Here is a 56,661-nt window from a genome sequence, read left to right on the forward strand (position 1 = left end):
AGCGGGTGTAGTTTAGTGGTAAAACTACAGCCTTCCAAGCTGTTGTCGCGAGTTCGATTCTCGTCACCCGCTTTGAACGAAAGTTCATACCAAGTTTTTTCGAACTTGGGCGCGTAGCTCAGGTGGTTAGAGCGCACGCCTGATAAGCGTGAGGTCGGTGGTTCGAGTCCACTCGTGCCCATTTCAATAGTATTATGGTCCGTTGGTCAAGGGGTTAAGACACCGCCTTTTCACGGCGGTAACACGGGTTCGAATCCCGTACGGACTATATATTTGGAGGATTACCCAAGTCCGGCTGAAGGGAACGGTCTTGAAAACCGTCAGGCGTGTAAAAGCGTGCGTGGGTTCGAATCCCACATCCTCCTTAGGGACGAATAGTATTGACGCGGGATGGAGCAGCTAGGTAGCTCGTCGGGCTCATAACCCGAAGGTCGTAGGTTCAAATCCTGCTCCCGCAATAGTTGGCTCGGTAGCTCAGTTGGTAGAGCAATGGATTGAAGCTCCATGTGTCGGCGGTTCGATTCCGTCTCGCGCCATAATTTTATAATCGGAAGGGTAGCGAAGAGGCTAAACGCGGCGGACTGTAAATCCGCTCCTTCGGGTTCGGGGGTTCGAATCCCTCCCCTTCCATAACCTTTACGGGCATAGTTTAAAGGTAGAACTAAGGTCTCCAAAACCTTCAGTGTGGGTTCAATTCCTACTGCCCGTGTTTAAATATGGCGGGTGTGGTGAAGTGGTTAACACACCAGATTGTGGCTCTGGCATGCGTGGGTTCGATCCCCATCACTCGCCTATTTGTTATTATTGGGGTATCGCCAAGCGGTAAGGCAAGGGACTTTGACTCCCTCATGCGTTGGTTCGAATCCAGCTACCCCAGTTAAAAACTTGAGCCGGCGTGGCGGAATTGGCAGACGCGCTGGACTCAAAATCCAGTGTCCGCAAGGACGTGCCGGTTCGACCCCGGCCGCCGGTATTGCTTAAGTTTAGCGAAGCGTTTTAGCTTCTTTTTTTGTTTTTGATTCTTTTCCTACTGTAGTGGTTACGAAAGTCCTGTCTAAAAAAGAAAGAGCTTCTTAGTGATGCCGTAGTAGTGTCTAAAGTTGTGACTCTCAAGCTTTCATAGGTAATGGTGTTTCTTTAAGCGAATCAGTGTTTTGTATCCCGAACACTCTTGGTAAGGTATTTTCGATTCTTTCTGGAAGTCATATTTAGCTAGTTGTTCTTGACAGTGAGAGCATATAGGAGCAAGCTAATCTAGCTTAGCGATGATTTCTTATGTACATCAGATGCCACATAATTCAAGATTATGATGTTTTTGTCTGTAGTTTCGATTAAGTTTTTGATAATTTTTAATTGTTCCATAAGAGTCTTTCTAATGATGGTTTAGTCGCTTTTCATTATAGCTCTTATGGGACTTTTTTTCTAGAACAAAAGAGCTTTTTAATTTCTACAGTGGTTTTACCCACTGCAGAAATCATAGGCATTATTTTTTAACTTTAATTATCCTAAGAATTATCTGAAAATATATTATTTTATGCTATAATGAAACCAATCAAAATTATGGGGGTTCGGAAATGGTAGAAGCAGGTCATAAATTTTTAGCAAAATTAGGAAAGAAACGTCTTCGCCCTGGAGGTAAGCTTGCAACCGACTGGTTGATAGAGCAAGGGCAATTTTCTAGCGATAAAAAGGTTTTAGAAGTCGCCTGTAATATGGGAACTACAACGATTGAATTAGCGAAAAAATATGGTTGCCAGATTACTGCAGTTGATTTAGATAAGGCTGCGCTGGCTCAGGCGCGACTTAATGGAGACAAGGCTGGTGTTGGTGAGCTCGTCACATTTGAGCAGGCAAATGCTATGAAGCTGCCTTATGATGACAATTCTTTTGATATTGTTATCAATGAAGCCATGCTGACCATGCAGACGGATAAGGGGAAGGCCAAATGTATGGATGAGTACTACCGGGTGCTGAAGCCAGGCGGAGTGCTCCTCACACACGATGTCATTCTCAAACAAAAAGATGAGAATGTCCGGGAAGAGCTATCTCGTGCGATTAATGTCAATGTTGGTCCTCTGACAGAAGGTTCTTGGATTCAGCTGGCCCGCTCTCACGCTTTTGATCGTGTAGACACCTTTGTCGGTGAAATGACCTTGATGAGTCTTCGAGGGATGATATATGACGAAGGACTGGGCGGCACTCTGAAAATCTGCTTCAATGCCCTTAAAAAAGAGAACTACGGCCAGTTTATGAAGATGTTTAAGATGTTCCAAAAGAATCAAGAAAAACTGGGATTTATTGCTATGGTTTCTCGTAAATAATGCTAGCCGCTTTGGAAAATCTAAAGCGGTTTAAAAAAATTTCTAAAAAAGCTTGACCCTGACCTTTGGTCAGGGCTTATACTATAGTGGTAAGGAGGTCTATCATGTACCATATCAAAGAAGCTGCACAACTTTCGGGTGTCTCTGTCAAAACCCTGCATCATTATGATAAAATCGGACTGTTAGTCCCCGCCAAATCAGAAAATGGCTATCGGACATACAGCCAAGCTGATTTAGAGAGGTTGCAGGTCATCCTTTACTATAAGTATCTGGGTTTTTCTTTGGAGAAAATAGCAGAGCTGCTGAGTCAGGATGAACAGGCTTTATTGCCGCATCTGGTTAGGCAGTTAGAGTATTTGCAGCAGGAAAGAGACCGCTTGGACACCTTGATTTCCACCTTACAAAAAACCATCCAAGATGAAAAGGGAGAAAGAAAAATGACAATGAAAGAAAAATTCGCAGGTTTTACCTATGAAGACAATCACAAATATCATCAAGAAGCTGTCGAAGAATACGGTCAAGAAGTCATGTCGGAAGCATTGGTTCGTCAAAATGGACGGGAAGAAGAATCTGCCGCAGCTTTCAATCAAGTTTTTCAAAGTCTGGCAGAGAATATGCAACAAGGCTTGCCGATTGAAGCAGCAGAAAATCAGGAGCAGGCAGCGTGTCTCTTACAAGCCATTCGCACTTATGGTTTTGACTGCTCTATTGAAGTATTCGGTCATATCGGTAAAGGCTATGTCTATAACCCAGAGTTTAAAGAAAACATAGATAAATTTGGAGTTGGCACAGCTCAGTACACAGCAGATGTGATTGCAGCTTATGTGCGAACAAATGCGAAATAAATAGGCTAGGAATTTCCTAGCCTATTTATTTCTACTTCAAGTCATAAAGCCAGTCGTCACCGTCTTTATAGTAAAAGAATTCACTTAAATCGTCTTCTAAAAAAACACGCAGCATATCAGACATGTCACTTGTTGCTAGCTTTAAATGGGACAGATTTTTAAAATCTTCCCACCAGACCTTTCCTTCGTCTGAGGATTGCAGCACACCGGAATAGTGCTTTGTCTTATAGAGCAGGACGACATAACGAAAATCTTTATCATCATACCAATCCTTTATGCCGCAAAGTTGGGGTTTGGATATGCTTAATCCAGTTTCTTCTTTGACTTCTCTGATAACTGCATCGGTAAAAGATTCTCCGCGCTCTACATGCCCGCCAGGAAAAGTGATGCCGGGCCAGTCAGACTTGACTCGTTCTTGTACGAGAACTTTTTCTCCGTCATAAATCATGCACATGTTGACGAATTCTACATTTTCTAGTCGATTCATTTGCTTATTCCTTTTGTTTGACCTGAATGGATAAATATGAGCCATCACTCATAATGCAAGCTCCCTGCCACCCAGCCGGTGCAGAGGGCAGATGTGATGTTGAAGCCGCCCGTGTGGGCATTGATGTCTAGGACCTCTCCAGCAAAGTGGAGTCCGGGAACGAGTTTGCTTTCCAGAGTTTTGGGATTGATTTCTTTGAGGCTGACTCCGCCCTTGGTTACAAAGGACTTGGCCAGGGACATTTTGCCAGTGACAGGGATGGGCAGTTCTTTAATTTGTTTGATGAGAGCCTCTTTTTCACTGAGATTGAGTTGTTTGACTTTCTCGGGAAAGGGTTGGGCAAAAAAGTCTGCCATTCGCTCGGGCAGGAGAATTTTCAGGCAGTTCTTCAGGGATTTTTCCCGATGTTCTTCTAAAAAATCCGTCAGAGCCTGCTGACTCATCTGTGGCAAAAGGTCCAGATAGATGGTTTCACCGCCCTTGACAAAGCTAGACAAGCGCAGAGCTGCCGGACCTGATAGGCCAAAGTGGGTAAAGAGCAAGTCGTGGGTGATGACATGCTTGCCATAGCTGAGGGTCACATCGTCCAGCGAAATCCCCTGAAGCGCTTTGTGAGGAAAGTCAGTCAGAAGAGGACTTTCAGCAGCTTCCAGGTCAGTCACCGTGTGCTTGAAGTGTCGGGCAATATCGTGACCAAAGCCTGTCGAGCCTGTTGAAGGGTAGGACTTTCCGCCAGTCGTCACAATCAATTTCTGGCAGGTCCAAGTCTGGTCGCTGGATCTGACAGTGAAAAGCTCATCAGTTTTTTTGACGGAGACGATTTCGGTATTGGTGATGACAGTGCCACCCAGTTCTGCAATTTTCTTTTCCAAAGCTTCGATGATGGTGCGGGACTTGTCTGTCACAGGGAAAACACGTCCGTGGTCTTCGACCTTGAGTTTGACGCCGTTCTCTGTAAAGAAGTTGATGATATCATGGTTGTCAAACTGGGAAAAAACGCTGTAAAGAAAGCGTCCGTTACCAGGAATACCAGCCAGGAGGTCATCCAAATCTCCATTATTGGTCACATTGCAGCGACCGCCACCTGTACCAGCTAATTTCTTACCCAGTCGTTTATTTTTCTCGATAAGCAAGGTTTTCTGTCCGTAGAAAGAACTGGAAATGGCAGCCATCATGCCAGCCGGTCCTCCGCCGATGATGATTGTGTCGAAATGGTTCATGTATCTTTTCCTTTCATGGAGAGTAGTTTTTATCTGTTAGTTGGAAATCTTGCGCTTCCTTGGTGAGCAGGCTTTTGCTGTCTTATAGACGTTCTTGGAAGACTACAGCTAAGAATATCTAGATTTCTAAATTCATTCGATTTTTTCGTTTCTTTTACTAGACTAATCTGTCTCATTGTATCATAAAAAAGGGCTAAAAAGATAGGAGTCAGGCTCAAAAAATATTGTGAAATTTGACAGTTAAGGCTTGATATGATAAGATTTAGGTATCTACAAACTAGAAAAAGTTTTTGAGGAAATTATGGCAATTGAAAAGACAGTCAGCGAGTTAGCCGAGATTCTTGGAGTTAGCCGCCAGGCGATTAACAATCGTGTCAAGGCACTGCCGCCAGAAGATACGGAAAAGAACGAAAAAGGAGTCACGGTGGTGACCCGCAGCGGCTTGATTAAGCTGGAAGAGATTTATAAGAAAACTATTTTTGAAGATGAACCTGTTAGCGAAGATGTGAAGCAACGTGAGCTGATGGAAATCTTGGTGGATGAAAAAAATGCTGAGATTGTGCGTCTCTATGAGCAGCTTAAGGCCAAGGACAGCCAGCTAGCTAAGAAAGATGAGCAGCTGCGCATCAAGGACGTCCAGATTGCTGAAAAGGACAAGCAGCTGGACCAGCAGCAGCAGCTAACAGCTAAGGCTATGAATGAGCGTGAAACCTTGCTGTTGGAGTTAGATGAAGCCAAGGAAAAGGTGCAGGAGCAAGAAAGCAAGGGCTTCTGGGCACGTTTATTTGGAAAATAAAAATAAGGTTGGGACATCTGTCTCAACCTTGTTTTAAATAAGAATCGCTTTTTAGCAAGTTTTGTATTGTTCACAACATAAAGGAGGAAAATGAAATCACAAAGACTGGGGCTTTTACGTCTCTATCGCAATCTTGATAAAATCCTGTTGCTCTTTTTCACAGTCTTTATGCTCATGGAGTTGGCTTGGGTGCCTTTTAACTCCTTTGCAGCAGAGACTCTGCTCAAGCAGACAGGCTACCTCTTCTTATCTTATACGAATGCCTTTAAAGTTCTGACTTCAAATGTCTGGGTTGGCTTAGCCTTTCTAGCGCTTTTTGCGGCCAATCTCTTTATCGCTTATTTTCAGATTGGACTGATATTTATGGGACTCCGCAATCTTCTGGACGAGGAAGAACGCAGCGCCTTTCAGTTCATTAAGAAAAGTTTCAAAGACAGCGGCTCGCTGATTCGCTACGCTAGGCCCAGCAAGGTCCTCTTTATTGCACTGTATATGGGCTTTATCTTTCCCTTTCTGCGGCAAATTCTCAAAATCTACTACTTGAATAAAATTCTGATTCCAGAATTTATCGTGACCTATCTCAAGACGGCCTTATGGATGAAATTATCAATCTATGCTTTAGGTTTTCTGCTTTTTTTGATAGCTGTCCGACTAATGTTTGCCCTGCCCAAGCTCTTTTTTGAGCATTTCCGCCTACGAGACGCGATTAGGTATAGTTTGGAGAAGACCAAGGGGCACTTGATTCGCTATACTTGGCAGCTCTTTTGGATACTGGCCAAGAGCTTTCTCTTCTTTCTTTTAAGCAGCATTCCGATTTTAGTGTTGCAGCAGTATGCGGATGGCCAGTCCAATCAGATAGCCTTGATAGCAGCGGTTGTCAATTACTGCCTCATAAAGCTGGCTTATTACTTCATGGTAGCCTACTTTCTGATTAAGTTTGTGGCTTTTCTGACAGACAGTAAGCTGTCTGAATATCGCTACAGGAAAGGCCTGCCTATCATGCGCTGGTTTATCCTTTTGGTCACTAGCTCTGTCTTTGCCCTTGAAGGCTTTGTCTATCTCAATCTGCCCTTGGAAAATGTCCCTCTGACCATCTCGCATCGTGGGGTTTCGCAGGGAAATGGTGTCCAGAATACAGTTGAGTCGCTAGAGAAAACCGCCCTGCTCAAGCCAGATTATATCGAAATGGATGTTCAGGAGACCAAGGATGGCCAGTTTGTCATGATGCACGATGCCAATCTAAAAGCCTTGGCCGGCGTTGATGCCAGACCGCAAGAGCTGACTCTGCAAGAGCTGACGGCTTTAGATATTTCAGAAAATGGACACACTGCCAAAATTTCCAGCTTTGATGCTTATCTCAAACGAGCCAATCAGATGGGCCAGAGACTCTTGATAGAAATCAAGACCAGCAGCTTGGACTCAGACGATATGATGGACCGTTTCCTTAGCCAATACGGAGCCAATATCAAGGTTTATGGCCATCAGATTCAGTCTTTGGATTATCAGGTTATTGACAAGACAGTCCAGTATGATGAGAGCATACCGACCTTCTTTATCCTGCCCTACAATACTATTTTCCCACGGACACAGGCTTCTGGCTATACGATGGAGTACTCGACCCTCGATGAAAACTTTGTCGATAAGCTATGGACGACGGATAAGAAGCTTTATGACTGGACCATCAATGATGCAGACAGCATTGGCAAATCCTTCCGCTTGGGTGTTGACGGTATGATTACCGACGATTTGGAGCTGGTGCAGAGCTCTATCAAGGAGCTGCAAAACAAACCCGACTATGCCCTGCTTTTGATGAGTAAGGCAGCTGATTTGCTTAATTTTGTGTAGTGGACTGGTGAGGGAACGACTATAAATCAAAAAAGATTGAGATTCTTCAGTCTTTTTTGCTGGTTCGAGTATTGCTTGACTTATGTTTAGTCAAGTTGGAAGGTTATTTATCTTGCTTAAAATGGCAATTTGCCTGCGAAAGCGCCCATTTTCTTCTGAGTAGCATCATCAATCTGAGCCAGCGCGTGATTCAGGGCCTGCGCAGTCATCTCTGACAGAGTTTCCAAATCTTCAGGATCCACAACGGCTGGATTGAAGTCAATGCTGACTACTTTTTTATCACCAGTCAGTTTAGCAACGACTAAATCTTGGGCTGATTTGCCGGTAAATTCTGTTGCAGCTAGTTCTGCCTGTCCTTTTTCCATTTGTTTTTGAAGCTTTTGTGCTTGCTTCATCATGCTTTGCATGTTCATCATAAGATTTTCTTTCCTTTCTCTCGCAAGGGCCAAGCCCTCGGTAATCTTCACTCTTCAAATTATATCATTTTTTGGAAAAGTGGCAAGAATGTATAATGATATTTTGATATTGATTTACAGTGAGTTTGACAAGAAAGGCGATACTATGGTAAAATGTTTGAGAATTTATATATTATTTAGGAGTATTTTCGGATGAAAAAACATAAATTGAAACTTTTGTTTCTTGGACTTTTATTACCTCTCTTTCTCTTAGCTGGCTGTAATGGTACACCTAGTATCAAAGGGAAGTGGAACGTTCAGGGAGCTTATGGTGATATAAATACTACGGAATTTACAGATAAAAAGGTAGTTGTTGAGGATAAAGAGAAAGAGTATAAGCAAGTTGCTACAGGCTTTAAGAATAATTCTCATTATGTAGTTATTGAGATCGAGAAGCAAAAATATTCAATTGTTTTCCCAGATGCTGATAAGAATATTGCTATTTTGCTCCAGCCGTCTTCAGATGATGACTATCTAAACGGAGAGATGATTTTAGCTATGAATCGTAAGGAAGTTCCAAACTACGAGAAATATGCAGAAAAATACATGAATCGATAAGAAAAAGGCACAAAAGATGTGCCTTTTTTCATTACATTTTTGATCTAATAAAATGTAAAGGGAAGTTCAATACTAGATCGCTCCAAATCTACCGTCAGCTGATAGTCGTTCTTATCACGAACGGTATGCTCGAAGTCCGTAGTGTAGAGGACAAGGCGCAGTTGGTCGCCTTTTTTCATCTTATAGATAGTTGGTTGCAGTTCAAAGGAAAATTCCAGCCATTGGTCAGGTGTTACTTCTTCGACAGTCAGTAAATTGGTTCGGTTTTGCAGGTTGATGAAACCTTTGGTGATGATGCGATGAGGCGTTTCGGCAAAGGGCAGTTCAACCAGATTGTCCAGCATATAGTAGCGGCCGTTGTCCATGACTCTAGGCTCAATAGGCGTAGGAATTGGTGTGAGGCGCTTAGCTGGTCCGAAGTCTAGCAATTGGGCAGAAATCAATCCCTTATCGGTGCTGGATTTGAGTCGAAGATTGAGCTGGCTTGCTCCGTTGAGAAAGAGGTCCTTTTCCAAGGTCCAGTCCAGAGTAATCTGGTTGACCTTACCTTCAAAAAGCTCAGTTTTAAAGCTTTGGTAGTTTTTGGCAAAACGATTATAGTCTTCTTCTGGATATTGATTTTGGATAGATTGGCAGTCTTGGCCTAGTTGGAGCTGAAGTTTTTGTTCTTGTCCACCGAAGTCTTCCAAGGTCAGCCAACTTTGAGCTTGACTGTTGTCCTGCCAAATGACTGCTGGCAGTTCGAAGTCTGATTCACATCCCAGAAGTTTATTGCTCAGCAGAGCATTGATAGACTCACGGAAGTCGATGGACTGCCAGTTGTTCATGTAAACATGGGCACCGTTATGGAAGAAAAGATGCTTTTTGATGTGGGGCGGTAAAGCCCGAAACATATTATAGACATGGAGAGGCTTGACATTCCAGTCTTGAGAGCCGTGGGTGAAGACGACTTCGGCCTTGACCTTATCTGCGTGGAGCAGGTAGTTGCGGTCATGCCAAAATTGATTGTAATCTCCGGTTTGTCGGTCTAGGTCTTTGCGCTGTTGCTCTAGGCTTTGCTGATAAGCATCATTATGACGCAGGTAGTCACCAGCCCTCAGATTGCGAGAGTAGGTCAGTTCGGTCAAGGATTCAAAATCCTCTCCTGGATAGCCGCCAGGACTTGTGACAAGGCCGTTTTCGCGATAGTAGTTGTACCAAGAAGAAATCCCAGCTTCGGCGATGATGACCTCCAGTCCATCTACGCCAGTCGTTGCCAGTCCGTTGGACATGGTGCCCAGATAGGAGATACCGGTCGTAGCCACTTTTCCGTTGGACCAAGTGGCCTTGATTTCCCGTTGGCGAGTGTGGTCGGTGAAGGCTCGGCAGCGGCCATTGAGCCAATCAATAACGTTCTTATATGCCTCGATCTGCTGATAGTCGCCGCTGGTCATCAGTCCTTCAGAGTCTTTAGTTCCTACGCCAGACACATAGAGATTGGCAAAGCCGCGGGGCAGCAAATAATCATTGAGCGTGTAGGTGCCGATATGACCTAATTTTTCCTCGGCTTCAGAGACTTCTTGGGTAGGAGCCGGCGAATCTAGTTGGAGCAATTTGAGCTTAGGATCTTGTACTGTGATTTGATGGGGCTCTTTTTTTGCTAAGTCCACATTCATATCATGAAGCGCCTTGTCGCTGGCAGGATCATTGGTTCCTTGATGATAAGGAGAAGCGGTCATGACAGCAGGGATTTTCCCTTGGTAACGAGGACGGATAATGCTGACCTTGATGAGATCCGGACGACCGTCTTGATCAGTATCCACACGTGATTCCACGTAAACTACCTCTCGGATAGCATCATGACTGGAAAAGGTTGCCAGGCTCTTACCGTTGAAGTAGTGGTGGGTATTGTCCTCAGGAATCAAATCCTCGCTGACTAGCTTATCAACTAAGAGGTTGCCATTTTTTGTCCGAGTGTTGAGCAGCTGGTAGAGATTTTCCAATAAGTCTCCAAATGTAATGGGAAAGCCCGTTTCTTTGCGAAAGGCCTCAACATCTGTAAAATCAATAAAGGGCGAGAACTCAAGCAGCTGAAAGGCCACAGTGTAAAAAACAGACGCCGTCAGTTCTCTGTCAGACTGGAAAAAGCTCAGCAGATCTGTTTGGCTGTCAGCAACCCAGGATTTCAAGGGATAATCTTTATTTTTATAAGTGAAAAAGCTGGTGCGGAGAAAATCTTCAAGATTTTCCTTATCAGAGCGATTGCTGTCATAAAAAAAGCCTAATTCAGCTAATTCTGTCAACATGTTTTCCCGTTTCGTTTTTGCATAACTATACTGATTAAAACGCATATTCTTCCCTCTTTTTCTTATTTTTATAAAAAATGACCTTTACATTATCCATTATACTTGATAAAATAGACTTTGTCTAAAAAATATTTAAGGAGTATCACTAAATGGATTTCGGTTGGGCAATTAAATATGCCACAGAATTTTTGGGTACAGCTATTCTCATTATTTTGGGAAATGGAGCTGTTGCGAACGTTGAATTAAAAGGAACCAAGGGGCATCAGAGTGGTTGGTTAGTCATCGCTGTTGGTTACGGTATGGGGGTTATGATTCCAGCTTTGATGTTTGGTAATGTGTCTGGTAACCATATCAACCCTGCTTTTACTCTGGGACTGGCTGTCAGTGGTTATTTCCCTTGGTCACAGGTTGCGCCGTACATTGCAGCCCAGCTTTTAGGAGCTATTTTCGGACAGGCCTTGGTAGTTGCGACTCATCGTCCTTACTATTTGGGAACAGAGAATCCTAATAATATTTTAGGGACTTTCTCAACTATCTCTAGCTTAGATCATGGCACGCCTGAATCACGTAAAGCAGCCTTGTTCAATGGTTTTATCAATGAATTTGTTGGTTCTTTTGTTCTTTTCTTTGCGGCTATGGGCTTGACCAAGAACTTCTTTGGAGCAGAATTGTTGAGCAAAGCTGAAGCAACTATCAATTCACAAGCTGCTCAGATGGCAGCACAAGGGACTTCAGTTCCTAAAGAACAGATTGCTGCTGCAATATCTCAGGCTAAAGATCAAGTTGCACCATTCCAAGTTGGTAGCCTTTCAGTCGCTCACCTAGCACTTGGGTTCTTGGTAATGGCTTTGGTAACCTCACTGGGAGGCCCTACTGGACCTGGACTGAACCCTGCTCGTGACCTTGGACCTCGTATCCTCCACTTCATCCTGCCAGAATCTGTTTTGGGCAAACACAAGGGTGATTCAAAATGGTGGTATTCTTGGGTTCCAGTTGTGGCACCGATTCTTGCAGGTATCACAGCAGTCCTCTTGTTTAAAACAATCTACGGATAAGCACATAAGATCAGAGTTGGGGGATTTCCTCAACTCTTTTTTCGAACGATAGAGAAGGTAAAGATGGAGATGCAAGTATCAAAATTTCATAAGGTCAGTGGCCGCAGAACCTTACTCTTTGGTTTTTTAGCCCTTGTTTTTGGCCTGATTATCATTGTCAATGGCTTCAGATTTACCAAGCTGGCCTTCGATTTTATTTCGCTTTATCTGACAGTTGTTGGCTTGGTAAATATTGTTCTTCATATTTTTACGCGCAAGAAAGAAGGGGCTGTCTGGCATAGTCTGCTTCAGATTGCAGTCGCTATGGGTATCAGCTGGCTCAACCGAATCAGTGATGTGCCTGTCAATATTGTGATTATCAGTTTGGGTAGCTACCAGCTCTTGACTGCCGGTATTTACGGAGTGACCTATCTCCTTTATCGGCAAAATCATGTCAAGGGCGGCTTGCGCTATCTATTTGATACCGTTCTCTATGGTGGAATTGGGCTGACCAGTATTCTTTCGCCTGCGACTGAGGGAAACTTGCAGTTTTTGATTTTAGGAATCTATTTGATGATGCTGGGAATGTCCAATATCCGGGATGGCCTCTTTTTTGATAATGACCGTGAAAAACATCGGCTGCGTAGGCAAATTCGTATTAACCTCCCTATTATTTTTGCAGCCTTTATTCCGGTAGAAAATCTGGAACACTTTAATCGACTGATTCAGGGAGATACTGCTTCTGATCGTAAAAATGTTTATAGTCTTGTTAAGAATAGAGAGAAAAAGGCGGACTTAGAGGTCTTGGTCCATACTTCAAAGACAAGTTTATTAGGGGGCATTGGTCATGTAGATATTTGCTATCAGGGACAAGTGATTTCTTATGGCAGCTATGATGTTTTTTCTGAGCGATGCAAGGGCATGATTGGAGACGGTGTTCTTTTCAAGGTTCCTAAAGACGCTTATATTGAGCTTTGCAAAAAAGAAAGCAAGAAAACACTCTTTGGTTATTCTCTGGTTTTGACAGATAAGGAGAAAGAGGCGGTTGAGAAGCGCCTGGCTGAAATTGATCAGCTGTTAGTAGAATGGGAGCCGCCAGCAGAACTGAAAAATGGCCAGCCAACATACTCCTACAAGTTGAAGCATGAACTAGGAGCGCAGCTGTATAAGTTTAAAACCAGTCGTTTCAAGACGTATTTTGTCCTGTCGACCAACTGTTGCCTGCTAGCAGATTCGATTATTGGGCAGGCTGGGACAGATACTCTGGATATTCGTGGTATTATCGCGCCCGGTACCTACCAGTCCTATCTGCAGTACGAGTTTGAGTCCGCTAGAGGTTTGGTCATTGCTCAGACCGTTTACCAATAAAGCCAAGGCCTTCTAGTTTTAAAAATTGTTTATTTGCGCATAATTTCTTGTCAAAAAGATGAAAATCCATTACAATAAAATGGTTTGGAGGAATTATGAGCGCGAATCATATTATTAGAATTATCCCTGTATTAAAGATAAATAATCGTCATTTAAATCAAGAGTTTTTTGTAAATCAGCTGGGCATGAAGGCCCTTTTAGAGGAAGCTGCTTTTCTGTCCTTGGGAGATCAGACCAAGACTGAGAAACTGCAGCTGGAAGAATCGCCTAGTATGCGGTCGCGGCGAGTCCAAGGTCCTAAAAAATTAGCCAGAATCGTTGTCAAGGTTGCAGATGCTAAAGAAATCGAGTCGCTATTGGCTCAAAAGCCTGCTTGGACTAAGCTGTATAAAGGAGAGAAAGGCTATGCTTTTGAATCTCTGTCACCAGAGGGCGATCTAGTTCTTCTGCATGCAGAAGAGAATAGAGCAAATCTGCAAGCAGTCACGGCGGTGCCTGACTTTGAAAAGCAAGAGGACTTCATCGGCCTTAGCCAATTTGAGATAGAGACGGTAGAAATTCGTGTACCTAATGCCAATGAAGCCCAAGAATTTTACAGCAAGATTGAAAATGCGCTGGACTTTCTGACCTTTATAGAAGCAGAGGGTCAAGACTTGCAGGCAGACAATGCCCTAACTTGGGACTTGACTATGCTCAAAGCTCAAGTCAATCGTTTAGAAACCGCTGCGCTGCGTCCTATCTTTGAAGGACACGAGGTCTTTGTACCCAAGTCAGATAAGTTCCTGCTGAGTCAGGATTTTAGTAAGATTGAATTGTGGTTTGAAGCATGACTCTAGAAAACATCATCAGTAAAATCAAAGAACAGCTAAAAGATGGTATCTATCCCGGTGCTAGTCTGGCCTTGTACCAAGCTGGCCGGTGGCAGGAATTCTACTTTGGTCTAGCTGATCCGCAAGAAGGGAAGACCACTCAAGCGGGTTTGGTCTATGACTTGGCTAGCGTCAGCAAGGTGGTCGGAGTTGGGACTCTGGCAGCCTTTTTATATGAGCAAGGCAAGCTGGAGCTGGATTTGCCCTTGCAGCATTACTATCCGGCCTTCCATCGAGAAGATGTGACCTTGCGTCAGCTCTTGACCCACACATCTGGGCTGGATCCTTTTATTCCCAATCGTGATCAGCTGACAGCTCCCGAGTTGAAAGCAGCACTCAATCATTTGACAGTGCTTGAAGATAAGATTTTCCGCTATACGGATGTGAATTTTCTGCTCTTGGGCTTTATGTTGGAAGAGATCTACGGTCAGTCCTTGGATCAGATTTTTCAAAGTCAGATTTTCCAGCCTTGGGGTTTGGCTGAGACTAGTTTTGGACCAGTTCCAGGAGCTGTGCCGACCGTTCGCGGTGTCAAGGATGGTCAGGTTCATGACCCTAAGGCGCGTGTGCTGGGTGTCCATGCTGGCAGTGCGGGCTTATTTTCAACTCTCAGGGATTTGGAAATATTTCTGGAGCATTATCTGCAGGGTGACTTTGCGGCCAATCTGACCCAGAATTTTTCCAAGGAGTCAGGCAAAAGACGCAGTCTAGCTTGGAATCTAGAGGGCAGCTGGCTGGATCACACTGGCTACACAGGAACCTTTATTATGTATAATCGCAAGGAGCAAAAGGCGGCTATTTTCCTATCCAACCGGACCTATGAAAAAGACGAGCGGGCTCAATGGATCTTGGATCGTAACCAGCTGATGGACCTGATAAGAAGAGAACTTTAAAAGACTCCGGCTGCAAGCTCCGGGGTTTTATCATGTCTACCTATATTAATATCGGTCTCTAGCCCCAGTGATTTTCTCTTAATAAAAATCGCTTTTTTTGCCAAAGTATATTAAAATAAGATAGAGAGAATCTACAGACAAGAGAAGAATATGACAAAAGAAATCGGTGTCGGCAAGGCACATAGTAAAATTATTTTAATGGGAGAGCATTCGGTGGTCTACGGCTATCCAGCCATTTCCCTACCTCTTAATCGCATTGAAGTGACCTGTCAGGTCTTTCCGTCTGAGCGGGCCTGGACCCTCTACGCCGAGGATACGCTGTCTATGGCTGTCTTTGCCTGTCTAGAACATCTCGGCCGACAGGGAGCTAAGATTCGCTGTCAGGTGGAGTCCATGGTCCCTGAGAAGAGGGGAATGGGTTCTTCAGCCGCAGTCAGTATTGCGGCCATTCGGGCGGTCTTTGACTACTTTGAGGAAGAGCTGGATGGCCAAACACTGGAGATTCTAGCCAATCGGGCGGAGATGATTGCCCATATGAATCCCAGCGGCCTTGATGCCAAGACCTGCCTCAGTGATGTAGCTATTAAGTTTATCCGCAATTTCGGTTTCAGTGAAATTGAGCTGGATCTGGATGCCTTTTTAGTCATTGCAGATACGGGCATTCACGGTCATACCCGCGAAGCTATCCGTGCTGTAGAAAGTCAGGGTCAAAAGGCTCTTCCCTTGCTTCAGGAATTGGGGAATTTAACGAAAATCCTTGAGAAAGCCATTTCTATCAAGGACCTGATGACAATGGGACAAGCTATGACCAAGGCTCATGAGAAGCTAGCCAAGCTAGGGGTTTCTTGCCAGAAAGCAGATGAGCTAGTATCGGCAGCTCTTGAAAACGGAGCTTTGGGAGCTAAAATGAGCGGCGGTGGTCTGGGTGGCTGTGTCATTGCTCTTGTAGGAGAAAAAAGTCGGGCGGAGGCCTTAGCCGCCTTATTGAGAGAGAAAGGGGCCATTAACACATGGATCGAAAGCCTGTAAGTGTCAAATCCTATGCCAATATTGCAATTATCAAATATTGGGGGAAGAAAGATGCAGAAAGGATGATTCCGTCTACCAGCAGTATCTCACTGACACTGGAAAATATGTATACCGAGACGCAACTGAGTCCTTTGCCGGATACAGCGACTGAAGATGAGTTTTATATTGACGGCCAGCTGCAAAGCCCGGCAGAACATGCCAAAATCAGTAAGATTATTGACCGTTTCCGCTCTCCAGAAGATGGTTTTGTCCGCGTTGATACCAGCAACAATATGCCGACTGCAGCGGGTCTGTCTTCTAGCTCCAGTGGTCTGTCTGCCCTAGTCAAGGCCTGCAATGCTTATTTTCAGACGGGTTATCAGACGCAAGAGCTGGCTCAGCTGGCTAAGTTTGCTTCAGGGTCCTCTGCTCGGTCTTTCTTTGGTCCGCTAGCGGCCTGGGATAAGGACAGCGGGGCCATTTATCCAGTCAAGACGGATTTGAAGCTAGCCATGATTATGCTGGTTCTGCACGATGAGAAAAAGCCTATTTCCAGCCGCGACGGTATGGAGCTCTGTGCCAAAACTTCCACCATTTTCCCAGATTGGATTGCCCAGTCTGCCTTGGATTATCAGGCCATGCTAGGCTATTTGCAAGACAATGATTTTGCTAAGGTTGGTCAGCTGACGGAGGAAAATGCTCTTCGGATGCATGCCACGACAGAAAAAGCTTATCCGCCGTTTTCTTATCTGACAGAGGAGTCCTACCAAGCTATGGATGCTGTCAGAAAGCTGCGGGAGCAGGGCGAGCGTTGCTACTTTACCATGGACGCAGGGCCAAATGTCAAGGTCCTCTGCTTGGAGGAAGACCTAGACCATCTGGTGGCTATTTTTGAGAAGGACTACCGGCTTATCGTCTCCAAAACAAAGGACTTGTCAGATGAAGACTAGTGCAAGAGTCCAAACCTGCGGCAAGCTCTATCTGGCGGGTGAATATGCAGTGCTGGCGGCAGGTCAGCCGGCCATTATCAAGGCCATTCCTATCTATATGACGGCGGAAATCCAGGCATCCTCCGCCTATCGCTTGACATCAGATATGTTTGAACACAGCGCTAACCTAGAGTCAGACCCTGATTATGCCTTGATTCAGGAGGCGGTAGGGGTTATGAACACTTATTTGCTAGCCTTAGGCTACCAACTTCAGCCTTTTTCTCTGAAGATTAGTGGCAAGATGGAAAGAGAAGGCAAGAAGTTCGGGATTGGCTCCAGCGGTAGTGTTGTTATTCTGACACTTAAGGCTTTGGCAGCACTTTATGAGCTGGACTTAGAGCCAGAGCTACTCTTTAAGCTGGCTTCTTACGTCCTCCTCAGGCGCGGAGACAATGGTTCCATGGGAGATCTAGCCTGCATTGCTTATGAAGACCTGATTTACTACCAATCTTTTGATAGAGAGCTGGTCCGCAAGCGTATGGACAAAGTTGATTTACAGCAATTACTAGCAGAGGATTGGGGTTTTGAAATTCGCAGTATTAAGCCTTGCTTAGCCATGGATTTTCTAGTTGGCTGGACCAAGCAGCCGGCGATTTCTAAGGACTTGGTCAATCAGGTCAAATCAGCTATTTCAGAGTCCTTTTTGACAGGCAGTAGGATGCAAGTTGATACTTTGGAGAGGGCTTTACTAGCAGGAGAGAAGCTTGCTATTCAGTCTAGTCTGGAAAAGGCTAGCCAGCTCTTAGAAAGGCTCAGCCCAGCTATCTATACAGATAGGATGAAAATCCTAAAGGAAGCAGCGGAGGGACTGAACTGTGTGGCTAAGAGCAGTGGTGCCGGCGGTGGCGACTGCGGGATTGCTCTCAGCTTTGATGCCACATCTAGCAACCAACTGATTCAAGCCTGGCAAGAAGCTGACATTGAGCTATTATACAGAGAAAGGATGGGCCATGATGAGCCAGAATCGTAAGGATGACCATATCAAATACGCTTTAGAGCAGCGTCCGGGTTACAACAGTTTTGATGAAATGGAATTGGTTCACCGTTCTCTGCCCAAGTATGATTTGGCAGAGATTGACCTATCTACTCACTTTGCAGGCCGTGACTGGGAGTTTCCTTTTTACATCAATGCCATGACTGGCGGCAGCCAAAAAGGCGGTCAAATCAATGAAAAGCTGGCTCAAGTAGCTGAAAGTTGCGGCCTTCTTTTTGTAACTGGCTCTTACAGCGCAGCCTTGAAAAATCCTTCTGATCCTTCCTATCGGGTGGCGACTGGTCGGCCTAATTTATTGCTGGCTACCAATATCGGCTTGGACAAGCCTTTTCAAGCCGCTCAGCAGGCAGTAGCTGATTTGCATCCCCTCTTTTTGCAGGTCCATGTCAATCTCATGCAGGAATTGCTGATGCCAGAGGGCGAGCGAGAGTTTCGTTCTTGGCGCCAGCACTTGACTGATTATAGTCAGCGGCTGGATCTTCCTCTAATTCTTAAAGAAGTTGGCTTTGGCATGGATCGCTCTACTGTTGAAGAAGCGCGCTCCTTGGGGATTCAGACTTTTGATATTTCCGGCCGGGGCGGCACTAGCTTTGCCTATATTGAAAATCAGCGGGGTGGCAATCGTGACTACCTCAATGATTGGGGGCAATCTACTCTGCAGAGCCTATTAGTGCTTCAGCCATTGCGTGATGAGGTCGAACTCTTGGCTAGTGGAGGTGTCCGCCATCCTTTGGATATGGTCAAAGCTCTGGTCTTAGGAGCCAAGGCGGTCGGTCTCTCTCGCACTATGCTGGACTTGGTGGAAAATCACTCAGCGGAAGAGGTTATTGATATTGTAGAAGGCTGGAAATCGGATCTGCACCTCATCATGTGCGCCCTGTCCTGCCGAAACTTGCAAGAATTAAAGAGTGTACCCTATCTACTCTACGGTCGGCTAAAAGAAGCTCATGAACAGATTAAATAGCATAAAGACATAAAAAAAGGCCATTAAGGCCTTTTTACTTGTCCTGTTTTCGTAAGTCAGCTAGTATTTCCTGAGCAGTAGCGAGGTTGAAAGTCTTCTTGACTGTTAAACAACTGGCTACAGCAGCGATTTCTTCGCCTTGGGCTCCAGCTTGCAATGCTAAAGATTTGGCTTGCAATTTCATATGACCGGCTTGGATGCCAGTGCTGACTAGGGCTTTGAGGGCGGCGAAGTTTTGTGCCAATCCGACTGAAACGATGAGGGAAGCCAATTCCTTGGCCTGAGGCTGCCCCAGCAAGTCAAAGCTGGCTGCCACTGCGGGATTGAGGCCAATGGAACCTCCTTTAGTTGCAATGGGCATGGGCAGGGTCATCTGACCATGAAGCTGGCGTTTGTCTGGGTCTGCCGTCCAAGTAGAGAGGCCGCGGTAGCTTCCTTCTCGGCTGGCATAGGCATGGGCACCGGCTTCTACAGCCCTCCAGTCATTTCCAGTAGCCAGCACCAAAGCATCAATACCATTAAAGATACCTTTATTGTGGGTAGCTGCCCGGTAAGGGTCAACCTGGGCTAATTTGCTGGCCAGCTGCATTTTATCCGCAAGAAGTTCCGCCTCGGCCGTATCCCGGCTGAGAAAGCGATAGCCGATGACACAGCGGGCTGTTACGAGACTATCTGTTGCATAGTTTGACAGGATAGCCATCAGACTCTTACCGCCAGTCAGATCTTTCAGAGGAAGGGTGAGGGCCTCCAGCATGGTGTTGAGCATATTGGCTCCCATAGCTTCCTGCGTATCTACAGACAGATAAAAAATGAGGAAGTCATCCTTTTGCTCCAGCCAAAGATCTCTAGCACCGCCACCACGGGCAACGATCGATGGATAGGCTTGGTTGGCCTGTTCCAGCAACTCTTTCTTTTTTTTGAGAATATCTTTGATGGCTTGGTCGACCTTTTCGACCTGATAGAGGGCAATTTGCCCAATCATCTGGCGTTTGTGAACCTCCGTCTCAAATCCGCCTGAACGTTTGATAATCTTAGCCGCAAAGCTAGCCGCTGCTACAACAGATGGCTCTTCTGTCACAAATGGAACTTGATAGGTCTTACCATCCACCAGAAAGTCTGGCACCAGAGAGTAGGGCAGGGCCAGAGTGGCCAGTACATTTTCACTCATCTGGTTGGCTGTTTCCAGAGGCAAAGTCTGCTGACTGTCTAGCAGCTGCCAATGTTCATCTTGTAAAAGTCCCTTTTCTTTCAACATCTGCAGCCGTTCAGCAGGAGTTTTTTTAGAAAATCCAGTCCAGTTTACTTTCATGATGATTTCTCAACTTTGATGTACTTACGCTGGTGCTCTGCAATTTCTGCCAGAGCAAAGCTTTGGTCTTCATAGTCAGAGAAGCTGGCATTGCCTTCCGCATCCAGCTCAGCTTCTTCAAAAAAGATGCGCTCGTAGTCCGGGATGGAAAGAGCCTGACGCTGGTCTAATTCCTCTAGGCGTGTCTTGGATAGATGCTTTTCATAGCCCTCTACCAAATTTGCACTAAAGATTTCAGAGACAGCTCCGCTGCCATAGCCAAAGAGAGCAATTCGATCGCCAGCCTTGAGGTTGTCAGAGTTTTCTAAAAGAGACAGAAGACCTAGGAAGAGGGAGCCTGTATAGATATTTCCAACCTTTTGGCTGTAGAGAATAGAGGCTTCAAAGTTCTTTCTAAGCTGATCTTGCTGCTCTTGAGGCAGGCTTTTATCCATGATTTTATTGAGGCCTTTAAGGGCAAGTTTTGGATAGGGCAAGTGAAAGCAGTAGGCCGCAAAATCTTTGAGAGCTAGCTTGTGGCGCTTCTGGTACTCCATCCAAGTTGTCTTTAAGCTATCCAGATACTGCTGGGTTGAATAGAGGCCGTTGACATAAGGGGTTGTCGAGTAATTTGGGCGCCAAAAATCCATGACATCGCGTGTCTGAGCTACATTATCATCATTGAAAGCGAGGATACGAGGATTGCTGCTAATCAGCATAGAAATAGCTCCTGCTCCCTGCGTTGGTTCGCCAGGTGTGTTAATGCCATACTTGGCAATGTCGCTAGCTAACACCAAAACTTTGCTGTCTGGATGTTTTTCGATATGGAGCTTGGCATAGTCCAGTGCCGCAGTTGCTCCATAGCAGGCTTCCTTGATTTCAAAACTGCGGGCAAAAGGCTGGATACCCAAAAGGCCGTGGACAAAAACGGCTGCCGCCTTGCTCTGGTCGATCCCTGACTCAGTAGCCACTATGACCATATCAATCTTTTCTTTGTCCTCTGCTGTCAGGATGGGGTCTGCTGCCGCCGCTCCCAAGGTAACAATATCCTCAGTCAGAGGAGCAATGCTTAGTTCCTTGAGTAAGAGCCCCTTGCTAAGCTTGTCTGGGTCAGTCCCACGGGCTGCCGCTAAATCATTTAATTTTAAGACATAATTACTGGTCGCAAAACCGATTTTGTCGATTCCGAATGTCATTATAAGACCTCTTTAAATCCTTTTATTCTAGTATATTCCGAAAACTATTTTACCATACTTAGGAATAAAACTCTTACAAAAAACATCTAATCTCAGCTAAATCAGGCTTAAGATGTATTTTCCAAAATAAAAACAGCAGATGGTTCTACTGTTTGTTTGCTGTGAGTTTGCTTTGGCGCTTTTTCAAGTAGTGATAGAGCTTGAGTACGACGGTGCCGCTGGCCATGCCAATCGAGATGACCAAGGCCAGAATGACCACCAGAGTGGCGTGAATCATGGCTTGGCTGTAGTCACCAGTGACAAAGAAGGCAGTCGTCCGATAGGAAATGTAGCCTGGGACCAAGGGGGCTAGAATGGCCAAAATAAAAACAACAGCGGGCGTTTTGTAGATGATGCTGAGAATTTGGCTGACGCAGGAACCAATGATAGCAGCCACAAAGGTTGCTATAATGACATTGGTCGGTCCTTTGAGCAGGAGATAGAGTAGCCAAATAGCCATGCCCAGCACTCCGCCGGGAATCAGCATACTACGCTGGACGTTTAGAACGATTAAAAAGGTAATGATGGCCAGCAGGCTGGCAACGGCTTGCAGTAAGAAAGTCAAGATTGTCATAGGCTTATTTCATAATAAGGAGGGCGACAGAGGTACCTGCACCGAGAGCAAGAGTGATGAGGAGCGATTCAAAGAGCTTGCTCATCCCAGAGTTGATATGGTTGGTCATGATGTCACGCACAGAGTTGGTCAGAGCAATGCCAGGGACAAAAGGCATGACAGAACCCGCAATAATCAAATCATCTGTGGAGTTAAAACCGGAATAGCGCGTCCAGATATGAGCCAGCAGTCCGAAGACAAAGGCACCGGCAAAAGCTGTCACAAAAGGAATGCGGATATATTTGTCCACATACAAAGAGAAGGCAAAGCCAAAGAAGGTAGCAATGGCAGCCCCCAAAGCATCGTAGAAATTTCCGCCAAACATGATGGAGAAGAAGGGAGCACTGAGCGTTGCGGCAGCAATCAGCTGCTTGTTGTTATAGGGCAGCTCCTTGACTTTGAGGCGATTCAGCTCATCAAAAGCCTCTTGAAGGCTAATTTCTCCTGTTACCAACTGACGGGAGACCTGATTGACATCGCAGACCTTCTCGATATTGTAGTTGGTCTTGAGATTACGCTTCATCCGTGAAACATTTGTATTTTCAATCGAAAAGAAAATAGCCACTGGCATTGCTAAGGCATTGCAGTCGATGATCCCTTGCGAATGAGCGATACGAATCATGGTGTCTTCCACCCGATAAGTCTCGGATCCGCTCTGTAGCAGCAGTGTCCCAGCCAGCATAATGACATCTACCGCCAGATTGAAATCTTTGGCTTCTTCCCTGATACCTTTCTCTGTCATTTCCCCAGTCCTTTTCCTAGTATAGCAATAGAACCATTATACCATAAAGCCTCTGAAAAATTTCATCAAGTTGGCAGTCATTTGAAGTCTGAAATACAAAAAAGAAGATTGGAGATTTCCAATCTTCTTTCAAATGGTTTGTAAGTCCTTAGTCGTTTATTAGCTCAAAGCATCGTCCATAGAGAGTACTTCGTGGAATACACGTTGAGTCAATTCAGTCTTTTGCTCTGGAGTCAAGTACTTAGTATTTACACAGTAACCTGAGATACGAACGATAACGTCTTCACCAGACATAATCTTGTCGTAAACGTCCTTCAAGTCCATGACGTTCAAGTTAACGTGCTGACCACCGTTTTCGAAGTAGCCATCCAGGATAGTAACCAAGTTGTCTACTTGTTCGTCGTGTGTCTTACCAAGCGCACGAGGTGATACTTGAGTTGTCAATGAGATACCGTCAGCTGCGTAACTGAAGTCCAGACTAGCAAGAGAGTTCAAGTTTTGCAACCAGCCACCTTTTGCCTTGTTAGATGGGTTAGCACCTGGTGAGAAGAATTCCAATTTAGACAAGTTCACGCTGCCATCTTCGTTGAGGTAAACTCCTTTGTGAACTGGTGAGTTACCAGTTTGTTTAGAGTAAGCAACGTTAGATGTGATAGTCAAGAGTGATACTGTTGCTTCAGCGTTCTTGTAAAGTTTGTGGCTGCGCAGACGAGTTGTGTAAGCTTCAACCAACCATTCAGCCAGTTCGTTTGAGCGAGGATCATCTTCACCCCAACGTGGGTATTCTCCGATTGTTTCATAGTCGTAGATATAGCCGTTTTCGTCGCGGATTGGTTTAACAGTTGCATACTTGATAGCAGACAAGGTATCAACAGTGTTGGCAAATCCACAGATACCGAATCCCATGTTAGCACGTTGGTAAGTTGGCAAGAAGGCCATTTGAACAGCTTCGTAGTTGTACTTGTCAGTCATGTAGTGGATGATGTTCAAGGCATCTACGTAAGTGTCAGTCAACCAGTCAAGTGATTTTTCAAAGTTCGCTTTAACTGATTCGAATTCAAGAACTTCGTCACGGATAGGCTCGATGTCAAATACCTTGTAGTCTTTATGAACATCGTCGTAACCGCCATTGAGACCTGTCAGAAGGGCTTTCAGCACGTTTACACGAGCACCAAAGTATTGGATATTGTGGCGTTGTTCTTCATTTTCAGGGTCAAGTGGAGACACACAGCAAGAGATACAGCTCATTTCACCGTAGCCGTCTTTAGCCATAGTTGTTACACCTTCGTATTGGATAGAAGAGTGCTTGTGGCTCATGTGCATACAGTAGCGACGGAATGAGTATGGAAGTTTATCAGTCCAGAGAACGGTCAAGTTTGGCTCTGGAGAGTTACCAATATTGTCAAGTGTGTTAAGGAAACGGTAGTCCATCTTTGTAACACGGTGACGGCCATCGTTACCCATACCTGCCATAGAAGTAGTGATGAAGGTTGGGTCACCAGAGTAAAGTTGGTCGTAAGCTTTCGTACGAGCAAACTTCACTGTACGAAGTTTCATAACGAAATCATCAACAAATTCTTGGATTTCTGATTCAGTGTAAGTACCGCGAGCCAAGTCACGTTCTGCGTAGATGTCAAGAACGATAGGCACACGTCCAAGAGAAGTAGCAGCACCGTTGATAACACGGCAGACAGCCATGAAGGCAATGTTAGTCCATTGGATAGCTTCTTTAACGTCGAAGGCAGGACGGCGAACGTCAACTCCGTAAAGGTCACCAAGTTTTACAACTTCACCAAGTGCTTGGTATTGCAGGTTGATTTCTTCGCGCAGACGGATTGTTTCTTCGTCAATATCAGTCAAACCATTCCAGTCGCGAACTTTTTCAGCCATGAGGTAGTCAGCTCCATAAAGAGCAAGACGTGCGTAAACCCCGATGATACGTCCACGTGAGTAAGCATCTGGAAGACCAGTTACAGTGTGGGCGTGACGAGCACGGCGGATGTTAGAAGTATAAGCACGGAAGATACCGTCATTTACTGTAGTAACATATTTAGTAAAGATTTCATGAACAGCAGGATCTGGTTCGTATCCATTTTCTTTCAAAGTAGTTTCAGCCATGCGGATACCACCTTTTGGCATGAAGTTCAATTTGAAGAGTTCGTCGTTTTGGATACCGTAAATCAGTTCGTTGTCCTTGTCAATGTAACCAGCGTCGATATCAGCGATAGATGCTGGACGAGTGTCCATTGGGAAACGAGTTTCTTCGTAGTGAGCTTTTGTTTCTTCTACGATTTTCTTGATGTGGAGTGAGCGCTCAGTAGGACCTGCCAAGAAGCTTTCATCTCCATCATAAGGTGTGTAGTTAGCTTGAACGAAGCGAGAAACACTTGCTTTCTCTTTCCAGTCTTCACCTTTGAAGCCTTCCCAAGCTTTGTCAAAAATATCTTGAGCTTCAACAACTGTTTTTACAACCATTTGATTTTCCTCTTTATTCTAGCAACATAAACTGTTACATTTATAAGTAAAGTATATCATACGGTAATCGGTTTCACAAACCATTTTCGGCAGAAAGAAAGACTTTCTTTTATAATACAGAAAGTAAAAAGTCGCGGATGTGTACTATAGATTTGAAAAACATAACTCTTTTCAAATATTTTGGAAAAATGGGTAAAAAAGTTATAATAAAAGTAATTAAAATGTCATACAAAAATTGCTGACGAAGAATCTTACGTTTAAAATACTTTTTACAAGAACGAAAAACTGTTTCAGATTTATTTGAGCAAAAAGGGCTGACTTTGTGAAAGCCTGTAAGCTGAGATTGATGGCAGGAGAAAGGAGGAGGACATGCTGATTTTTCCACTGATTAACGATACATCTCGGAAGATTATCCACATTGATATGGACGCTTTTTTCGCTTCGGTGGAAGAGCGGGATAATCCTAAGCTAAAGGGGCATCCGGTCATCATCGGCAGCGACCCACGCTTGACTGGCGGTCGTGGTGTCGTCTCTACCTGCAATTATGAGGCCAGAAAGTTCGGAGTTCATTCGGCTATGAGCTCCAAGGAAGCCTATGAGCGTTGTCCTCAGGGCATTTTTATCTCGGGAAATTACGAAAAATATCAGGCGGTTGGCTTGCAGATCCGAGAGATTTTCAAACGCTATACGGACTTGATTGAGCCAATGAGCATCGACGAGGCTTATCTGGATGTAACGGAAAACAAGCTAGAGATTAAATCTGCAGTCAAAATAGCCAAGCTGATTCAGCACGATATCTGGAATGAGCTGCAACTGACAGCTTCGGCAGGCGTTTCTTATAATAAGTTTCTGGCCAAGATTGCCAGTGACTATGAGAAGCCTCATGGTCTGACTGTTATTCTGCCTGAGGAAGCAGAGGCCTTTCTGGCGCCTATGGATATTGCCAAGTTTCATGGAGTTGGTAAGAAGAGCGTTGAAAAACTACATGGCATGGGTATTTATACCGGTGCAGATCTGCTCAAGGTATCAGAAATGACCTTGATTGATAAGTTTGGTCGCTTTGGTTTTGATCTCTATCGTAAAGCGCGTGGCATCAGCAATAGTCCAGTCAAATCCAATCGTATTCGTAAGTCGATCGGGAAAGAGCGGACCTATGCCAAACTGCTCTATAGTGAGGAGGACATCAAGAAAGAGCTGACCCTGCTGGCACAGAAGGTAGAAAATAGCCTGACTAAGCATGATAAGAAAGGACGAACCATCGTTCTGAAAATCCGCTATGCAGATTTCTCTACCTTGACTAAAAGGAAAAGTTTGAATCTAGCCACTCAAAACAAGGAGCAAATCGAGCGAACGGCGCATGAGATATACGATAGCTTGGAAGAGCAACCACGAGGTATTCGTCTGCTAGGACTGACAGTGACGGGGTTTGAATAAAGATAAAGGCTTGGTTCATTACCGGGCTTTTTTAGATATAGTTTTTAGTATGAGAGAGTTGCTTGTGACGAGTTTCTAAGTTGTCTGATAATTTTCATTGACTAAAAATAATCTTTTTTGAAAAAATACTGGACAAAGTTTTCTGTGTCTGTTATACTGAGTTCATAAAATAAAAAACCGCCTGGTCGGTTTTTAAAAAGAAAGGAGCAGAAATGAAGAAATCTGTAGTAGAAAAAACAAGCGAGCACATCCTCAAGTTCAATCAGGAGCTGGATCGGCAGCGGGAAGGTCAGAAAGAGTTTTTGCAGCAGCAGGCAGAAAAACGTAAGGTGTGGCTAGAAAAGATAACACAGGGTGAGAATCTCATACGCTATTCTAAGTGGGGAGTCAAAGCTGGATATGCTGTCCTTACTGGTGGCTTGCTGACTTCTGTCTTTAGCCCTTGGCGAGGACTGGGTATTATGGCAGTAGGGGGTCTGAGCCTTGCCTCCAATCTCTGGCAAATTCGGCGATTGCAAAATCAAGAAAGGAACAAGTAGCAGAGAAATGGCCTGTCTTAAGCATCAGAGTCAGGACAACTTAGAAACTAAAAGCAGCAGGCAGTAGCTAAACGGTGCTGATATAGCTTTTAGGATTATTTAGTCTATCTTTGCTTTTTATTTTAGGCAAGGACTAAAAGACTATGTTTTCTATTTGGCGCAGGTCTTTATTTTTTATAACAAAACAAACCGAATGGTCGGATTTTAAAAATCTGCGTTTCAAAACAGGCAATCATCTGAAAGACTGAAAGTAAAGGATGCTTTTGACCAGTTTTCGGATGACTTTTCACTATTCTACATTTGATAAGGAGTTATCGTATGAACACACAAACACATGTAGAGCCAGAGACAAGGCATATCCTGCCCTTTCTGGCCTGGACTTTTGGCATTACCTGGGGATCCTGGCTGCTTCAGTATATTTTAACCGCCCTGAAGCTGACCAGCGGGGCTGATCCTTTGGGCTTTGCTCTCAATTTCATCGGGGGCTTCGGACCGACCTTGGGAACTTTTATCAGCCTCAAAATTTCTCATCCTAAGAAGATGCTGGACTTTATCTTTTCTCATGCTAAGGGCTGGTGGATTTACATGCTGGTCTTCTGTCTGGTTCGGGTTTTGACCCTTTTTATCGCCAATCCTGTATTACCGCCGCTCAATGCCATTCTGATGTTTCCTCTGGGCTGGACCTTTGTCACCTTTGCTGGGGGCGGGAATGAAGAGCTGGGCTGGCGGGGCCTCCTGCAGCCGGCTCTGGAGAAAAAATTCTCCTTCCCTCTGGCAACTGTCATCACGGCTCTGGTCTGGGTGGCCTGGCATCTGCCCCTCTGGCTGATTCCGGGAACGAGTCAAAGTCAGATTTCTTTGCCCTTCTATCTCTCCTTTGGTATCTTGCTCTGTTTCTGTCAGGCGGTTCTCTACAAGCAGACGGCCTCTGTCTTTGCCTGCATGGTCTTTCACGGCTGCATTAACTTTGCTCAGGCGACGATTGTCGGCAGTGCTACAAATGGCGGAAGGTATCTCAGCTTCCAGGCTGCTAATCTGGTCATGACCGCCCTGCTGGTCGGCTGGTGGTATTGGAAGGGCAATCGGAAAGGAGCTGAGAAAGATGCAAGCTAGAAACTATAAAGATTCCTCATCTGTCAAGCAAATTCTAATGTTTCTGCTTTGGACTTTTGGTATCAGCTGGTCTGCCTGGCTGGGTTCGGCTTTCCTGAGGATTCCTATTATTTCCCAGGTCCTAACCATCGCTGGTGTTTTTGGCCCAGCCATTGGAGCTAAACTGGTCTTAGGAAAATCGTTCAAGGAGCTCTTGGCTTCTATCGGATCGGTCCGAAAAAGGACTTGGGTTCATCTCTTGATTTTGACAATTCTTTATACCCTTTCCATAGTCTTTTGGAGCCCGCTCCTGCCTGGTTTTAGCCCCCTCAGGATTGCTCTGCTTTTTCTCATGACGACTTTTCTGACAGGCGGCAATGAAGAGATTGGCTGGCAGGGCTTCCTGCAGCCAAGTCTGGAGAAGATCCTGCCCTTCCCTTTGGTAACTGTAACAACTGGGTTAATCTGGGCTGTCTGGCATCTGCCCCTCTTCTTTACCCCCGGCAGCAGTCAGGCAGGGACTTCTTTTCTAGTCTTTACTGCCGCCTGCCTGCTCGCCCGTTTCTGGCTGGCGGCTCTTTACAAGGTCAGTCAGTCCATCCTTTACTGTGTTCTTTTCCACGGGGCCATCAATACCATTGGTGAAGGCATTTTCCTGGGGAAGGGGACGGAAAATCCGCTCTTTTTCCTAGGCTATATCTTGATGGCGGCTTACAGTATCTATCTTTGGTATCAAAGGGATCAGCAAGACAAGGCTTAAAGATATTTTTATGATTTTGTATTTCTCCGGCTTTTTTGGTAGAATAAAGCTATACTAGAAACAAAGGGGAACAGAATGGCGCAGCGAAAAGACAAATCCCAGGCCATGAGAGAAAAAATTTTAAATACAGCAACCCAGCTCTTTATCCAAAAGGGGTCCGAAAAGACCAGTATGCAGGATATTGCTCAGACGGCGGGCATCTCCAAGGGGGCTATCTATCATCATTTCAAGTCAAAAGATGAGATTGTCCTGGCGGTGATGAGTAGCCGGCAGGAGCTGATGGAAGAAGAGATGAAGCAGTGGCTCAAGGCTACGGAAAATCTGACTGGCAGAGAGCAGCTGCAAACCATCCTCAAGTCCAATCTGGAAAGTCAGACAGCCCGGGCCATAGATGGCATCATTTTGGGTGAGTATGAGAAGGACGCGGGCTTTATTTTGACCATGATGCGGGACAATCTGCGGATAGGCGCCTCTGTGGTCAGTGACATTATCAAAAAAGGCATGGCAGATGGCTCCCTTCAGACCGAGTATCCGGACCAGGCTGCAGAAGTTTTTCTGCTGCTGGTGAATTTTTGGATGCATGGGACCGTTTTTGAAAGCGATCCTGAAAAACTGCCAGAACGCTTCCATTTTCTGCAGTTTATGATGACCTCGATCGGCATGGATATCTTTGATGATGAGCTCATGCAGCTCTTTAGCCAGAGAAATAAGGCATAAAAAAAGGCTGGGACAGAACTAAAAAATTGGTTCTGTCTAGGCCTTTTTATTTATGTGCTGAATATACTGTGGATATCTTCCTCGGTCAGGCCGATTAGGGGGTCGATTTTCAGGAAATTTTCCTCAGTCAGGACATAGTTTTCCACAGGTGTTTTCATTTTATCCACAGGATTGTGGATATTGCTTTCGGCTTGCGGGAGGTCTCCAAAGCGCTCGATGAGATAAGTTTTGCGGGCGGTGCCGGTGTTTTTGACGGCATAGTTAAAGGCAGCTTTTTCCCCAAGCAGGATCAGCTTGCTCTTGGCGCGGGTGATAGCGGTGTAGATGAGGTTGCGCTGCAGCATCCGGTGACTGCTCTTAGTGATGGGCAAGATAACCACCGGAAATTCACTGCCCTGAGACTTGTGGATGCTCATGGCGTAGGCTAGGCGAATCTTGTACCATTCGCTGCGCGGGTAGATGATTTCATTGCCGTCAAAGTTGATGGTCAGCTCGTCCTGCTTGGAGTCGGTGTACTTAGCAGGCAGCAGATCGCTGATATAGCCTAAGTCACCGTTAAAGACATTGCTTTCGGCATCATTGACCAAGTGGATAACCCTATCTCCTTGGCGATACTGACAGTCGGGAGCTTCAAAGGTCAATTCATCTTTCTCTACAGGATTGATGAGATTTTGCATAAGATTGTTAATCTGGTCGATACCGGCTGGCCCCCGATACATAGGTGCTAATACCTGAACATCTTGAGCTGGGATACCGCTGCGAATGGCTGCGCTAGCGATTTTCTCAATCATAGGCGGGATATGCTCATTTCGAGCTTCAAAATAAGAGCGGTCCGCTTTTTTGTCTGTAAAGTCTGCTGGCAAAATGCCTTTCTGAATCTGGCTGGCCAGTGTGACGATTGTAGACTCCTCGCTCTGCCGATAGATGGTTTCCAGCTTGGTCTGTGGAATAGTCGGTATCTGCAGCAAATCTGCCAGAACCTGACCCGGACTGACAGAGGGCAGCTGGTCGGCATCTCCGACAATCAAGAGTTTGGTCTGAGAGGGGATATTGCTGAGGAGTTGATTAGCCAACCAAGTATCCACCATGGAAAATTCATCCACAATGATAAAATCAGCATCCAGATAATCATCCAAATGACTGGTATCATCATCGCCAGTCATCCCCAAGTGGCGGTGGATAGTGGCACTAGGAAGACCGGTCAATTCGTTCATGCGACGAGCAGCACGTCCGGTCGGAGCTGCAAGCAGAATAGGCAAATCATTGACCTTTCGAAGATCCAAGCCGCGAAGCTGGGCGTAGACTGCGATGATGCAGTTGATAACGGTAGTTTTTCCAGTACCCGGTCCGCCGGTTAGGATAAAGACCTTCTGATTGATAGCCTGACGGATGGCTTCTTTTTGGATACTGTCATAGGAGATGCCGGAGTTCTCCTCCACTTGCTGGATAGCCGCAGTAATGTTATCTGCGTCAAAGCAGTCTTGCTCTCCTTTTTCCAACAGACGGACCAGATTACTTTTTATTCCTTCTTCAGCAAAAAATAGGCTGTTTTCAAAAATCTTGGTCTCTACATTTTGGACCTTATCTTCCTCAATCAGATGGGCCAGCTCATCAGCGACTAGACTAGGGTTCAGCTCCACTTGACGTGAGCTTTCTAAGAGCTCGATGGTATGCTCAAGTAAATCACGAGCTTCAACATAGGTATCTCCCCGCTCCATGGACTGGGTCAGCAAGGTGTGGACAAGGCCAGCCCGAAACCGCTCTGGGGCATCACTTTGGATACCCAGTTCTTCTGCCAGATGGTCAGCGATTTTAAAGCCGATTCCCTGAATATCTTCTACCAGCTGATAGGGATATTTTTCGACAATATCCAGCGTTTCTTCCTTGTAGGTATCCTGGATTTGAAAAGCTAGCTTATTGGGAATGCCGTAGGCTGCCAGTTTGGCTAGTACCATCTCAGTTCCGTAGTTTAGTCTGAGCTTGGCGACAAAGACCTCGCGGTTCTTAGCTGCTAAGCCGTTTATCTGGGTTAGCTTTTCCGGCTCTGCTAAAATCTTGTCAATGGTGTCCTCGGTATCTTCTCCGTAGAGTTGGACGATTTTTTGAGCAGTCTTGACCCCGATGCCCTTGAAATGGTCGCTGGAGAAGTATTTTACTAGGCCATTGCTGCTGGGTTTGGCACGCTCATAGCGGGAAATTTTCAGCTGCTGGCCATATTTTGGGTGCTGGACAAGACTGCCCCAGAAGGTGTAGTCTTCGCCTTCCATGACATCTGCCATGGAGCCGGTGACAATGATTTCAAAATCTTCAAAATCTTCGGCATCTGTATCCTCAATATCTAAGAGCAGGATGCGGAAAAAGTTGCTGGGATTTTCAAAAATAATCCGTTCAATCGTTCCTGAAAAGTAAAATTCCATAGTTTATAGGTTCTTCTTTTAAAACGAACCCAGCTGAAGTTCAACTGAGTTCGGTATACTTAGTAGGTCTTAAAGGGCAGCAGAGGCCAGAAGCGGAACTTAGCTTCGCCCTGGATTTGTTCTGCTTTGAAGGCACCAACCTGTCGGCTGTCCTTGGAAACAATTCGGTCGTCACCCAGAAGCAGGTATTCATCATCCAGAAGCTTGATGGTGAAGACAGGACTGCCATCTTTGTCAACAGTGAAGGCTTGAGCCTGAGCAGCGAGTTTTCTGAAAAACTCCCCATTGTCATCATAATCGTCCCCAGTATAAGTGGATTGGAGTTTGTCTTCTTTGAATTTCTTGATGTAGTCCGTCAGGTAAGGCTCGTCTGTTTTTTTGCCGTTGATATAGAGAGTATCATTTTCATACTGAATAGTGTCGCCCGGCATACCAATGACCCGCTTGACAATCTCCTTGCTCGTTCCGTTATCATCTGTCTCAGTGGCGACGACGATATCAAAGCGATCAATAGACTGATGTTTGAGGATAAGTAAGTATTCCCCATTGGCTAGCGTAGGATCCATAGAGTGACCATCTACCTTTACAGGAGACCAGAGAAAGAGCCGTGACAGGATAATGACAGAGATAAAGATGATAAAGAGGGCCCATTCTTTAAGAAATGAGAGGACAGGATTTGATTTTTTCATAGGTTACCTTTCTAGAAGTTTTTGTGCTTTTTCAGTATTTTTAAAGTGGAGTTTAGCAGAATGCTGCAGACCGGCCATTCCATAGGCTTGAAGAATCTGGCTGGCAACTTGGTCGCTCTTGCTTCCGGCTCCGCTAGGCAGGGTATAGCCTAACTCTTGACTGAGATTTTCTAGATTTTCCAGAAAGAGGTCACGAGCGATAATAGAGCTGACCGCAACAGCTAGAAACTTTCCTTCAGCCTTTTCAATCAGACTGACCGGATTTGGAAAGTGATTTTTTTCCTGCTTTAGGTATTTATTGTAGTTTTGCTGGCTGGTAAAGGCATCGATGACGATTTTTTCAGGATTTAGACTTTTTTGCAGCAGTAGGTAAATAGCTTGATTATGTAAGGCTACCTTGACAGAGACGGCGTTGTAGCCAGAAGCGATGACTTCATTGTACTTCTCTGGCGATAGGAGCAGAGCTTGATGGGCAATCTTTTCTTTCAAGACAGGCGCCAGTTGGCGAATCTTACTATCGTTCAAGGTTTTAGAATCACCGACACCCAGTTTTCTCAGAAAGTCATGCTGGTCTGGAGTGACGAAAGAAGCTACGACGGCTAGACCTCCAAAGTAGGAGCCGTTGCCGACCTCATCGGTCCCAATGAGGGCAAAATTCTGAGAAGCAGGACTAGAACTGGATTTGCCTGCTTGATGGCCGAAAAAGCCAGCGTAGTGAACAGCTTTTGCCCCTTGAAAGAGAACTTTTCCGGAGCTAAAGACACTGACCGTTGCCTGATCCAGCCGAAAGAAATATTGAATATGAGGGTTCTTGCTGGGAGCCAGCTGGCTCTGATATTCCTCAACAAAAGCCTGAATTTCTTGTTGTTTAGGACTGAGGGTGATACTTTCCATACCCCCTATTGTACCATAAAAAGGAAAAGTCGAAAGTCATAAGATTAAAAATCCTACAAAAATTTTGTAGGAGAGCACCGCTGCTTGCTATGTCAAAAAAGATGATAAAGAAAGTCCCGGTATCGTTCCAAGTGTTTTAATAACTGACAAAGGGCTTCTTTTTTGATATAATACAATGAGGTGATTTTATGGCAAATTTGAATCGATATAAATTTACATTTGGAAACAAGACCTTAACTCTAACAACAGAACACGATAATCTCTTTATGGAAGAAGTAGAACGGGTAGCAAAGGAAAAATACAAGGCTATCAAAGAGCAGATGCCTGCGGCAGATGATGAAGTCCTAGCGATTTTGCTGGCTGTCAATAGCCTATCTACTCAGCTCAGCCGCGAGATTGAGTTTGATGACAAAGAAAAAGAACTAGAAGATTTTCGTCACAAAATGCTCAGTGAGCTGAGAGAAAAGTCGGGTAAATAGAGGAGAAATAATGCTTTCTATTATTATTTTACTAATATTGGCCTGGAGTTTTTATATTGGCTACTCGCGTGGTATTGTTCTGCAGGGCTATTATGCCGCTGCGACCATGGTTTCTATGCTGGTAGCTGGATCTTTTTATAAGAGCTTGGCCAAGTTTATCAGTCTTTGGGTGCCTTATGCCAGCGCGACTCAGGGCTCTTCGACCTATTTTTTCCCTAGCTCCCAGCTCTTTCAGTTGGACCAGGTTTTTTATGCTGGTTTGGCTTATCTTATTATTTTTACAGCTGTCTACATCCTTGGGCGCTTTTTTGGGATTTTTGCGAATCTGATTCCCTATCCCAATAAACTGGATACCAAATGGTACAATGTGACTAGCGGAGCCATCGCTGTTTGCATCTCTATTTTTGTTTTGGGAATGTGCCTGACTATTTTAGCGACGGTGCCAATGGAGATGGTTCAGGAGCGGCTTAACAGCAGCTTTATGATTCGCTTTATTGTCAAGTATACCCCTATCACATCCAATATCCTCAAAGATCTCTGGGTGAATCAAGTTATCGGATAAAAGACGACTCAGTTGGCCTGCTAGCTGGGTTCTTTTTTACTAGAAAAGAAAATTATGAACACAAAAATTTTAGAAACCTTAGAATTTAGCAAGATTAAAGAACTTTTTGCTCCCTATCTTTTGACCGAGCAGGGGCAGCTGGAGCTGGGTCTGCTTTTGCCGACCAGCAAGAAGGAGACGGTGGCCTCGGCTTTTCTGGAAATGACGGATATGCAGCAGATTTTTGTGCAGCATCCGCACTTTAGTCTGGCTGCGACTCAGGATATTACTGCCTTGACCAAGCGCTTGGAGCTGGAAAGCGACTTGAATATTGAGGAGTTTTTGGCTCTCAAGCGCGTTTTGGCAGTGACTCAGGAGCTCAAGTCTTTTTATGATGACTTGGAAAATGTGCACTTGGAAAAGCTGGATCGTCTGTTTGAGAATCTAGTTGTTTTCCCTAAGCTGCAAGGAAGTCTGCAGGCTGTTAATGATGGCGGCTTTATCGAAAGCTTTGCTAGCGAAAGTTTGAGCCGCATTCGCCGAAAAATTCAAGAAAATGAAAACCAAGTGCGGGAAATTCTGCAGGAGATTCTCAAAAACAAGGGAGAGATGCTGGCGGATCAGGTAGTAGCCAGCCGGAATGGCCGCAATGTGCTGCCCGTGAAAAATACCTACCGCAACCGCATTTCTGGTGTGGTTCATGATATTTCAGCCAGCGGTAATACCGTCTATATCGAGCCTAGAGCAGTTGTCAATCTCAACGAAGAAATTGCCAGCAGTCGGGCGGACGAGCGTTATGAAATTCAACGGATTTTGCAGGAATTATCAGACCTCTTCCGTCCCCATGTAGCTGAAATTGCCAACAATGCTTGGATTATCGGACATCTGGATCTGGTGCGCGCCAAGGTCCGCTTCATGCAGGAGACGGGAGCGGTGGTGCCAGACCTTTCGGAAGAGCAGGATATCCAACTACTCAGTGTCCGCCATCCCCTGATTGAAAATGCGGTGGCTAATGATTTGCATTTCGGGCCTGATTTGACAGAGATTGTCATTACAGGGCCTAATACGGGTGGTAAGACCATCATGCTGAAGACCTTGGGCTTGGCTCAGATCATGGCTCAGTCAGGCCTGCCGATTTTGGCGGACAAGGGGAGTCGCGTTGGGATTTTCAGTCAGATTTTTGCAGACATCGGGGATGAGCAGTCCATTGAGCAGAGCCTGTCGACTTTCTCTAGCCATATGACCAATATTGTCTCTATTTTAGAGCAGGTTGATAGTGAGAGTTTGGTTCTGCTGGATGAGCTGGGAGCTGGAACTGACCCGCAGGAGGGAGCAGCTCTAGCCATTGCCATCTTGGAAGATTTAAGGCTACGACAGATTAAAACCATGGCGACAACCCACTATCCTGAGCTCAAAGCCTATGGGATTGAGACGGACTGGGTGGAAAATGCCAGCATGGAATTTGATACAGATAGTTTGCGGCCGACCTATCGCTTTATGCAAGGAGTGCCTGGTCGCTCCAATGCCTTTGAAATCGCTCGACGTTTGGGCTTGGCGGAAGTTATCGTTGGCCATGCCCAAGAGCAGACCAACACAGACAGTGATGTCAATCGGATCATTGAGCGCTTGGAGGAGCAGACGCTGGAAAGCCGCAAGCGCTTGGATAATATCCGCGAGGTGGAGCAGGAAAATCTCAAATTTAACCGGGCCCTCAAAAAACTTTACAATGAGTTTAACAGAGAAAAGGAAACCGAGCTCAATAAGGCACGGTTGGAAGCCCAGGAAATCGTTGATTTGGCTTTGTCAGAGAGTGAGAGCATTCTCAAAAATCTCCATGATAAGTCCAGTCTCAAACCGCATGAGATTATTGAAGCCAAGGCTCAGCTTAAAAAATTGGCACCGGAAACGGTTGATTTATCAAAGAATAAGGTGCTCAAGCAGGCCAAGAAAAATCGGGCGGCCAAGGTGGGAGATGATATCCTAGTCACCAGCTATGGTCAGCGGGGAACCTTGGTCAAGCAGCTCAAGGACGGCCGCTGGGAAGCTCAGGTCGGCCTTATCAAGATGACTCTAGAAGAGCAGGAATTTAATCTTCTCAAGGCTGAAAAAGAGCAGCAACCTAAGCGCAAGCAGGTCAATGTGGTCAAGCGGGCCAATACTGCTGGACCGAAAGCCAGACTGGATCTGCGCGGTAAACGCTATGAGGAGGCAATGGAAGAGCTTGATGCCTTTATCGATCAGGCCCTCCTCAATAATATGGCCCAGGTGGATATTATCCACGGTATTGGGACCGGGGTCATCCGTGAAGGGGTGACAAAATACCTTCGCCGCAACAAGCACGTCAAGTCCTTCGGCTATGCTCCGCAAAATGCCGGCGGCAGCGGTGCGACGATTGTGATCTTTAAGTAAGAAGGATCAAGAAAAATGGCTGGTTAAGCCATTTTTTGTGCTATAATGTAGGCGTATAATAGATTGGAGAGATAAGCCATGAAATTTAATTATTTATCAGATTCCTGCACGACCATTTTGGTAGGCAAGAAGGCTAGTTACGATGGTTCAACCATTGTGGCTCGTACAGAGGATTCACAAAACGGGGTCTTTACACCCAAGAAATTTATCGTAGTGGAACCACAAGACCATCCCCGCCATTATCAGTCAGTTTTGACGTCTTTTGAGATGGATTTGCCGGACAATCCAGTCCGCTATACAGCAGTGCCAGACGCAGTTCCCAAAGATGGAATTTGGGGAGCTGCTGGAATTAACAGCTACAATGTTGCTGTTAGCGCAACGGAAACGATTACGACCAACAGTCGCGTGCTGGGAGCGGATCCGTTAGTCGAGTCAGGTATTAGCGAGGAGGATATCCTTACGCTGGTTCTTCCCTATATCAAAACAGCTCGCGAAGGGGTTCTTCGTTTAGGGAAAATCCTAGAGGAATACGGTACTTATGAGTCCAATGGGATTGCTATTTCGGATGTCAATGAGATTTGGTGGCTGGAAACCATTGGCGGCCACCATTGGATGGCACGGCGCGTGCCGGATGATGCCTATGTGACCAATCCCAATCAGCTGGGCAGCGATTATTTTGAATTTGACAATCCAGAGCACTTCCTCTGTCATCCAAATCTCCAAAAGTTTATCGAGGAAAACCATCTCAATCTTAATTACTCGGACGAGGGCTTCAATCCGCGCTATGCTTTTGGCAGCCAGAAGGATAAGGACCGCCATTACAATACGCCGCGAGCTTGGGATATCCAGCGTTTTCTCAATCCAGAAGTGGAGCAAGATCCAAGGAGTTTCTTCATTCCATGGTGCCGCAAGCCATACCGCAAGATCACGATCGAAGATGTCAAGTATGTCCTGAGCAGTCACTATCAGGATTCGCCTTATGATCCTTATGGAGCAGAGGGGGACCACCACAGCAGACGGGCCTTTCGGACTATCGGGATCAATCGGACCAGTCAGACAGCCATCTTGCAGCTACGCCCTAATCAACCGCAGGAAACGACTGGAATCCAGTGGCTGTCCTACGGCTCCATGCCTTACAATACAGCCGTTCCTTTCTTTACTCAAGTCTCGACAACGCCAGACTACTTTGCCAATACGACGGACAAGGTTTCGACGGCTTCTTTCTACTGGGCTAATAGACTCATTGCTGGGCTGGCTGATGCTCATTTTAACAGTCATGTCGGAGACTTGGATGATTATCAGGAAAAGACCATGGCCTGGGGCCATGAAATGATCAGTCGGGTAGACCGATCTCTGGCCAAGGGCGAGGATGTGGACTTTGAAGCTGAAAATCAAGCTATGAGCGACAAGGTGCAAGAAGCGACGGATCAGCTCTTGGAGAAGGTTCTCTTGGATGCCAGCAATCTCATGACCAACCATTTCTCACTGAGTGACTGAGGTCTTAGCCGTAGCAAATATTTTTCTTTCTCTAGTTTTTGGTGTAAAATGTTAACAAAAGTAAGCTATTTAAAGGAGAAGATTTATGGTAGCAGCAGTTACAGATGCAACATTCGCAGAAGAAACAAAAGACGGATTGGTTCTGATTGACTTTTGGGCAACTTGGTGTGGTCCATGCCGTATGCAGGCACCTATTCTAGAGCAGTTGGCAGGAGAAGTTCATGAAGATGAAGTGAAAATCCTTAAAATGGATGTGGATGAAAATCCAAATACTGCCCGTGAATTTGGCATTATGTCCATTCCGACCCTTTTGTTCAAGAAAGACGGTCACGTCGTTAAGCAAGTCGCAGGTGTTCACACCAAAGACCAGCTCAAGGCTATTATCGCCGAATTAAGCTAAGCAAGAAGCCTCTGGGCTTCTTTTTTTGTATCAAAAACGTTTACATCCTTAAAAATTTTCATAAAATATTGACAAAAGGCGAATGTTCTTTTAGAATAATAGAAAATTAATAATCAACACCGAACGAAGTTTTTCAGAAAGAGGCGGGGCCTCTGACTGTGAAATGGACGGAACTCTGGAGAGACCAGGAATGGCACCGAAGGGGCAAGGCGGTTTAGAACCGCTCAAACTCTCAGGTAAAAGGACAGAGCGAAGAGGCAGGGATTTCCCTACTCCAGCACATCCAGAGTACATGTTTTGCATGTGCTCTTTCTTTTTCTCGGTGTGAAAAGGAGCTTATATCATGTTGGAAATATTGAATCGTCTAGATTCTTTTGTTTGGGGTCCGCCCCTGCTCATTTTGCTGGTTGGTACCGGTATCTATCTTAGTCTGCGTCTGGGCTTGCTGCAGATTTTTCGTCTTCCGCGTGCCTTTCGGCTAATCTTTGTATCAGACGAGGAGCATCAGGGCGATGTCTCTAGTTTTGCGGCTCTCTGTACGGCTCTGGCTGCGACTGTGGGAACGGGAAATATCATCGGAGTGGCAACTGCCATTAAAACTGGTGGACCGGGTGCCCTCTTCTGGATGTGGGTAGCTGCTTTCTTTGGGATGGCGACGAAGTATGCCGAGGGCCTCTTAGCTATCAAGTACCGCCGCAAGGATGCTCATGGTGCTATGGCGGGCGGTCCCATGCACTATATCCTATTAGGAATGGGCGAGAAATGGCGTCCGCTGGCCATCTTTTTTGCGATAGCTGGTATCTTGGTGGCTCTCTTGGGGATTGGGACTTTTACGCAGGTCAATTCCATCACAGAGGCCATGCGGAATGCCATTCAGCTGCCTCCAGCTGTGACAGCTTCTATCTTGGCTATTTTGGTGGCTCTGGTTATTTTCAGCGGCATCCAGTCTATTGCTCGAGTATCGACCAAGGTTGTGCCCTTTATGGCAGCGATTTATATCTTGGGGACTGTGACTGTCTTAGCGGTCAATCTAGATCGATTGCTGCCCACTCTCCAACTGGTCTTTAGCTCAGCATTTAGCCAGACGGCTGCTGTCGGCGGTTTTGCCGGTGCGACCATCCAGATGGCAATTCAAAACGGGGTTGCGCGTGGAGTTTTCTCCAATGAATCTGGCTTGGGATCAGCGCCCATTGCAGCGGCGGCAGCTCGGACAAAGGAACCGGTAGAACAGGGCTTGATTTCCATGACCGGAACCTTTATTGACACCCTGATTATCTGTAGTCTGACAGGATTGACGATTTTAATCACAGGAGTCTGGGATGGCAATCTTAATGGTGTGTCTCTTACCCAAGCAGCCTTTGCGAGTGTTTTTGCTAATTTTGGTCCGGTCCTGCTTTCAGTCTTTCTAGTTCTGTTTGCCTTTACGACTATCTTGGGCTGGAACTACTATGGTGAGCGCTGTTTTGAATTTCTCTTTGGGGTGCGCTATATCCGCGTTTATCGTCTGCTCTTTGTCCTGATGATTGTTCTCGGTGGTTTTGTAGGTCTAGAGGCGGTCTGGATTCTTGCAGATATTGTCAATGCCCTCATGGCCTTGCCGAACTTAATCGCTCTTCTGGTGCTTTCTCCTATTGTTATCAGTGAAACAAAGAAATACTTTGCCAAGCATCGAAAGAACTAATTTTCGCACATAAAAAAGCCTCTAGCTTTCTGTAATGATGGAAGTCTAGAGGTTTTTGTTGAAATTAATAGCGTTTTTCTTTCGGCCAGCTGCTCATCTCGGCCACAGCTGTAAAGAGGACATCAGTAGAAGAGTTGAGGGCTGTCTCGCAGGAGTCCTGAATGACACCGATGACAAAGCCGACGCTGACTACCTGCATGGCCAAATCATTGGAAATCCCAAAGAGGCTGCAAGCGACTGGAATGAGCAGAAGAGACCCGCCAGCTACACCGGAAGCCCCACAGGCAGAAATTGCTGCTACGACACTGAGAACTAGAGCTGTGCCAAAGTCAACCCGGATACCCAGCGTATTGACAGCAGCCAAGGTCAGGGTATTGATAGTAATAGCAGCCCCTGCCATGTTGATAGTGGCTCCCAGAGGAATAGAGACCGAGTAGGTCTCTGGATTGAGTCCTAGATCCCGACATAGTTTCATGTTGACGGGGATGTTAGCCGCTGAGCTGCGCGTGAAAAAGGCAGTCACACCACTGACTCGCAAACAGCGCCAGACCAAGGGATAAGGATTTTTCTGCAGCATGATAAAGCTAATCAAAGGATTGATAACCAGAGCGACAATCAGCATGCTGGCTATCAAGACCAGCAGCAGGATACCATAGCTTTTGAGAGCCTGGAAGCCTTTGCCGGAAATGGTCGTGTAGACCAGGCCTAAAATGCCAAGAGGGGCTAGATTGATAATCCACTCGACAATCTTAGAAGTGATATCTGCCAAGGTCTGCAGCAGTTCCTTGCTGTGGTGGCTAGCTTCTCGCATGGCAATTCCAAAGATGACAGCCCAGAACAGGATACCAATGTAGTTAGCGGTGATGAGGGCGTTGACGGGATTGTCCACCAGCTGAAGCAGAAGATTGCTGAGGACTTGTCCGATTCCGTCTGGCGGAGAAACCTTTTGGGAGGACGACGCCAACTCTATGCGAATGGGAAAGAAGAAGTTGACCAGAACCGCGACCAAGGCAGCCGCAAAGGTTCCCAGAAGGTAGAGCAAGATGACTGTTTTCATATTGCTCTTTTGTCCTTTTTGCTGCTGCGACAGGGCGTTTGCTACCAGAGCGAAGACTAGGAGCGGAGCGATGGCCTTGAGGCCGCCAACGAAGATTTGGCCCAGAAGTCCAATGGCCTGTGCTTGGGGGAAGATGACAGCCAGCAGGACACCAATGCCAATACCAATGGAAATCCGCTTGATTAGATTGGTTTTATTCCAAATAGTGATGAAGCGATGGACCGTGTAAGTTCCTTTCTTGTCTTAGATACTTATTTTATTATACGATAGGAAGGGGGTGAAAGCAATGCTAGGTCATGCTAACCATTCTATGTCCATGCAGATTGGTCTTTGTGGTATAATGGTAGTAATCTTTTTGGAGGTAGCCTATGTCTAAGACCGGAAATGTCTTTTCCCGCTATATCCAGCAGTTTGACTGGAGCAAGATTGCAGATGACCTTTTTTCCAAGCTGGTCTCTTTACTTCTGCTTTTTATCTTATTTTACATCGTTAAGAAAATCCTGCATTTGTCAGTGACCAAGATCATTGCCCCCTCTCTCAAGCTATCCAAGCAGGATGTAGCCAGACAGAAAACCATTACTCGGCTGATTGAGAATCTGCTTAATTATGTCTTGTATTTTCTCTTGATTTACTGGGTTTTATCTATCTTGGGTCTGCCAGTTTCCAGTCTTTTGGCTGGTGCGGGAATTGCCGGGGTGGCCATTGGGATGGGAGCTCAGGGCTTCCTGTCGGATCTAGTCAATGGCTTCTTTATTCTTCTCGAGCGACAGTTAGATGTCGGTGACAATGTCCGCCTGACTAACGGTCCTATCAACATCGCTGGAACAGTGATCAGTGTCGGGATTCGGACGACACAAGTGCGGGACGCGGACGGAACGCTTCATTTTGTTCCAAACCGCAATATCATGGTTGTCAGCAATCTGTCTCGTGGAGACATGCGTGTTCTGATTGACATTCCCATTTATGCCCAGACGGATTTAGACGAGATTTACCGCATCATTTCTAAGGTTAATGAAGAAGCAGTGCCAGAACATCCAGAGATTCTCAAGGAACCGGATGTCTTGGGGCCGCAGATGGCTTCAAATGGCCAGTTCAACTTCCGTATCAGCATGATCGTACAAGGCGGCATGCAGGTTTCCATTTACCATATCTTCTACCGCCTTTACCATGAAGCGCTTTTGCGAGAGGGGATTGAACTCCCAACGCTTGGGCCTCTTACAAAAGGCGAGTAATTATTGATTAGAAAGGTCCATATGAATCAGCGAATTCAGCAGGAGATTGTCAGCGAGGACAATCATGTTTACCGTTTAAAACGTCCTCTCCACAAGCAGGGTCTCTTTTGGGCAGCTCTGGTTTCTGGGATTATTATCTTTCTTCTGGCCTTACTCAGCATTCTCCTCGTCATTACAACGATTGGCCTTATGGAGGAAAATGACCATCTCAAGTCTCTCACAGGCTACCATAACTCGCCTTTAGAGTCCTATAACAGCCATGCTTTTGAAAAAACAGTTGAATTTTCCAGTGGACTTAAGGTGACAGTTCATTCGGCAGTAGAAGACAGCAAGAGAGTCATGAGTGATGAGTCAACAGGAGTAGCTGTCGTTGCGACAATCACGGTTGAAAATACTTCTAAAAAGCCCATTCTGGTCAGTCCTTATGACTTTGGACTCTATGACAAGAAGGAGAATGTCTACATTTTGGATGGCTCAACCTTTGACAATACACAAATCGGCGCCAATCTGGCGCCAGGCAAGTCTGTTCGTTTTGACCTAATCTTTGACGGTGAAGGCGGCGATGAGGATACCTATACTGTGACCTACGAAAATGCTAAGTGGCAAAAGGAGAAAAACAAGACAAAGCAAGAGAAAAAGAAGGAGCAATAGGGGAAATTAACCTATTACTCTAATGTCTTTGCTACTTTCCGCACTAGATTTGAAAATGGAGGCAGCAAACTGTATAGATAAAAGAAGATTTGAGGCAAAAGTTTCAAATCTTTTTCTTGACTCTGACCTTAGAGGAGGGTGTATACTGGTGAAAATTAGAAAAGGAGATTGCCATGAAAATCAATATCATTCGTTCTGATAAGGTTTATCAGGAGTTGCTCGAATTACCCTTGGAAAAAAGAGAGGGTTGTTTTCGAGCTAAGATTTTAGCACCTTTTGCAACAAAATATCAAACACAACACATTCCTCTGAAAGCGAAGTATCCCGGAGGATTTGATGCTCTTTTCCTACTTGGCTTTATGAATCAGCTACCCGGCACTCTGTCAGAAAAGGATAGACCGTCTATTGATGCTCTCAGTTCAGATCAGCTTTGGCAAGATTGCCAGAATACCATCAAGAGGAGTATAAGTCTTTTTGAGCAAGCTGGATATGATTTAGAGGTTGAGGATTATCATTTCACTATTTTATTGGGAAATCCTGAAAAACCTATGTTACAGCTCAATAAGGGTTATAGCGGAGATGGTGGAATTCCAGGCTACCTCATGCTTAGTCTGTTACCGAATGACTACACTTTGCCACGTGTACAGGCGGCGCTGGCCCACGAGTGCAATCATAATGTCCGCTTCCAATTTATCAAATGGAACCAGCAGACGACATTAGCAGACTGGGTAGTTAGTGAAGGATTGGCAGAGTCTTTTGCTGCTGAGCTCTATGGCAAGGAGCTCATCGGACCTTGGGTCACTTCAACCAGTCCAGAGCAGTTAGAGGAGATTAAGCCCATCATCTCAAGTCAGCTTCAGCTAACGGGGATGGCGGAAATGGCTCCTTATCTCTACGGTGATGAAATTGCTGAGATACAGGGTCAGATACCGGTTGGTATGCCTTATGCTGCGGGCTATGCTTATGGCTATCATCTGATACAAGCCTATCTGAAAAAGACTGGCAAGAGCATTATTGAGGCCACAGTAACACCGACAGAAGAAATTTTAGAGGCGACAAAAGACTTTTGGAAATGACACATTTTTGCTTGAAAATCTACCAGAACCTGATATAATGTAGGTGATTTCTGGAGGTATCAGTATGCATTATAAAAGAATTGAATTAAAAGTCACAAATCAAGGTATCCATGAGCGCAAGATTTTTCAAGGTGTCAAAATTTTCAGCCGTAGCAAGCTGTCCAAAGATCAGAAAAGCATTCTGACGCAGAAGCTTTACCTGACTCCGAAGCAAAACATTGTTTACTATCAACGGACAGATGTCAACTATGAGCAGAACTGGCATCATAAGAAGGATTATTATGAACTAACTTATGGCCAGTTGGACAGAGAAACTGTCTTTAAGGTTTGCCAAGATTTTGACGAACTAAGTCCTTTTCTGGAGAATGAGCTGTTAGAGAAGCTAAAAGAAAAGCAGTCTGCAGGCAAATTTTTTGAAAAATTAGATATATAAAAATCCGACTGCTTATAAAAGCAGTCGGATTTATTCTAGTTTGATAGTGCTTAAACAATACCTTTAACAATCATAGCTTTGGCCACGTTTTCGAAGGTAGAGATGTTAACACTAGCCAGATAGTCTTTGCTAAGTCCGTAAGTTTCAGCGGTAGTTTTAGCTGTGTTAAGAATGTTGGTCATGATGTCCTTGAGACGGCCAGAGTATACTGACATCTATTCATCTGATGAGAGGGATTTTATCATCCAGATATTCATAGCTGGGTGGCCGGCGGCGTTAGAAAGTGGTTGTTGCAATGCTGTAAAACCATAGTGCTGATAGATTGCCACAGCCGTAGCCAGTTCAGTAGAGGTTTCTAGATAAAGTTGTTCATAACCTGCTAAGCGGGCTTCATGGAATATCCGCTTTATCAACCTGCTGGAATAACCTTTGCCACGGCTATTCTTAGTGACGTACAGTTTTTGTAATTCAGCAATCTTATCAGACACAGGTGCAAAGCCACCACAACCAACCAGCTGCCCTTCGTCTTCCAGGACAAAGTAAGCTGCTCTCTCTTGCTGTTGATAATAGTCGGCCAAATGATCTAGATGAGAATCAAAGTAGACAGTTCCTGGTTTGTCAAGCCCGAATTCTTCTAGGCTGGCTCGAATGAGCTGCGCTACAGCTGGATTGTCTCTCACTTCCATTGGCCGTAAGTTCATGATAGTCCTCCGATAGGATGTATCGACTAGTTAAACAATACCTTGGGCAATCATAGCGTTGGCTACGTTTTCGAAGGCGGCGATATTTGCTCCTGCAAGGTAGTCAGTACCAAGTCCGTATGTTTCAGCAGTTGTTTTAGCTGTGTTGAAGATATTTGTCATAATGTCCTTGAGGCGGCCATCAACTTCTTCGCGAGTCCATGACAGACGAAGGCTGTTTTGGCTCATTTCAAGGGCAGATATAGCAACACCACCAGCATTAGCAGCTTTGGCAGGTCCGTAGAAGATACCATTCTCTTTGTAAACTGCAATAGCATCCAGGTCGCTCGGCATGTTGGCTCCTTCAGATACACAGATAACTCCTTGAGCTACCAAACGTTTCGCAGCTTCGCCATTGATTTCATTTTGTGTCGCACATGGCAGAGCGATGTCATAGTTACCAGCGTAAGTCCAGACAGAACCTTCATGGTAAGTAGCAGTTGCTTTTTCAGCAGCATATTCTGTCAAGCGAGCGCGGCGTTTTTCTTTGACATCAACCAAAAGATCAAAGTCAATACCGTTTTCATCGATAACATAGCCGTTTGAGTCAGATACAGAGATAACAGTTGCACCAAGCTCAGTTGCTTTTTGAAGAGCGTATTGGGCTACGTTACCAGAACCAGAAATAACCACCTTTTTGCCAGCAAAGCTTTGGCCGTTAGCTTTAAGCATTTCTTCGGTGTAGTAAACCAAACCGTAGCCAGTTGCTTCTGGGCGAATCAAGCTGCCGCCAAATCCAAGAGGTTTACCAGTCAAGACACCAGCATCGAATTGGTTAAGACGTTTGTATTGGCCATAGAGGTAGCCGATTTCACGTCCGCCGACACCGATATCACCAGCTGGAACGTCAAGAGATGGACCGATGTGTTTTTGCAATTCTGTCATAAAGCTTTGGCAGAAGCGCATCACTTCAGCATCAGTCTTACCTTTGGGATCAAAGTCAGATCCACCTTTACCACCGCCGATTGGCAGTCCAGTCAATACATTTTTAAAGATTTGCTCAAATCCGAGGAATTTCAAGATACCTTGGTTTACAGTTGGGTGGAAACGAAGGCCGCCTTTATAAGGGCCAACTGCTGAGTTAAATTGTACGCGGTAACCACGGTTGACTTGTACGTTGCCTTCGCGGTCTACCCAAGGAACACGGAAGCTTATAACGCGCTCAGGCTCAGTAATACGCGCTAGGATGTTTTCTTCAATGTATTCTGGGTGTTTTTCGAAAACGGGCTCCAGAGTATTGAGAAACTCTTCAACAGCTTGGAGGAATTCTGCCTCGTGTCCGTTGCGGGCTTTTACGGTCTCGAAAGTGCTTTGGATATATTCTTTAGCAGTTGTCATCTGTCATTCTCCTTTAAATAAAATAGTAAACCATCCTGTCGGAAGCTACTTACAACTTGTGTGACGAGGATGTGTTTAAATTTTTAAAACAGGCATCTTTTAGATGTCATATTTTATTACATGGAACATTATAGCAGACTTTTTTTCTCTTGTAAAGAAAAAAGTTGAATTTTCTAAAAATTTCCACAATTTATTTTCTGAAATATTCCAGAAAATAGCTGAGCGAACTGGATGTTTTCCGAACGTTAGTCAGGAATTGCTGGTTTAAAAAACGAAAAAGTGGAGTTTGGTGATATAATAGAGGAAATGAGCTAAAGGCACTCGCCTTCAGAAAAAAAGGAGCGTTTTACTATGGTTTCGACATCTACACAGATTGCTGGTTTTGCATTTGACAACTGCCTGATGAATGCAGCTGGTGTTGCCTGCATGACAAAAGAGGAACTGGCAGAAGTCAAAGATTCTGCTGCGGGAACATTTGTGACCAAGACGGCAACGCTGGAATTTCGTCAGGGAAACCCAGAACCGCGCTATCAGGATGTTCCGCTGGGGTCTATCAATTCCATGGGCCTGCCCAACAATGGTTTAGACTACTATCTTGACTACCTGCTGGAACTCCAGGAAAGCGAACCGAATCGCACTTTCTTCCTCTCTTTGGTCGGTATGTCGCCAGAAGAAACCCACACCATTCTTAAGAAAGTGCAGGCAAGTGACTTTAAAGGCATTACTGAGCTCAATCTCTCCTGCCCCAATGTCCCTGGCAAGCCGCAGATTGCTTATGACTTTGAAACGACGGAAAAGATTTTGTCAGAGGTTTTTGCTTATTTCACCAAGCCATTGGGTATCAAGCTACCTCCTTATTTTGACATCGTGCATTTTGATCAGGCCGCTGCGATTTTTAACAAATATCCGCTCAAGTTTGTCAATTGTGTAAACTCAATCGGAAACGGTCTTTATATAGAAGATGAGTCAGTGGTCATTCGTCCGAAAAATGGTTTTGGAGGTATCGGAGGTCAGTACATCAAGCCGACTGCTCTGGCCAATGTCCATGCCTTTTACCAACGCCTGAAACCGGAAATCCAAATCATTGGTACTGGTGGTGTCCTGACGGGGCGAGATGCCTTTGAGCATATCCTCTGTGGAGCCAGTATGGTGCAGGTAGGAACAACCCTTCATAAAGAAGGAGTGGCAGCCTTCGAGCGTATCACCACAGAACTCAAGGCTATTATGGAAGAAAAAGGCTATGAAAACCTGGAAGATTTCCGAGGGAAATTGAAGTATATTGAGGAGTAATCTTCTATAACAAGAGTTGTAGTGATTTGAAATGAAGAATATGGCTGGGTTGAGAAGTATTGAAACCTAGCTTTTTCATATTATTTTGAAGAAAGTTCTAATCAAATTGCTATAATTTCGACTCCTTTTATGAGAAAATAGACGCAAAGAAATGAGGTGCTTTTATGGCAGAAATTTATTTAGCAGGCGGATGCTTCTGGGGATTGGAAGAGTACTTTTCTCGCATTGAGGGTGTGGAGGAAACGACAGTGGGATACGCCAATGGGCAAGTGGAATCAACCAACTACCAGCTGATTCATCAGACGGACCATGCAGAGACGGTTCATCTGATCTATGATGAAAAGCGGGTCAGCCTGCGGGAAATCCTGCTCTATTATTTCCGAGTCATTGATCCTCTGTCGGTCAATAAGCAGGGAAATGATGTAGGACGTCAGTATCGGACGGGCGTTTACTATACCAATCAAGCCGATAAGGCAGTCATTGAGCAGGTTTTTTCTGAGCAGGAAAAGCAGTTGGGACAAAAGATTGCTGTTGAGCTAGAGCCTTTGCGCCACTATGTCCTAGCTGAGGACTATCATCAGGATTATCTCAAGAAAAATCCTGGTGGCTACTGTCATATCAATGTCAATGATGCTTATCAGCCCTTGGTCGATCCAGGACAGTACGAGAAGCCTACGGATGTAGAACTAAAGGAGCAGCTGACGGAAGAGCAGTACCAGGTGACCCAGAACAGTGCGACAGAGCGCCCTTTCCATAATGCCTACAATGCCACTTTTGAAGAAGGAATTTATGTAGATGTGACGACTGGTGAGCCCATCTTTTTTGCTGGTGATAAGTTTGAGTCTGGCTGCGGCTGGCCTAGCTTTAGCCGGCCCATTGCCAGAGAAGTTCTGCGATACTATGAAGACAAGAGCCATGGCATGGAGCGGATCGAAGTACGCAGCCGTTCAGGGAACGCCCATCTGGGGCATGTCTTCACAGACGGACCAGAAGCAGCAGGCGGCTTGCGCTACTGTATCAACTCAGCAGCTCTGCGATTTATTCCAAAAGAGAAAATGGAAGCAGAAGGATATGGCTATCTGCTGACCTTCATGCAGTAAAAGGGCATAAAATCAACTCAAATACTTCAAACAGTCATATAAATTTTTTATCACGGTGATAAATTATTTATATAAGCCAAGTCTCCTTGAACATGGTAAAATGAGAAGTAATCTTATAAAATAGAAGATTTAGAATTTTATTCATTAAAGGAGAATAAATGATGAATTTGAAAAAAATCTTTTCAATCGGCTTAGTAGGCCTTGCAGCCTTGGGTTTGGCAGCTTGTGGCGGAGGCTCTTCTAATAAGGAGAGCAAATCAGCAGACGGACCTGTAACCGTTAAGGTTGGGGTAATGAGCCTGAGTGATACAGAAGAAGCGCGCTGGAACAAGGTTCAAGAGATTCTTGACAAAGAAAATGCAGGTGTTAAATTAGAATATACACAGTTTACCGACTACTCTCAGCCTAACCAAGCTCTGCTTGACGGTGATGTGGATATCAACGCTTTCCAACATTACAACTTCCTTGAAAACTGGAACAAAGAGAAGGGGGCAGATCTTGTGTCTGTTGCGGATACCTATATCGCTCCTATTCGTCTCTATTCTGGTACAAAGGACGGCAAAAATAAATATACAAATGTGAAAGACATCCCAGAAAATGGTACGATTGCCGTTCCAAATGATGCGACAAATGAGAGCCGTGCTCTTTATCTTCTCGAATCAGCTGGCTTGATCAAGCTTGATGTTAAAGGTAAGGAACTTGCGACTGTTGCCAACATCAAAGAAAACAAGAAGAATCTGACAATTTCTGAGTTGGATGCTTCTCAAACGCCAGCTTCTCTGACTTCAGCAGATGCTGCAGTTGTCAATAATACTTTCGTCCGCGAAGCAGGCATTGACTACAAAAAGGCCCTCTTCAAAGAAGAAGCCAATGAAAACTCAAAACAATGGTATAACCTGATTGCAGCGAAACCAGATTGGAAGAAATCAGACAAGGCTGACGCAATTGAAAAAATTATCAAGGCTTACCACACTGATGAAGTAAAAAAAGTTATCGAAGAATCATCAGATGGTATGGATCAGCCAGTGTGGTAATTTTTACCAGCAGAAATTCATTGTATTGAATAAATGAAATGATTAAGAAGGGCGGAGATTAGCTTCTCCAGCCCTTTATCTGCTATTATGGTCATTTAGTTTGAACAGTATCTGGCTTTGGGTTAGGTCGGTACAGATTGTAGAACGCGACTTGTCAGTTCCTTAGGTCAAATGACAGACGGAAATCAAACTAAAAGGCTACAGAGGATACATCACATATTGGACAAATCAAGGAGTGAATCGGAAATTATGGGCAAAGAAATTATCAAATTGGATCACATTGATGTCGTTTTTAATCAAAAAAAGCAAAACATTAAGGCCGTAGAAGATGTGACCATTCATATTAATCAGGGAGATATTTATGGAATTGTAGGTTATTCTGGTGCCGGAAAATCTACTCTGGTTCGTGTCATTAACTTGCTGCAGGTGCCGTCTGCCGGTAAGATTACGGTGGATGATACGGTTTTCTATGATCATCATCAGGTTCAGCTTACTGCGGCTCAGCTACGTCAAAAGCGTAAGGATATCGGGATGATTTTCCAGCATTTTAACCTCATGGCTCAGATGACAGCCAAGGAAAATGTTGCTTTTGCGCTTAAGCATTCACCTTTATCAGCTGCTGAAAAAGAGAAGAAAGTTCACACTCTTTTGGACTTGGTAGGCTTAGCAGATCGGGCGGACAATTATCCTGCCCAGCTGTCTGGCGGTCAGAAGCAGCGGGTGGCCATTGCGCGTGCCTTGGCCAATGATCCCAAAATCCTAATCTCGGACGAGTCCACATCCGCTCTGGATCCTAAGACCACCAAGCAGATTTTGGCTCTATTGCAGGATTTGAATCAAAAATTGGGTCTGACTATTGTCCTCATTACCCACGAAATGCAGATTGTCAAGGACATTGCCAACCGGGTAGCAGTTATGCAGAACGGTCGGCTGATTGAGGAAGGTTCAGTTCTGGATATTTTCTCTAATCCCAAGAATGAGCTGACCCAAGACTTCATTACGACCGCAACCGGTATCAATGAGGCCATGATCAAAATCAACCAGCAAAAGATTGTGCAAAACCTGCCGGAAAATTCCATTCTGGCACATTTGAAATACTCAGGTGTGGTAACGGACACAGCCATTATAAACGACATTTACAAGCAGTATCAGATATCGGCCAATATTCTTCACGCCAATATTGAGATTTTAGATCATGTACCGGTCGGAGAAATGGTCGTTATCTTATCTGGAGAGACCAAGCAACTGGCGGCGGTGCAGGAAAGTCTGCGCGAAGCAGGAGTAGAGCTGCATGTTCTGAAAGAAGGGAGTAACTAATGCTACAGCTGATTCAACAATTTATGCCCAATGTTTATAGAATGGGCTGGTCTGGGCAGGCTGGCTGGGGAACAGCTATTTACCTGACTCTGTATATGACCATCATTCCTTTCTTTATCGGAGGGATTCTAGGCTTTATCGCTGGTCTCTTGCTTGTCTTGACAGGGCCGCGAGGTATTTTGGAAAATAGACTTGTCTTTTTCGTCTTGGACAAGGTTACCTCTATCTTCCGGGCGATTCCTTTCATCATTCTCCTAGCCCTTATTAATCCCTTTACTCGGATTATTGTGGGAACTGGGATTGGTCCGACTGCGGCCTTGGTACCTCTTTCGCTGGCTGTTTTTCCTTTCTTCGCCCGTCAGGTTCAGGTGGTCTTATCCGAACTAGACCGAGGGGTCATTGAAGCGGCGCAGGCTAGTGGAGCAACTTTCTGGGACATTGTCGGTGTTTACCTGCGGGAAGGTCTGCCGGACTTGATTCGGGTGACGACTGTTACGCTGATCTCTCTGGTTGGTGAGACCGCTATGGCGGGAGCAATTGGTGCTGGTGGACTGGGAAATGTTGCCCTGACTTATGGTTATCAGCGTTTCAACCATGATGTGACTATTCTTGCGACCATTCTTATTTTGCTGCTCATCTTCTTTATTCAGTTTGTTGGGGATTTCCTGACACGGAAGATTAGTCATAGATAATGATTGACAACTAGGGCCTCAGCTGGGGCTCTTTTTAATGCCATAATTGTATTAAAAGACTTGCGCAATTAGATTAGGATTGTTATAATAGCTAAAATCTCTTGAAGTCAAGTGTTGGGAAAGTGAGGATATGGCGGATGAAAGCTTATACAAATGTCAATCTGGTGACCTGTGACAGCGTATTTCATGTTTACCGAGAAGGGCTGCTGGTCGTGGAAGATGACCGCATTGCCTACTGTGGTCCCTATGATGAAAGCTGGCTAGGGAAATGCAGTGAAACAGTGGATTATGAAGGGGCTTGGATCATGCCAGGACTGGTTAACTGTCATACTCACTCGGCCATGACCTTGCTGCGTGGGATTCGTGATGACAGCAATCTGCATGAATGGCTGGAGGACTATATCTGGCCAGCAGAAAGTCAATTCACAGCGGATCTAACGACTGAGGCTGTCCAGCTGGCTCTAGCTGAAATGCTGCTGTCAGGAACAACAACTTTTAACGACATGTATAATCCTCAGGGAGTAGAGATTGACCGGATTTATCAAACTGTGCGGCAGTCTGGTATGCGTTGCTATTTCTCACCAACACTCTTTAGCTCTGAGGCGGAAACTGCAGAAGAGACTCTGGTTCGTACTCGGGACATTATTGAGAAAATCCTTTCCTATAATGATGAAGATTTTCAGGTCATGGTGGCGCCTCATTCGCCTTATGCCTGTGATGAAGCTCTGCTCAAGGGAAGTCTTGAGTTAGCGCGTGAGCTGGATTTGAAGCTTCATATCCATGTGGCAGAGACCCAGGAAGAAAATAAAATCATTCTGGAGCGCTATGGTAAACGTCCTATAGCTTTCTTGAAAGGCCTGGGCTACTTGGAGCAGCCAGCCATTTTTGCTCACGGGGTTGAACTAAATCCGTCAGAGATTGCGGATTTGGCGGCTTCACCAGTCAGCATCGCCCACAATCCTATCAGCAACCTCAAGCTGGCTTCCGGTGTAGCTCCGGTGACCGACTTACTAGCCGCTGGGGTGACCGTTGGCTTAGCGACAGACTCTGTCGCTTCCAATAATAATCTGGATATGTTTGAAGAAGGTCGGACAGCTGCTCTCCTTCAGAAGATGCGGGCAGGAGATGCGACCCAGTTTACGATTGATCAGGCCTTGAAAGCTTTGACTATTGAAGGAGCCAAGGCGTTGGGATTGGATAACAAAATCGGTAGTCTGGAAGCGGGCAAGCAAGCCGATTTCATTGTCATTCAACCTAAGGGAAGACTTCATCTCTATCCTTTGGGAAATATGCTGTCGCACCTAGTGTACGCAGTCAAAGGCAGCGATGTTCAGGATGTCTACATTGCAGGGCAGCAGGTTGTCTGAAACGGCCAAGTGCTGACCGTTGATGTTGGAAATTTTGTGTAAGTGTAAAAGCTTAAAATGGAAGTGAGGAACAAGCCTAGCTTCCATTTTTTATAAAATTTGACAAAATATTTAGAAAACGCTTGCAATTTCTCTGGTTTCTGATATAATAAACTTATGGATTGTTACTGGTCAAGCAGGCAAAACCTAAGCAAATACGAGATATAAAGCAGTTTCTTGCTTTCTATTTGGTGTGTGTTTAGGTTTTTTTCGTGCCCTATTTTCGGGAATAGGAACAAACTGATAGCCTAAAAAATAAAAGGAGGATCCATTATGGCTAAAGACTATACTGAATTAGCTCAGGATATTGTTGCCCATGTAGGGGGCAAGGACAATATTACCAAACTGGTACACTGCGTGACACGCTTGCGTTTTTCTCTAAAGGATGAATCTAAAGCAGATACAGACTATCTGATGAAGCGCGACGGAGTTGTAACGGTTGTCAAGGCCGGTGGTCAATATCAAGTCGTTATTGGCAATCATGTGCCAGATGTTTATGAAACGGTGCTTAAGGTTTCTGGTATTTCTGGTGAGGGCAGTGTTGATGCAGATGATGCTGTAGAAGGAAATCTGTTTGACCGCTTCATTGCGCTCGTATCTGGTCTCTTCCAGCCTATGCTAGGAACCTTGTCAGCAGCAGGTATGATCAAAGGTGTGGTAGCCATTATGGCAGCCTTAGGCGTTGCCAAAACAGATGGTGCTTATGTTGTGCTCAATGCAGCCGGTGATGGTCTCTTCCAGTTTCTTCCTTTGATTTTAGCTATTACATCTGCTAAACGTTTCAAGATGAATCAGTTCACCGCTTTGGCTATCGGTTTTGCTTTGGTTTATCCAAATATCGCAGCTAGTTTTACAGCAGAAAAACCGCTTTATACACTTTTTGCTGGTACACCGATTGAGTCTCCAATTTTCTCAACCTTCTTCGGTCTTCCTATTATCTTCCCTACATCTAGCTACCTGTCAACGGTCCTTCCGGTGATTGCAGCTGTTTGGACTGGTGCCAAGATTGAAAAAGGCTTCAAAAAAATCATTCCAGATGTTGTCAAAGTCTTCATCGTACCATTCTTTACCCTTTTAATTACAGTGCCACTGGCCTTTCTGGTTATCGGTCCGGTCATGAGTTGGGCTTCTGATTTGGTTGGTGCTTTCTTTACAGGTATCTATGACTTTAATCCGGTGATATATGGTATCGTTCTGGGGGCTGCTTGGCAGGTTCTAGTTATGTTCGGTCTTCACTGGGGCTTGGTGCCACTAGCAATCTTGGAGCTTCAAAAGGGTCCAGGGGTCATCTTGGTTGCCTCTATCGCCATCTGTTTTGCTCAGGCAGGTGCCCTGATCAATATCATGATGCGCACCAAAGAAGATAAAGTTCGTCAGCTTTCGATTCCGGCCTTTATATCAGCTCTTTTTGGTGTGACGGAGCCAGCTATTTACGGGATCACCCTCCCTATGCGCTTGCCGTTTATCATGACCTGTATTTCTGGGGCACTGACTGGTGCGTATCTAGCTTTCTTTGATGTCAAAATGCAAGTTATGGGAGGTATGGGACTCTTTGCCATTCCATCCTTTATCGAAGCTGGCAACAGCATGACCTTGGTTCACTTCCTCATTGCCATTGTGGCAAACTTTGTGTTAGGTTTTGGCCTGACTCAGCTAGTAAAGATTCCAAATCTTTTCGGTGGACCGTCAGAAAAAGCAGCTACCCAATCTTTAGATTTTGAAAAAGCAGTAGACTCAGCGGGAATGTTAGAGCAAGTCGTGACAAGTCCATTGGCTGGTGAGCTAGTGGCTCTTGAGGACACTCCAGATGCTGTCTTTGCTAGCGGAGCTATGGGCAAAGGAGTTGCTATTGAGCCGAGTGTTGGCGAAGTAGTAGCTCCTACTGATGGGGTCATTCGACTGCTTTTCCCAACCAACCATGCTATTGGTTTAGCTACTGACGATGGTGCAGAACTGCTGATTCACGTCGGTATGGATACAGTAGCCCTTGACGGAAAAGGCTTTACAGCTCATGTTGTCCAAGGCTCTAAAGTTAAGAAAGGACAGCTTCTGCTTAGCTTTGATATTGATACTATCAAGGAGGCTGGTTATCCAGTGACAACTCCAATCATTGTTACTAACACAGCCAATTATAAGCAGATTGAAGTCCTTGCAAAAGGAGAAGTTCAGCTTGGTGATCAGCTATTAGAATTGAAAAAATAGAAAATGAAGCAGGGGAATGGGAGAGATTGCTACAATCTTCAAATTGTAGCAATCTCTCCCATTCCCCTGCTTTTTGCTTTGCTTTCCTTTTGACGGTAAAAATAGTACAATATAGTAAATGTTAATGCACTATTATCAAGCAAGAAAAAGCGGAGAGATGTGATGGATAAAAAAATTCTTTGGGAGAAGATTCAGACTTTTTTTCAGGAACTTTGGAAAAAGATATCTAATTTTGCTGCGGAGCATACTCTCCTGACAGA

The 56,661-nt window shown here is 45.2% G+C and carries 51 protein-coding genes, 11 tRNA genes, 2 pseudogenes and 1 riboswitch (1 of these 65 only partly in view); of the genes and pseudogenes, 47 read left to right on the top strand and 17 right to left on the bottom strand.

What is annotated here, in order from left to right; genetic code table 11:
• Position 1: 1 nt before the first annotated feature.
• The 11 genes from HMPREF9380_RS09510 to HMPREF9380_RS09460 all read left to right on the top strand — a co-directional run bounded on the left by HMPREF9380_RS09510 (position 2) and on the right by HMPREF9380_RS09460 (position 973).
• Positions 2-72: transfer RNA gene (locus HMPREF9380_RS09510), tRNA-Gly, on the top strand.
• Between the two features lie 35 nt (positions 73-107).
• Positions 108-181, top strand: a tRNA-Ile gene (locus HMPREF9380_RS09505).
• 15 nt (positions 182-196) lie between these two features.
• A tRNA-Glu gene (locus HMPREF9380_RS09500) sits at positions 197-268 on the top strand.
• A gap of 7 nt (positions 269-275) precedes the next feature.
• Positions 276-365, top strand: a tRNA-Ser gene (locus HMPREF9380_RS09495).
• A gap of 19 nt (positions 366-384) precedes the next feature.
• Positions 385-458 (top strand) — tRNA-Met (locus HMPREF9380_RS09490).
• A 5-nt stretch (positions 459-463) separates the two neighbouring features.
• Positions 464-536: transfer RNA gene (locus tag HMPREF9380_RS09485), tRNA-Phe, on the top strand.
• A 13-nt stretch (positions 537-549) separates the two neighbouring features.
• Positions 550-630, top strand: a tRNA-Tyr gene (locus HMPREF9380_RS09480).
• Between the two features lie 8 nt (positions 631-638).
• Positions 639-709: transfer RNA gene (locus HMPREF9380_RS09475), tRNA-Trp, on the top strand.
• Between the two features lie 10 nt (positions 710-719).
• Positions 720-792 (top strand) — tRNA-His (locus HMPREF9380_RS09470).
• A 13-nt stretch (positions 793-805) separates the two neighbouring features.
• Positions 806-877, top strand: a tRNA-Gln gene (locus tag HMPREF9380_RS09465).
• Between the two features lie 12 nt (positions 878-889).
• Positions 890-973, top strand: a tRNA-Leu gene (locus HMPREF9380_RS09460).
• Between the two features lie 150 nt (positions 974-1,123).
• On the opposite strand, the pseudogene HMPREF9380_RS11975 reads toward HMPREF9380_RS09460, so the two are convergent.
• Positions 1,124-1,362 (bottom strand): annotated as a pseudogene (locus tag HMPREF9380_RS11975) (ISL3 family transposase); the annotation flags it as partial.
• Positions 1,363-1,574: 212 nt separating this feature from the next.
• Here HMPREF9380_RS11975 and HMPREF9380_RS09455 point away from each other — a divergent pair.
• Both HMPREF9380_RS09455 and HMPREF9380_RS09450 read left to right on the top strand, forming a co-directional pair.
• Complete coding sequence (locus HMPREF9380_RS09455; protein ID WP_002931942.1) at positions 1,575-2,321, top strand: class I SAM-dependent methyltransferase; 747 nt, start codon at positions 1,575-1,577, stop codon at positions 2,319-2,321.
• A 104-nt stretch (positions 2,322-2,425) separates the two neighbouring features.
• Positions 2,426-3,166 (top strand): MerR family transcriptional regulator, encoded by a 741-nt coding sequence (locus tag HMPREF9380_RS09450; RefSeq protein WP_002931945.1) that lies wholly within the window; start codon positions 2,426-2,428, stop codon positions 3,164-3,166.
• Positions 3,167-3,197: 31 nt separating this feature from the next.
• On the opposite strand, the gene HMPREF9380_RS09445 is transcribed toward HMPREF9380_RS09450, so the two are convergent.
• Complete coding sequence (locus tag HMPREF9380_RS09445) at positions 3,198-3,653, bottom strand: 8-oxo-dGTP diphosphatase (protein WP_032907146.1); 456 nt, start codon at positions 3,651-3,653, stop codon at positions 3,198-3,200.
• 44 nt (positions 3,654-3,697) lie between these two features.
• Positions 3,698-4,873, bottom strand: a complete 1,176-nt coding sequence (locus HMPREF9380_RS09440; RefSeq protein ID WP_002931949.1) for a BaiN/RdsA family NAD(P)/FAD-dependent oxidoreductase — start codon at positions 4,871-4,873, stop codon at positions 3,698-3,700.
• Between the two features lie 301 nt (positions 4,874-5,174).
• On the opposite strand from HMPREF9380_RS09440, the gene HMPREF9380_RS09435 reads away from it, so the two are divergent.
• Both HMPREF9380_RS09435 and HMPREF9380_RS09430 read left to right on the top strand, forming a co-directional pair.
• Positions 5,175-5,669, top strand: coding sequence for a DUF536 domain-containing protein (locus HMPREF9380_RS09435; RefSeq protein ID WP_002896624.1), 495 nt, complete (start codon positions 5,175-5,177; stop codon positions 5,667-5,669).
• Between the two features lie 90 nt (positions 5,670-5,759).
• Entirely contained in the window at positions 5,760-7,514 is a 1,755-nt protein-coding gene (locus HMPREF9380_RS09430; RefSeq protein WP_002931950.1) for a glycerophosphoryl diester phosphodiesterase membrane domain-containing protein, read from the top strand.
• A gap of 116 nt (positions 7,515-7,630) precedes the next feature.
• On the opposite strand, the gene HMPREF9380_RS09425 is transcribed toward HMPREF9380_RS09430, so the two are convergent.
• Positions 7,631-7,930, bottom strand: coding sequence for a YbaB/EbfC family nucleoid-associated protein (locus HMPREF9380_RS09425; protein WP_002919734.1), 300 nt, complete (start codon positions 7,928-7,930; stop codon positions 7,631-7,633).
• Positions 7,931-8,122: 192 nt separating this feature from the next.
• On the opposite strand from HMPREF9380_RS09425, the gene HMPREF9380_RS09420 reads away from it, so the two are divergent.
• Positions 8,123-8,527 carry a hypothetical protein gene (locus tag HMPREF9380_RS09420; protein ID WP_002931955.1) on the top strand — a complete coding sequence of 135 codons (405 nt, stop codon included), beginning with the start codon at positions 8,123-8,125 and terminating at the stop codon, positions 8,525-8,527.
• 44 nt (positions 8,528-8,571) lie between these two features.
• Here the strand turns inward: HMPREF9380_RS09420 and HMPREF9380_RS09415 are convergent, their stop codons facing one another.
• A complete protein-coding gene (locus HMPREF9380_RS09415; RefSeq protein WP_002931959.1) occupies positions 8,572-10,857 on the bottom strand; it encodes a Xaa-Pro dipeptidyl-peptidase in 2,286 nt (761 codons plus the stop codon).
• Between the two features lie 104 nt (positions 10,858-10,961).
• Here HMPREF9380_RS09415 and gla point away from each other — a divergent pair, with 104 nt between their 5' ends.
• From gla to fni, 8 genes are all read left to right on the top strand, one after another.
• Complete coding sequence (gene gla / locus HMPREF9380_RS09410) at positions 10,962-11,867, top strand: aquaglyceroporin Gla (protein WP_002898407.1); 906 nt, start codon at positions 10,962-10,964, stop codon at positions 11,865-11,867.
• A 63-nt stretch (positions 11,868-11,930) separates the two neighbouring features.
• The gene (locus HMPREF9380_RS09405) at positions 11,931-13,214 is read left to right on the top strand and encodes a hypothetical protein (RefSeq protein WP_002931961.1); all 1,284 of its coding nucleotides are present in this window, start codon (positions 11,931-11,933) and stop codon (positions 13,212-13,214) included.
• Positions 13,215-13,309: 95 nt separating this feature from the next.
• Positions 13,310-14,044, top strand: coding sequence for a CppA N-terminal domain-containing protein (locus HMPREF9380_RS09400; RefSeq protein WP_002931962.1), 735 nt, complete (start codon positions 13,310-13,312; stop codon positions 14,042-14,044).
• Positions 14,041-14,976 (top strand): serine hydrolase domain-containing protein, encoded by a 936-nt coding sequence (locus tag HMPREF9380_RS09395; protein WP_002931965.1) that lies wholly within the window; start codon positions 14,041-14,043, stop codon positions 14,974-14,976. The genes HMPREF9380_RS09400 and HMPREF9380_RS09395 overlap by 4 nt, the downstream gene beginning before the upstream one ends.
• A 150-nt stretch (positions 14,977-15,126) precedes the next feature.
• On the top strand, positions 15,127-16,005 hold the full coding sequence (mvk, locus tag HMPREF9380_RS09390) for a mevalonate kinase (protein ID WP_002931968.1): 879 nt from the start codon (positions 15,127-15,129) through the stop codon (positions 16,003-16,005).
• On the top strand, positions 15,987-16,934 hold the full coding sequence (mvaD, locus tag HMPREF9380_RS09385) for a diphosphomevalonate decarboxylase (RefSeq protein ID WP_002931971.1): 948 nt from the start codon (positions 15,987-15,989) through the stop codon (positions 16,932-16,934). Before mvk ends, mvaD begins: the two co-directional genes overlap by 19 nt.
• Complete coding sequence (locus HMPREF9380_RS09380; protein WP_002931973.1) at positions 16,924-17,943, top strand: phosphomevalonate kinase; 1,020 nt, start codon at positions 16,924-16,926, stop codon at positions 17,941-17,943. The genes mvaD and HMPREF9380_RS09380 overlap by 11 nt, the downstream gene beginning before the upstream one ends.
• On the top strand, positions 17,924-18,931 hold the full coding sequence (gene fni / locus HMPREF9380_RS09375; protein ID WP_002931988.1) for a type 2 isopentenyl-diphosphate Delta-isomerase: 1,008 nt from the start codon (positions 17,924-17,926) through the stop codon (positions 18,929-18,931). Before HMPREF9380_RS09380 ends, fni begins: the two co-directional genes overlap by 20 nt.
• Positions 18,932-18,965: 34 nt before the next feature.
• Here the strand turns inward: fni and HMPREF9380_RS09370 are convergent, their stop codons facing one another.
• The 5 genes from HMPREF9380_RS09370 to pflB form a co-directional block, all read right to left on the bottom strand.
• On the bottom strand, positions 18,966-20,240 hold the full coding sequence (locus tag HMPREF9380_RS09370; RefSeq protein ID WP_002931990.1) for a hydroxymethylglutaryl-CoA reductase, degradative: 1,275 nt from the start codon (positions 20,238-20,240) through the stop codon (positions 18,966-18,968).
• A complete protein-coding gene (locus HMPREF9380_RS09365) occupies positions 20,237-21,415 on the bottom strand; it encodes a hydroxymethylglutaryl-CoA synthase (RefSeq protein ID WP_002931992.1) in 1,179 nt (392 codons plus the stop codon). The genes HMPREF9380_RS09370 and HMPREF9380_RS09365 overlap by 4 nt, the downstream gene beginning before the upstream one ends.
• Positions 21,416-21,560: 145 nt before the next feature.
• On the bottom strand, positions 21,561-22,028 hold the full coding sequence (locus HMPREF9380_RS09360; RefSeq protein WP_002898388.1) for a threonine/serine exporter family protein: 468 nt from the start codon (positions 22,026-22,028) through the stop codon (positions 21,561-21,563).
• Between the two features lie 4 nt (positions 22,029-22,032).
• Entirely contained in the window at positions 22,033-22,809 is a 777-nt protein-coding gene (locus tag HMPREF9380_RS09355) for a threonine/serine exporter family protein (protein ID WP_002901514.1), read from the bottom strand.
• 159 nt (positions 22,810-22,968) lie between these two features.
• Positions 22,969-25,284, bottom strand: coding sequence for a formate C-acetyltransferase (pflB, locus tag HMPREF9380_RS09350; protein ID WP_002896602.1), 2,316 nt, complete (start codon positions 25,282-25,284; stop codon positions 22,969-22,971).
• Positions 25,285-25,653: 369 nt separating this feature from the next.
• Between pflB and dinB the strand changes: the two genes are divergently transcribed.
• The 5 genes from dinB (at position 25,654) to HMPREF9380_RS09325 (ending at position 29,826) form a co-directional block, all read left to right on the top strand.
• Entirely contained in the window at positions 25,654-26,718 is a 1,065-nt protein-coding gene (gene dinB / locus HMPREF9380_RS09345) for a DNA polymerase IV (RefSeq protein WP_002931994.1), read from the top strand.
• Positions 26,719-26,930: 212 nt separating this feature from the next.
• The gene (locus tag HMPREF9380_RS09340) at positions 26,931-27,257 is read left to right on the top strand and encodes a hypothetical protein (protein WP_002931997.1); all 327 of its coding nucleotides are present in this window, start codon (positions 26,931-26,933) and stop codon (positions 27,255-27,257) included.
• 318 nt (positions 27,258-27,575) lie between these two features.
• Entirely contained in the window at positions 27,576-28,370 is a 795-nt protein-coding gene (locus HMPREF9380_RS09335; RefSeq protein WP_002932000.1) for a CPBP family intramembrane glutamic endopeptidase, read from the top strand.
• Entirely contained in the window at positions 28,360-29,109 is a 750-nt protein-coding gene (locus tag HMPREF9380_RS09330) for a CPBP family intramembrane glutamic endopeptidase (protein ID WP_002932003.1), read from the top strand. Before HMPREF9380_RS09335 ends, HMPREF9380_RS09330 begins: the two co-directional genes overlap by 11 nt.
• 75 nt (positions 29,110-29,184) lie before the next feature.
• Positions 29,185-29,826, top strand: coding sequence for a TetR/AcrR family transcriptional regulator (locus HMPREF9380_RS09325; protein ID WP_002932006.1), 642 nt, complete (start codon positions 29,185-29,187; stop codon positions 29,824-29,826).
• Between the two features lie 50 nt (positions 29,827-29,876).
• Here HMPREF9380_RS09325 and recD2 read toward each other — a convergent pair whose 3' ends face one another.
• From recD2 to rnhC, 3 genes are read right to left on the bottom strand one after another with little or no spacing between them, the layout of a single operon-like run.
• A complete protein-coding gene (gene recD2, locus HMPREF9380_RS09320) occupies positions 29,877-32,243 on the bottom strand; it encodes an SF1B family DNA helicase RecD2 (RefSeq protein ID WP_002932007.1) in 2,367 nt (788 codons plus the stop codon).
• A gap of 59 nt (positions 32,244-32,302) precedes the next feature.
• Positions 32,303-32,932, bottom strand: a complete 630-nt coding sequence (gene lepB, locus HMPREF9380_RS09315) for a signal peptidase I (protein WP_002932010.1) — start codon at positions 32,930-32,932, stop codon at positions 32,303-32,305.
• A gap of 3 nt (positions 32,933-32,935) precedes the next feature.
• On the bottom strand, positions 32,936-33,826 hold the full coding sequence (gene rnhC, locus HMPREF9380_RS09310) for a ribonuclease HIII (RefSeq protein ID WP_002932014.1): 891 nt from the start codon (positions 33,824-33,826) through the stop codon (positions 32,936-32,938).
• A 188-nt stretch (positions 33,827-34,014) separates the two neighbouring features.
• On the opposite strand from rnhC, the gene HMPREF9380_RS09305 reads away from it, so the two are divergent.
• The 6 genes from HMPREF9380_RS09305 to HMPREF9380_RS09280 all read left to right on the top strand — a co-directional run bounded on the left by HMPREF9380_RS09305 (position 34,015) and on the right by HMPREF9380_RS09280 (position 40,833).
• Positions 34,015-34,305: a hypothetical protein gene (locus HMPREF9380_RS09305; protein WP_002919703.1), complete on the top strand. Its 291-nt coding sequence runs from the start codon at positions 34,015-34,017 to the stop codon at positions 34,303-34,305.
• A 10-nt stretch (positions 34,306-34,315) separates the two neighbouring features.
• Positions 34,316-34,867: a CvpA family protein gene (locus HMPREF9380_RS09300; RefSeq protein WP_002932017.1), complete on the top strand. Its 552-nt coding sequence runs from the start codon at positions 34,316-34,318 to the stop codon at positions 34,865-34,867.
• A gap of 54 nt (positions 34,868-34,921) precedes the next feature.
• The gene (locus HMPREF9380_RS09295; RefSeq protein ID WP_002932018.1) at positions 34,922-37,255 is read left to right on the top strand and encodes an endonuclease MutS2; all 2,334 of its coding nucleotides are present in this window, start codon (positions 34,922-34,924) and stop codon (positions 37,253-37,255) included.
• A 78-nt stretch (positions 37,256-37,333) separates the two neighbouring features.
• Positions 37,334-38,752, top strand: coding sequence for a C69 family dipeptidase (locus HMPREF9380_RS09290; RefSeq protein ID WP_002932019.1), 1,419 nt, complete (start codon positions 37,334-37,336; stop codon positions 38,750-38,752).
• An 85-nt stretch (positions 38,753-38,837) separates the two neighbouring features.
• The gene (gene trxA, locus HMPREF9380_RS09285; protein ID WP_002932020.1) at positions 38,838-39,152 is read left to right on the top strand and encodes a thioredoxin; all 315 of its coding nucleotides are present in this window, start codon (positions 38,838-38,840) and stop codon (positions 39,150-39,152) included.
• A 165-nt stretch (positions 39,153-39,317) separates the two neighbouring features.
• Positions 39,318-39,410, top strand: a riboswitch (glycine riboswitch).
• Between the two features lie 85 nt (positions 39,411-39,495).
• The gene (locus HMPREF9380_RS09280; protein WP_002932021.1) at positions 39,496-40,833 is read left to right on the top strand and encodes an alanine/glycine:cation symporter family protein; all 1,338 of its coding nucleotides are present in this window, start codon (positions 39,496-39,498) and stop codon (positions 40,831-40,833) included.
• A gap of 64 nt (positions 40,834-40,897) precedes the next feature.
• Here the strand turns inward: HMPREF9380_RS09280 and sstT are convergent, their stop codons facing one another.
• Positions 40,898-42,100: a serine/threonine transporter SstT gene (sstT, locus tag HMPREF9380_RS09275; RefSeq protein ID WP_032907153.1), complete on the bottom strand. Its 1,203-nt coding sequence runs from the start codon at positions 42,098-42,100 to the stop codon at positions 40,898-40,900.
• 158 nt (positions 42,101-42,258) lie between these two features.
• On the opposite strand from sstT, the gene HMPREF9380_RS09270 reads away from it, so the two are divergent.
• The 4 genes from HMPREF9380_RS09270 to HMPREF9380_RS09255 all read left to right on the top strand — a co-directional run bounded on the left by HMPREF9380_RS09270 (position 42,259) and on the right by HMPREF9380_RS09255 (position 45,282).
• Positions 42,259-43,122, top strand: a complete 864-nt coding sequence (locus tag HMPREF9380_RS09270; RefSeq protein WP_002932023.1) for a mechanosensitive ion channel family protein — start codon at positions 42,259-42,261, stop codon at positions 43,120-43,122.
• Positions 43,123-43,143: 21 nt separating this feature from the next.
• On the top strand, positions 43,144-43,773 hold the full coding sequence (locus HMPREF9380_RS09265; RefSeq protein WP_002932026.1) for a DUF4352 domain-containing protein: 630 nt from the start codon (positions 43,144-43,146) through the stop codon (positions 43,771-43,773).
• Positions 43,774-43,946: 173 nt separating this feature from the next.
• Positions 43,947-44,849 carry a DUF2268 domain-containing putative Zn-dependent protease gene (locus tag HMPREF9380_RS09260; protein ID WP_002932028.1) on the top strand — a complete coding sequence of 301 codons (903 nt, stop codon included), beginning with the start codon at positions 43,947-43,949 and terminating at the stop codon, positions 44,847-44,849.
• Positions 44,850-44,913: 64 nt separating this feature from the next.
• A complete protein-coding gene (locus tag HMPREF9380_RS09255) occupies positions 44,914-45,282 on the top strand; it encodes an EXLDI protein (protein ID WP_002932034.1) in 369 nt (122 codons plus the stop codon).
• A gap of 50 nt (positions 45,283-45,332) precedes the next feature.
• On the opposite strand, the pseudogene HMPREF9380_RS09250 reads toward HMPREF9380_RS09255, so the two are convergent.
• The 3 genes and pseudogenes from HMPREF9380_RS09250 to gdhA all read right to left on the bottom strand — a co-directional run.
• Positions 45,333-45,482, bottom strand: a pseudogene (locus HMPREF9380_RS09250) (NADP oxidoreductase); the annotation flags it as partial.
• Positions 45,483-45,497: 15 nt separating this feature from the next.
• A complete protein-coding gene (locus HMPREF9380_RS09245) occupies positions 45,498-45,983 on the bottom strand; it encodes a GNAT family N-acetyltransferase (protein WP_002932036.1) in 486 nt (161 codons plus the stop codon).
• Positions 45,984-46,013: 30 nt separating this feature from the next.
• Positions 46,014-47,360, bottom strand: a complete 1,347-nt coding sequence (gdhA, locus tag HMPREF9380_RS09240; RefSeq protein ID WP_002932037.1) for an NADP-specific glutamate dehydrogenase — start codon at positions 47,358-47,360, stop codon at positions 46,014-46,016.
• A 351-nt stretch (positions 47,361-47,711) separates the two neighbouring features.
• On the opposite strand from gdhA, the gene HMPREF9380_RS09235 reads away from it, so the two are divergent.
• From HMPREF9380_RS09235 to HMPREF9380_RS09200, 8 genes are all read left to right on the top strand, one after another.
• Positions 47,712-48,650, top strand: coding sequence for a dihydroorotate oxidase (locus tag HMPREF9380_RS09235; RefSeq protein WP_002932038.1), 939 nt, complete (start codon positions 47,712-47,714; stop codon positions 48,648-48,650).
• A gap of 164 nt (positions 48,651-48,814) precedes the next feature.
• Positions 48,815-49,750 carry a peptide-methionine (R)-S-oxide reductase MsrB gene (msrB, locus tag HMPREF9380_RS09230; protein ID WP_002932039.1) on the top strand — a complete coding sequence of 312 codons (936 nt, stop codon included), beginning with the start codon at positions 48,815-48,817 and terminating at the stop codon, positions 49,748-49,750.
• Positions 49,751-49,908: 158 nt separating this feature from the next.
• Entirely contained in the window at positions 49,909-50,784 is an 876-nt protein-coding gene (locus HMPREF9380_RS09225; protein ID WP_002932043.1) for a MetQ/NlpA family ABC transporter substrate-binding protein, read from the top strand.
• Positions 50,785-51,033: 249 nt separating this feature from the next.
• Positions 51,034-52,101, top strand: a complete 1,068-nt coding sequence (locus HMPREF9380_RS09220) for a methionine ABC transporter ATP-binding protein (protein ID WP_032907158.1) — start codon at positions 51,034-51,036, stop codon at positions 52,099-52,101.
• Entirely contained in the window at positions 52,101-52,793 is a 693-nt protein-coding gene (locus HMPREF9380_RS09215; protein WP_002898357.1) for a methionine ABC transporter permease, read from the top strand. The genes HMPREF9380_RS09220 and HMPREF9380_RS09215 overlap by 1 nt, the downstream gene beginning before the upstream one ends.
• A 137-nt stretch (positions 52,794-52,930) precedes the next feature.
• On the top strand, positions 52,931-54,160 hold the full coding sequence (locus tag HMPREF9380_RS09210) for a TRZ/ATZ family protein (protein ID WP_002932046.1): 1,230 nt from the start codon (positions 52,931-52,933) through the stop codon (positions 54,158-54,160).
• A gap of 312 nt (positions 54,161-54,472) precedes the next feature.
• Positions 54,473-56,401, top strand: coding sequence for a beta-glucoside-specific PTS transporter subunit IIABC (locus tag HMPREF9380_RS09205; protein WP_002932048.1), 1,929 nt, complete (start codon positions 54,473-54,475; stop codon positions 56,399-56,401).
• Between the two features lie 162 nt (positions 56,402-56,563).
• A protein-coding gene (locus HMPREF9380_RS09200; protein ID WP_002932049.1) for a CapA family protein crosses the window boundary here: on the top strand, positions 56,564-56,661 show its beginning. Its footprint extends 1,285 nt past the window's final position; 98 of the gene's 1,383 nt are visible here — the first part of the coding sequence; the start codon lies at positions 56,564-56,566; its stop codon lies beyond the right edge, outside the window.

Source organism: Streptococcus sanguinis SK49 (genome assembly GCF_000212815.1).
Classification (GTDB): domain Bacteria; phylum Bacillota; class Bacilli; order Lactobacillales; family Streptococcaceae; genus Streptococcus; species Streptococcus sanguinis_C.

Bases quoted from the DNA above. Each gene is read 5' to 3' on its own strand.
- HMPREF9380_RS09455 (WP_002931942.1), top strand. From the start codon at position 1,575: ATGGTAGAAGCAGGTCATAAATTTTTAGCAAAATTAGGAAAGAAACGT.
- HMPREF9380_RS09450 (WP_002931945.1), top strand. From the start codon at position 2,426: ATGTACCATATCAAAGAAGCTGCACAACTTTCGGGTGTCTCTGTCAAA.
- HMPREF9380_RS09445 (WP_032907146.1), bottom strand. From the start codon at position 3,653: ATGAATCGACTAGAAAATGTAGAATTCGTCAACATGTGCATGATTTAT.
- HMPREF9380_RS09440 (WP_002931949.1), bottom strand. From the start codon at position 4,873: ATGAACCATTTCGACACAATCATCATCGGCGGAGGACCGGCTGGCATG.
- HMPREF9380_RS09435 (WP_002896624.1), top strand. From the start codon at position 5,175: ATGGCAATTGAAAAGACAGTCAGCGAGTTAGCCGAGATTCTTGGAGTT.
- HMPREF9380_RS09430 (WP_002931950.1), top strand. From the start codon at position 5,760: ATGAAATCACAAAGACTGGGGCTTTTACGTCTCTATCGCAATCTTGAT.
- HMPREF9380_RS09425 (WP_002919734.1), bottom strand. From the start codon at position 7,930: ATGATGAACATGCAAAGCATGATGAAGCAAGCACAAAAGCTTCAAAAA.
- HMPREF9380_RS09420 (WP_002931955.1), top strand. From the start codon at position 8,123: ATGAAAAAACATAAATTGAAACTTTTGTTTCTTGGACTTTTATTACCT.
- HMPREF9380_RS09415 (WP_002931959.1), bottom strand. From the start codon at position 10,857: ATGCGTTTTAATCAGTATAGTTATGCAAAAACGAAACGGGAAAACATG.
- gla (WP_002898407.1), top strand. From the start codon at position 10,962: ATGGATTTCGGTTGGGCAATTAAATATGCCACAGAATTTTTGGGTACA.
- HMPREF9380_RS09405 (WP_002931961.1), top strand. From the start codon at position 11,931: ATGGAGATGCAAGTATCAAAATTTCATAAGGTCAGTGGCCGCAGAACC.
- HMPREF9380_RS09400 (WP_002931962.1), top strand. From the start codon at position 13,310: ATGAGCGCGAATCATATTATTAGAATTATCCCTGTATTAAAGATAAAT.
- HMPREF9380_RS09395 (WP_002931965.1), top strand. From the start codon at position 14,041: ATGACTCTAGAAAACATCATCAGTAAAATCAAAGAACAGCTAAAAGAT.
- mvk (WP_002931968.1), top strand. From the start codon at position 15,127: ATGACAAAAGAAATCGGTGTCGGCAAGGCACATAGTAAAATTATTTTA.
- mvaD (WP_002931971.1), top strand. From the start codon at position 15,987: ATGGATCGAAAGCCTGTAAGTGTCAAATCCTATGCCAATATTGCAATT.
- HMPREF9380_RS09380 (WP_002931973.1), top strand. From the start codon at position 16,924: ATGAAGACTAGTGCAAGAGTCCAAACCTGCGGCAAGCTCTATCTGGCG.
- fni (WP_002931988.1), top strand. From the start codon at position 17,924: ATGATGAGCCAGAATCGTAAGGATGACCATATCAAATACGCTTTAGAG.
- HMPREF9380_RS09370 (WP_002931990.1), bottom strand. From the start codon at position 20,240: ATGAAAGTAAACTGGACTGGATTTTCTAAAAAAACTCCTGCTGAACGG.
- HMPREF9380_RS09365 (WP_002931992.1), bottom strand. From the start codon at position 21,415: ATGACATTCGGAATCGACAAAATCGGTTTTGCGACCAGTAATTATGTC.
- HMPREF9380_RS09360 (WP_002898388.1), bottom strand. From the start codon at position 22,028: ATGACAATCTTGACTTTCTTACTGCAAGCCGTTGCCAGCCTGCTGGCC.
- HMPREF9380_RS09355 (WP_002901514.1), bottom strand. From the start codon at position 22,809: ATGACAGAGAAAGGTATCAGGGAAGAAGCCAAAGATTTCAATCTGGCG.
- pflB (WP_002896602.1), bottom strand. From the start codon at position 25,284: ATGGTTGTAAAAACAGTTGTTGAAGCTCAAGATATTTTTGACAAAGCT.
- dinB (WP_002931994.1), top strand. From the start codon at position 25,654: ATGCTGATTTTTCCACTGATTAACGATACATCTCGGAAGATTATCCAC.
- HMPREF9380_RS09340 (WP_002931997.1), top strand. From the start codon at position 26,931: ATGAAGAAATCTGTAGTAGAAAAAACAAGCGAGCACATCCTCAAGTTC.
- HMPREF9380_RS09335 (WP_002932000.1), top strand. From the start codon at position 27,576: ATGAACACACAAACACATGTAGAGCCAGAGACAAGGCATATCCTGCCC.
- HMPREF9380_RS09330 (WP_002932003.1), top strand. From the start codon at position 28,360: ATGCAAGCTAGAAACTATAAAGATTCCTCATCTGTCAAGCAAATTCTA.
- HMPREF9380_RS09325 (WP_002932006.1), top strand. From the start codon at position 29,185: ATGGCGCAGCGAAAAGACAAATCCCAGGCCATGAGAGAAAAAATTTTA.
- recD2 (WP_002932007.1), bottom strand. From the start codon at position 32,243: ATGGAATTTTACTTTTCAGGAACGATTGAACGGATTATTTTTGAAAAT.
- lepB (WP_002932010.1), bottom strand. From the start codon at position 32,932: ATGAAAAAATCAAATCCTGTCCTCTCATTTCTTAAAGAATGGGCCCTC.
- rnhC (WP_002932014.1), bottom strand. From the start codon at position 33,826: ATGGAAAGTATCACCCTCAGTCCTAAACAACAAGAAATTCAGGCTTTT.
- HMPREF9380_RS09305 (WP_002919703.1), top strand. From the start codon at position 34,015: ATGGCAAATTTGAATCGATATAAATTTACATTTGGAAACAAGACCTTA.
- HMPREF9380_RS09300 (WP_002932017.1), top strand. From the start codon at position 34,316: ATGCTTTCTATTATTATTTTACTAATATTGGCCTGGAGTTTTTATATT.
- HMPREF9380_RS09295 (WP_002932018.1), top strand. From the start codon at position 34,922: ATGAACACAAAAATTTTAGAAACCTTAGAATTTAGCAAGATTAAAGAA.
- HMPREF9380_RS09290 (WP_002932019.1), top strand. From the start codon at position 37,334: ATGAAATTTAATTATTTATCAGATTCCTGCACGACCATTTTGGTAGGC.
- trxA (WP_002932020.1), top strand. From the start codon at position 38,838: ATGGTAGCAGCAGTTACAGATGCAACATTCGCAGAAGAAACAAAAGAC.
- HMPREF9380_RS09280 (WP_002932021.1), top strand. From the start codon at position 39,496: ATGTTGGAAATATTGAATCGTCTAGATTCTTTTGTTTGGGGTCCGCCC.
- HMPREF9380_RS09270 (WP_002932023.1), top strand. From the start codon at position 42,259: ATGTCTAAGACCGGAAATGTCTTTTCCCGCTATATCCAGCAGTTTGAC.
- HMPREF9380_RS09265 (WP_002932026.1), top strand. From the start codon at position 43,144: ATGAATCAGCGAATTCAGCAGGAGATTGTCAGCGAGGACAATCATGTT.
- HMPREF9380_RS09260 (WP_002932028.1), top strand. From the start codon at position 43,947: ATGAAAATCAATATCATTCGTTCTGATAAGGTTTATCAGGAGTTGCTC.
- HMPREF9380_RS09255 (WP_002932034.1), top strand. From the start codon at position 44,914: ATGCATTATAAAAGAATTGAATTAAAAGTCACAAATCAAGGTATCCAT.
- HMPREF9380_RS09245 (WP_002932036.1), bottom strand. From the start codon at position 45,983: ATGAACTTACGGCCAATGGAAGTGAGAGACAATCCAGCTGTAGCGCAG.
- gdhA (WP_002932037.1), bottom strand. From the start codon at position 47,360: ATGACAACTGCTAAAGAATATATCCAAAGCACTTTCGAGACCGTAAAA.
- HMPREF9380_RS09235 (WP_002932038.1), top strand. From the start codon at position 47,712: ATGGTTTCGACATCTACACAGATTGCTGGTTTTGCATTTGACAACTGC.
- msrB (WP_002932039.1), top strand. From the start codon at position 48,815: ATGGCAGAAATTTATTTAGCAGGCGGATGCTTCTGGGGATTGGAAGAG.
- HMPREF9380_RS09225 (WP_002932043.1), top strand. From the start codon at position 49,909: ATGATGAATTTGAAAAAAATCTTTTCAATCGGCTTAGTAGGCCTTGCA.
- HMPREF9380_RS09220 (WP_032907158.1), top strand. From the start codon at position 51,034: ATGGGCAAAGAAATTATCAAATTGGATCACATTGATGTCGTTTTTAAT.
- HMPREF9380_RS09215 (WP_002898357.1), top strand. From the start codon at position 52,101: ATGCTACAGCTGATTCAACAATTTATGCCCAATGTTTATAGAATGGGC.
- HMPREF9380_RS09210 (WP_002932046.1), top strand. From the start codon at position 52,931: ATGAAAGCTTATACAAATGTCAATCTGGTGACCTGTGACAGCGTATTT.
- HMPREF9380_RS09205 (WP_002932048.1), top strand. From the start codon at position 54,473: ATGGCTAAAGACTATACTGAATTAGCTCAGGATATTGTTGCCCATGTA.